Source organism: Streptomyces sp. NPDC033177, from assembly GCF_055577715.1.
The window spans coordinates 1,194,415-1,249,761 of sequence record NZ_JBVIPS010000001.1; the positions used below are offsets into that span (position 1 = coordinate 1,194,415).

General features: G+C 72.2%; 49 protein-coding genes and 1 pseudogene (1 of these 50 only partly in view). 24 read left to right on the top strand and 26 right to left on the bottom strand.

Features of this window, described 5'->3' with window-relative positions; all coding sequences use genetic code 11:
* Window positions 1-119 precede the first annotated feature (119 nt).
* Window positions 120-728: a hypothetical protein gene (locus tag ACZ5U5_RS05400; protein ID WP_469016527.1), complete on the bottom strand. Its 609-nt coding sequence runs from the start codon at window positions 726-728 to the stop codon at window positions 120-122.
* A gap of 100 nt (window positions 729-828) precedes the next feature.
* Window positions 829-1,020: a hypothetical protein gene (locus ACZ5U5_RS05405; protein ID WP_469016982.1), complete on the bottom strand. Its 192-nt coding sequence runs from the start codon at window positions 1,018-1,020 to the stop codon at window positions 829-831.
* Between the two features lie 54 nt (window positions 1,021-1,074).
* Between ACZ5U5_RS05405 and ACZ5U5_RS05410 the strand changes: the two genes are divergently transcribed.
* Window positions 1,075-1,545: a DNA-binding protein gene (locus ACZ5U5_RS05410; protein ID WP_469016529.1), complete on the top strand. Its 471-nt coding sequence runs from the start codon at window positions 1,075-1,077 to the stop codon at window positions 1,543-1,545.
* On the opposite strand, the gene ACZ5U5_RS05415 is transcribed toward ACZ5U5_RS05410, so the two are convergent.
* Complete coding sequence (locus ACZ5U5_RS05415) at window positions 1,542-2,045, bottom strand: GNAT family N-acetyltransferase (protein ID WP_469016532.1); 504 nt, start codon at window positions 2,043-2,045, stop codon at window positions 1,542-1,544. The two genes, ACZ5U5_RS05410 and ACZ5U5_RS05415, sit on opposite strands and share 4 nt — an antisense overlap.
* Window positions 2,046-2,062: 17 nt before the next feature.
* On the opposite strand from ACZ5U5_RS05415, the gene ACZ5U5_RS05420 reads away from it, so the two are divergent.
* Window positions 2,063-2,842, top strand: a complete 780-nt coding sequence (locus ACZ5U5_RS05420) for an SGNH/GDSL hydrolase family protein (protein WP_469016535.1) — start codon at window positions 2,063-2,065, stop codon at window positions 2,840-2,842.
* A 146-nt stretch (window positions 2,843-2,988) separates the two neighbouring features.
* Here ACZ5U5_RS05420 and ACZ5U5_RS05425 read toward each other — a convergent pair whose 3' ends face one another.
* The gene (locus ACZ5U5_RS05425) at window positions 2,989-3,339 is read right to left on the bottom strand and encodes a hypothetical protein (RefSeq protein ID WP_363206557.1); all 351 of its coding nucleotides are present in this window, start codon (window positions 3,337-3,339) and stop codon (window positions 2,989-2,991) included.
* 490 nt (window positions 3,340-3,829) lie between these two features.
* On the opposite strand from ACZ5U5_RS05425, the gene purB reads away from it, so the two are divergent.
* Window positions 3,830-5,272, top strand: coding sequence for an adenylosuccinate lyase (gene purB, locus ACZ5U5_RS05430; protein WP_469016538.1), 1,443 nt, complete (start codon window positions 3,830-3,832; stop codon window positions 5,270-5,272).
* Window positions 5,273-5,291: 19 nt separating this feature from the next.
* Here purB and ACZ5U5_RS05435 read toward each other — a convergent pair whose 3' ends face one another.
* Window positions 5,292-5,885, bottom strand: a complete 594-nt coding sequence (locus ACZ5U5_RS05435; RefSeq protein WP_469016985.1) for a DedA family protein — start codon at window positions 5,883-5,885, stop codon at window positions 5,292-5,294.
* A 219-nt stretch (window positions 5,886-6,104) separates the two neighbouring features.
* Here ACZ5U5_RS05435 and ACZ5U5_RS05440 point away from each other — a divergent pair, with 219 nt between their 5' ends.
* On the top strand, window positions 6,105-7,241 hold the full coding sequence (locus ACZ5U5_RS05440; RefSeq protein WP_469016541.1) for a sensor histidine kinase: 1,137 nt from the start codon (window positions 6,105-6,107) through the stop codon (window positions 7,239-7,241).
* The gene (locus ACZ5U5_RS05445) at window positions 7,241-7,876 is read left to right on the top strand and encodes a response regulator transcription factor (RefSeq protein ID WP_363206708.1); all 636 of its coding nucleotides are present in this window, start codon (window positions 7,241-7,243) and stop codon (window positions 7,874-7,876) included. The genes ACZ5U5_RS05440 and ACZ5U5_RS05445 overlap by 1 nt, the downstream gene beginning before the upstream one ends.
* 21 nt (window positions 7,877-7,897) lie before the next feature.
* On the opposite strand, the gene lysA is transcribed toward ACZ5U5_RS05445, so the two are convergent.
* The gene (lysA, locus tag ACZ5U5_RS05450) at window positions 7,898-9,217 is read right to left on the bottom strand and encodes a diaminopimelate decarboxylase (protein WP_469016988.1); all 1,320 of its coding nucleotides are present in this window, start codon (window positions 9,215-9,217) and stop codon (window positions 7,898-7,900) included.
* Between the two features lie 74 nt (window positions 9,218-9,291).
* On the bottom strand, window positions 9,292-9,651 hold the full coding sequence (locus ACZ5U5_RS05455) for an SAV_915 family protein (RefSeq protein ID WP_469016543.1): 360 nt from the start codon (window positions 9,649-9,651) through the stop codon (window positions 9,292-9,294).
* 345 nt (window positions 9,652-9,996) lie between these two features.
* On the opposite strand from ACZ5U5_RS05455, the gene mutA reads away from it, so the two are divergent.
* The 5 genes from mutA to ACZ5U5_RS05480 all read left to right on the top strand — a co-directional run bounded on the left by mutA (window position 9,997) and on the right by ACZ5U5_RS05480 (window position 17,620).
* Entirely contained in the window at window positions 9,997-11,847 is a 1,851-nt protein-coding gene (gene mutA / locus ACZ5U5_RS05460; protein WP_469016546.1) for a methylmalonyl-CoA mutase small subunit, read from the top strand.
* Window positions 11,847-14,057 (top strand): methylmalonyl-CoA mutase, encoded by a 2,211-nt coding sequence (gene scpA, locus ACZ5U5_RS05465; RefSeq protein WP_469016549.1) that lies wholly within the window; start codon window positions 11,847-11,849, stop codon window positions 14,055-14,057. Before mutA ends, scpA begins: the two co-directional genes overlap by 1 nt.
* A gap of 2 nt (window positions 14,058-14,059) precedes the next feature.
* On the top strand, window positions 14,060-15,064 hold the full coding sequence (gene meaB, locus ACZ5U5_RS05470; RefSeq protein ID WP_469016551.1) for a methylmalonyl Co-A mutase-associated GTPase MeaB: 1,005 nt from the start codon (window positions 14,060-14,062) through the stop codon (window positions 15,062-15,064).
* 85 nt (window positions 15,065-15,149) lie between these two features.
* Window positions 15,150-16,391 carry an alpha/beta hydrolase family protein gene (locus ACZ5U5_RS05475; RefSeq protein ID WP_469016553.1) on the top strand — a complete coding sequence of 414 codons (1,242 nt, stop codon included), beginning with the start codon at window positions 15,150-15,152 and terminating at the stop codon, window positions 16,389-16,391.
* Window positions 16,392-16,543: 152 nt separating this feature from the next.
* Entirely contained in the window at window positions 16,544-17,620 is a 1,077-nt protein-coding gene (locus ACZ5U5_RS05480; protein WP_469016556.1) for an enoyl-CoA hydratase/isomerase family protein, read from the top strand.
* A gap of 101 nt (window positions 17,621-17,721) precedes the next feature.
* On the opposite strand, the gene ACZ5U5_RS05485 is transcribed toward ACZ5U5_RS05480, so the two are convergent.
* From ACZ5U5_RS05485 to ACZ5U5_RS05495, 3 genes are all read right to left on the bottom strand, one after another.
* Window positions 17,722-18,237 (bottom strand): hypothetical protein, encoded by a 516-nt coding sequence (locus ACZ5U5_RS05485; RefSeq protein ID WP_469016559.1) that lies wholly within the window; start codon window positions 18,235-18,237, stop codon window positions 17,722-17,724.
* Between the two features lie 75 nt (window positions 18,238-18,312).
* Window positions 18,313-19,050 carry an ABC transporter permease gene (locus tag ACZ5U5_RS05490; protein WP_469016562.1) on the bottom strand — a complete coding sequence of 246 codons (738 nt, stop codon included), beginning with the start codon at window positions 19,048-19,050 and terminating at the stop codon, window positions 18,313-18,315.
* Between the two features lie 2 nt (window positions 19,051-19,052).
* Window positions 19,053-19,985 (bottom strand): ABC transporter ATP-binding protein, encoded by a 933-nt coding sequence (locus tag ACZ5U5_RS05495; protein ID WP_469016565.1) that lies wholly within the window; start codon window positions 19,983-19,985, stop codon window positions 19,053-19,055.
* 108 nt (window positions 19,986-20,093) lie between these two features.
* Between ACZ5U5_RS05495 and ACZ5U5_RS05500 the strand changes: the two genes are divergently transcribed.
* The 3 genes from ACZ5U5_RS05500 to ACZ5U5_RS05510 all read left to right on the top strand — a co-directional run bounded on the left by ACZ5U5_RS05500 (window position 20,094) and on the right by ACZ5U5_RS05510 (window position 23,252).
* Window positions 20,094-21,308 (top strand): sensor histidine kinase, encoded by a 1,215-nt coding sequence (locus tag ACZ5U5_RS05500; RefSeq protein WP_469016567.1) that lies wholly within the window; start codon window positions 20,094-20,096, stop codon window positions 21,306-21,308.
* Window positions 21,309-21,322: 14 nt separating this feature from the next.
* On the top strand, window positions 21,323-21,985 hold the full coding sequence (locus ACZ5U5_RS05505; protein WP_469016570.1) for a response regulator transcription factor: 663 nt from the start codon (window positions 21,323-21,325) through the stop codon (window positions 21,983-21,985).
* Between the two features lie 109 nt (window positions 21,986-22,094).
* Window positions 22,095-23,252: an ROK family transcriptional regulator gene (locus ACZ5U5_RS05510; RefSeq protein ID WP_469016572.1), complete on the top strand. Its 1,158-nt coding sequence runs from the start codon at window positions 22,095-22,097 to the stop codon at window positions 23,250-23,252.
* A 352-nt stretch (window positions 23,253-23,604) separates the two neighbouring features.
* Here ACZ5U5_RS05510 and ACZ5U5_RS05515 read toward each other — a convergent pair whose 3' ends face one another.
* Complete coding sequence (locus ACZ5U5_RS05515) at window positions 23,605-24,366, bottom strand: GntR family transcriptional regulator (RefSeq protein ID WP_453451134.1); 762 nt, start codon at window positions 24,364-24,366, stop codon at window positions 23,605-23,607.
* A gap of 256 nt (window positions 24,367-24,622) precedes the next feature.
* Window positions 24,623-25,513 (bottom strand): RNA polymerase sigma factor SigJ, encoded by an 891-nt coding sequence (sigJ, locus tag ACZ5U5_RS05520; RefSeq protein ID WP_469016991.1) that lies wholly within the window; start codon window positions 25,511-25,513, stop codon window positions 24,623-24,625.
* 182 nt (window positions 25,514-25,695) lie between these two features.
* Here sigJ and ACZ5U5_RS05525 point away from each other — a divergent pair, with 182 nt between their 5' ends.
* The gene (locus ACZ5U5_RS05525) at window positions 25,696-26,541 is read left to right on the top strand and encodes an alpha/beta fold hydrolase (RefSeq protein WP_469016576.1); all 846 of its coding nucleotides are present in this window, start codon (window positions 25,696-25,698) and stop codon (window positions 26,539-26,541) included.
* Window positions 26,542-26,565: 24 nt separating this feature from the next.
* Here the strand turns inward: ACZ5U5_RS05525 and ACZ5U5_RS05530 are convergent.
* A pseudogene (locus ACZ5U5_RS05530) lies at window positions 26,566-27,402 on the bottom strand (DMT family transporter); the annotation flags it as partial.
* Window positions 27,403-27,505: 103 nt separating this feature from the next.
* Here ACZ5U5_RS05530 and pdxR point away from each other — a divergent pair.
* Entirely contained in the window at window positions 27,506-28,948 is a 1,443-nt protein-coding gene (pdxR, locus tag ACZ5U5_RS05535; protein ID WP_469016579.1) for a MocR-like pyridoxine biosynthesis transcription factor PdxR, read from the top strand.
* 19 nt (window positions 28,949-28,967) lie between these two features.
* Here the strand turns inward: pdxR and ACZ5U5_RS05540 are convergent, their stop codons facing one another.
* Window positions 28,968-29,378 carry a VOC family protein gene (locus tag ACZ5U5_RS05540; RefSeq protein ID WP_469016582.1) on the bottom strand — a complete coding sequence of 137 codons (411 nt, stop codon included), beginning with the start codon at window positions 29,376-29,378 and terminating at the stop codon, window positions 28,968-28,970.
* A 202-nt stretch (window positions 29,379-29,580) separates the two neighbouring features.
* Between ACZ5U5_RS05540 and ACZ5U5_RS05545 the strand changes: the two genes are divergently transcribed.
* Together ACZ5U5_RS05545 and ACZ5U5_RS05550 are read left to right on the top strand one after the other, a co-directional pair.
* Complete coding sequence (locus tag ACZ5U5_RS05545) at window positions 29,581-31,164, top strand: alkaline phosphatase D family protein (RefSeq protein WP_469016584.1); 1,584 nt, start codon at window positions 29,581-29,583, stop codon at window positions 31,162-31,164.
* 141 nt (window positions 31,165-31,305) lie between these two features.
* Entirely contained in the window at window positions 31,306-32,721 is a 1,416-nt protein-coding gene (locus ACZ5U5_RS05550; RefSeq protein ID WP_469016587.1) for a GNAT family N-acetyltransferase, read from the top strand.
* Here ACZ5U5_RS05550 and ACZ5U5_RS05555 read toward each other — a convergent pair.
* Window positions 32,660-33,901, bottom strand: coding sequence for a trans-sulfuration enzyme family protein (locus ACZ5U5_RS05555; RefSeq protein ID WP_469016590.1), 1,242 nt, complete (start codon window positions 33,899-33,901; stop codon window positions 32,660-32,662). The two genes, ACZ5U5_RS05550 and ACZ5U5_RS05555, sit on opposite strands and share 62 nt — an antisense overlap.
* A gap of 60 nt (window positions 33,902-33,961) precedes the next feature.
* Between ACZ5U5_RS05555 and ACZ5U5_RS05560 the strand changes: the two genes are divergently transcribed.
* Both ACZ5U5_RS05560 and ACZ5U5_RS05565 read left to right on the top strand, forming a co-directional pair.
* Complete coding sequence (locus tag ACZ5U5_RS05560) at window positions 33,962-34,474, top strand: Lrp/AsnC family transcriptional regulator (RefSeq protein WP_469016593.1); 513 nt, start codon at window positions 33,962-33,964, stop codon at window positions 34,472-34,474.
* 35 nt (window positions 34,475-34,509) lie between these two features.
* Complete coding sequence (locus ACZ5U5_RS05565) at window positions 34,510-36,228, top strand: DUF885 domain-containing protein (protein ID WP_469016595.1); 1,719 nt, start codon at window positions 34,510-34,512, stop codon at window positions 36,226-36,228.
* Between the two features lie 11 nt (window positions 36,229-36,239).
* On the opposite strand, the gene ACZ5U5_RS05570 is transcribed toward ACZ5U5_RS05565, so the two are convergent.
* A complete protein-coding gene (locus ACZ5U5_RS05570) occupies window positions 36,240-36,767 on the bottom strand; it encodes a rhodanese-like domain-containing protein (protein ID WP_469016597.1) in 528 nt (175 codons plus the stop codon).
* Between the two features lie 94 nt (window positions 36,768-36,861).
* On the opposite strand from ACZ5U5_RS05570, the gene ACZ5U5_RS05575 reads away from it, so the two are divergent.
* A complete protein-coding gene (locus ACZ5U5_RS05575; RefSeq protein WP_365822191.1) occupies window positions 36,862-37,308 on the top strand; it encodes an Lrp/AsnC family transcriptional regulator in 447 nt (148 codons plus the stop codon).
* Between the two features lie 18 nt (window positions 37,309-37,326).
* On the opposite strand, the gene ACZ5U5_RS05580 is transcribed toward ACZ5U5_RS05575, so the two are convergent.
* From ACZ5U5_RS05580 to ACZ5U5_RS05590, 3 genes are all read right to left on the bottom strand, one after another.
* Window positions 37,327-40,401, bottom strand: a complete 3,075-nt coding sequence (locus ACZ5U5_RS05580; RefSeq protein WP_469016600.1) for an AAA family ATPase — start codon at window positions 40,399-40,401, stop codon at window positions 37,327-37,329.
* Window positions 40,398-41,561 (bottom strand): exonuclease SbcCD subunit D, encoded by a 1,164-nt coding sequence (locus tag ACZ5U5_RS05585; protein WP_469016602.1) that lies wholly within the window; start codon window positions 41,559-41,561, stop codon window positions 40,398-40,400. Before ACZ5U5_RS05585 ends, ACZ5U5_RS05580 begins: the two co-directional genes overlap by 4 nt.
* Before the next feature lie 134 nt (window positions 41,562-41,695).
* The gene (locus ACZ5U5_RS05590; protein WP_469016604.1) at window positions 41,696-42,859 is read right to left on the bottom strand and encodes a DUF6777 domain-containing protein; all 1,164 of its coding nucleotides are present in this window, start codon (window positions 42,857-42,859) and stop codon (window positions 41,696-41,698) included.
* 183 nt (window positions 42,860-43,042) lie between these two features.
* Here ACZ5U5_RS05590 and ACZ5U5_RS05595 point away from each other — a divergent pair, with 183 nt between their 5' ends.
* Window positions 43,043-44,332, top strand: a complete 1,290-nt coding sequence (locus ACZ5U5_RS05595; protein ID WP_469016607.1) for a streptophobe family protein — start codon at window positions 43,043-43,045, stop codon at window positions 44,330-44,332.
* A gap of 7 nt (window positions 44,333-44,339) precedes the next feature.
* On the opposite strand, the gene ACZ5U5_RS05600 is transcribed toward ACZ5U5_RS05595, so the two are convergent.
* The 4 genes from ACZ5U5_RS05600 to ACZ5U5_RS05615 are packed head-to-tail and all read right to left on the bottom strand — an operon-like array spanning window position 44,340 to window position 49,608.
* A complete protein-coding gene (locus ACZ5U5_RS05600; protein WP_469016609.1) occupies window positions 44,340-45,362 on the bottom strand; it encodes a serine/threonine-protein kinase in 1,023 nt (340 codons plus the stop codon).
* The gene (locus ACZ5U5_RS05605) at window positions 45,362-46,513 is read right to left on the bottom strand and encodes a hypothetical protein (RefSeq protein ID WP_469016611.1); all 1,152 of its coding nucleotides are present in this window, start codon (window positions 46,511-46,513) and stop codon (window positions 45,362-45,364) included. The genes ACZ5U5_RS05600 and ACZ5U5_RS05605 overlap by 1 nt, the downstream gene beginning before the upstream one ends.
* 50 nt (window positions 46,514-46,563) lie before the next feature.
* Complete coding sequence (locus tag ACZ5U5_RS05610) at window positions 46,564-48,924, bottom strand: FHA domain-containing protein (protein ID WP_469016613.1); 2,361 nt, start codon at window positions 48,922-48,924, stop codon at window positions 46,564-46,566.
* Between the two features lie 57 nt (window positions 48,925-48,981).
* Complete coding sequence (locus ACZ5U5_RS05615; RefSeq protein WP_469016615.1) at window positions 48,982-49,608, bottom strand: YigZ family protein; 627 nt, start codon at window positions 49,606-49,608, stop codon at window positions 48,982-48,984.
* A 64-nt stretch (window positions 49,609-49,672) separates the two neighbouring features.
* Between ACZ5U5_RS05615 and ACZ5U5_RS05620 the strand changes: the two genes are divergently transcribed.
* The gene (locus ACZ5U5_RS05620) at window positions 49,673-50,389 is read left to right on the top strand and encodes a 4'-phosphopantetheinyl transferase family protein (RefSeq protein WP_469016617.1); all 717 of its coding nucleotides are present in this window, start codon (window positions 49,673-49,675) and stop codon (window positions 50,387-50,389) included.
* Here the strand turns inward: ACZ5U5_RS05620 and ACZ5U5_RS05625 are convergent.
* From ACZ5U5_RS05625 to ACZ5U5_RS05635, 3 genes are read right to left on the bottom strand one after another with little or no spacing between them, the layout of a single operon-like run.
* Complete coding sequence (locus ACZ5U5_RS05625; protein ID WP_469016619.1) at window positions 50,364-51,992, bottom strand: amidohydrolase; 1,629 nt, start codon at window positions 51,990-51,992, stop codon at window positions 50,364-50,366. The genes ACZ5U5_RS05620 and ACZ5U5_RS05625 overlap by 26 nt on opposite strands.
* A gap of 17 nt (window positions 51,993-52,009) precedes the next feature.
* Window positions 52,010-53,458, bottom strand: coding sequence for an APC family permease (locus ACZ5U5_RS05630; RefSeq protein WP_469016620.1), 1,449 nt, complete (start codon window positions 53,456-53,458; stop codon window positions 52,010-52,012).
* A 24-nt stretch (window positions 53,459-53,482) separates the two neighbouring features.
* Window positions 53,483-54,160, bottom strand: coding sequence for a thiaminase II/PqqC family protein (locus ACZ5U5_RS05635; RefSeq protein WP_469016623.1), 678 nt, complete (start codon window positions 54,158-54,160; stop codon window positions 53,483-53,485).
* A 185-nt stretch (window positions 54,161-54,345) separates the two neighbouring features.
* Between ACZ5U5_RS05635 and ACZ5U5_RS05640 the strand changes: the two genes are divergently transcribed.
* Window positions 54,346-54,921, top strand: coding sequence for a TerD family protein (locus ACZ5U5_RS05640; protein WP_363206712.1), 576 nt, complete (start codon window positions 54,346-54,348; stop codon window positions 54,919-54,921).
* A gap of 38 nt (window positions 54,922-54,959) precedes the next feature.
* On the top strand, window positions 54,960-55,347 hold the 5' portion of the coding sequence (locus ACZ5U5_RS05645; RefSeq protein ID WP_469016626.1) for a CoA-binding protein. 17 nt of this gene lie beyond the right edge of the window; 388 of the gene's 405 nt are visible here — the first part of the coding sequence; the start codon lies at window positions 54,960-54,962; the stop codon falls past the right edge of the window.

Consider the following 55,347-nt stretch of genomic DNA (forward strand, 5'->3'; position numbering starts at 1 on the left):
CGGACCCGGTCAGGCCCGGGGTCGGGCCCGGTCAGGCCCGGGGTCGGGCCCGGTCAGGCCCGGGGTCGGGCCCGGTCAGGCCCGGGGTCGGGCCCGGTCAGGCCCGGGGTCGGGCCCGGTCAGTACATGATCCCCACTAGGCCGTCCCCCTGCTCGGCGCAAACGAGGCCGCCCGTGCAGCAGGCACCCCAACTGCCGGACCCGGGGCCGAAGAGGGTCACCCGTTCCCAGTGCTCCGCCGCCGGCCTGGCCCGTGAGAGGCGCAGGCCGAGCTCGCCCACGGCCACATCGGCGGGCGGCGGCCCGCCGGGCGATGCGGTGGTCCCGGGCAGTACGGCCACGACCTCCGCGGCGGGATAGCCGAAGAGGTCGATGTCGTCCCAGGCCACCGGGGTCGACTCCGCGCGGTCGGGCCGGGCCCGCGCCTGGACCTCCACGCGGGCGAGCCGGTCGGTGACGCCGGGCCCGCCGCCGCCGAAGCCCAGGACGACGCCGTCGAGCTCGGCGTCGAAGTTCCACTCGGGCTCGAAGAGCAGGCCGCCGAGCCAGGCGTCGTGCGCGTGCCGGAGCTCCGCGTACTGGTCCAGGGTCAGCCCGATGCACTGCCGGTGCCGCGTGACCTTGTCGGGCGGCAGCAGTTTGAGCACCTCGCCGGGTGTCATCCCGAACTTCAACAGCCCGGCGCCGCCCGGCAGTTCTACGCCGACTTCTCGCAACAACTCCAACATTGCACCATTGTTCACCCGTTGACCCAGGTGGCAAGGCTGTTGACGAGATCACACAGAAACCGTTTGCACGGGCGCTGGTCAGCGGCGGCCGGGGCTACGGTCAGGACTGGGGACGGCTGCCGTGGTTGGCCGCGTGCTTACGGCGTGCCTTCTTCTTGCGACGACGCTTCGATGACATGCGCTTCCCCTCTCGCCAGGGATGCCAGGAGTGGCATTTCAGGTGTTTTCCACCGTTCCATACGCCGGCTTGCCCAGCGACTGGGAGGCCTCGCAGCCGGGGTGATGCAAACATCTCGTTCACAACACTCCATTGACAGCATCGTGTGTGCCGCCCATGCTGGACGGCATGACCTCGACTCCCGAGCCGCAGCCCGCCGAGACCGACCCCTTCAGCCCCACGCACCCGGATCAGGTGCGTGCGGGCCGCGCCCCCGCCGCTCTGTTCCGCATCGCCGAGCGGCACGCGGCCACCGACGAGCAGCGGCGCCGACAGGTCCACGCCACGATCGTCGGTCCGTACGAGGCGGCACGGCTCGTGACGTTTCTGTTGACCGGAGTCGCGGATCGCGAGGAGGGGGAGCCGGAGGTGGACCACGCGGACATCACCGCGGCGCTGACGCTCATGCCCATGGCGCGCGGCGAGATGGACCAGGTGGAGGCCGGTCTCCTGCAGATGGCGCGCGGTCGCGGCATGACCTGGCCTGAGATCGCCTTCGGCCTCGGCCTCGGCACCCCGCAGGCGGCGAGGCAGCGCTACGAACGGCTGGTCGGCCGTACGTCGGTCGCCGACGCGGACACCACGCCCCCAACCCCCTAGCCGCGACCGCTACCCGCCCACTCCCCCTCACCCGCGTGCCGGAGCCACACGTAGCTGACGGGTTGCGGGGCGTTCCACTCCGCGGCCAGAGCGGGGGCGACCGGCAGGAATCCGGCCCCGCGATAGCAGCGCAGGGCGGCGGTGTTCGTGGGGTGGACGCGCATGAAGATCTCCGTGTATCCGGCCCTCAGCGCCTGCTCGGCCAGGCCCCGCACCAACCTCCGCCCGACTCCCCGTCCCCGGGCGCCCGGGGCCACGATGACTCGGGCGAGTTCCGCCTCGCCCTCCCCCTCGTCGCACCACACCTCCCCGTAGCCGAGGAGCGTCCCGCTTGCGGCCAGCACATGACCGCGCACATCAGGGTCCTGCTGCCATCCGGCCACCACCTGCGCCGTCACGGGGAAGACAGGCGACCCGCACCACAGGGCGGCCTCGGCGGCGGAGGCGGGCCAGCGCGCCACCGTGACCGCGTCCGCCACGGCAAAGGGTCGTAGCTCCATGTACGATCGCTCCCGCCATGCAGATGAATGCCAACTACACCAGTCTCGTCGCGGTCGGCGACTCCTTCACCGAGGGCATGTCGGACCTTCAGCCCGACGGCAGCTACCGCGGCTGGGCAGATCTGCTCGCCGCCCGGATGGCTGCCGCCTCCCCCGGATTCCGGTACGCCAACCTCGCCGTACGCGGGAAGCTCATCGCGCAGATCGTGGCCGAGCAGGTGGACCTCGCGGCCGCCATGCAGCCCGACGTGATCACCCTGGTGGGCGGCCTCAACGACACGCTGCGCCCCAAGTGCGACATGGTCCGCGTCCGCGACCTCCTGGAGGAGGCGGTCGAACGCCTCGCCCCCGCCTGCAAGCAGCTGGTCCTGATGCGCAGCCCGGGCAGGAACGGCCCCGTGTTCCAGCGTTTCCGCCCACGCATGGAGGAACTCTTCGTCCACATCGACGACTTGGCGGCCCGGCACGGCGCCACGGTCGTGGACCTCTACGGGTCGGTCGCGCTCGGCGACCAGCGCATGTGGGACGTGGACCGGCTGCACCTGACGGCCGAGGGCCACCGCAGGGTCGCCGAAGCGGTGTGGCAGTCCCTCGGCTACGCCCCCGAGGACGACTGGCAGACCCTCCTCCCGGCCACGGCCCCGCCGACCTGGGCCGCGCGCCGCGTGGCGGACATCCGCTTCGCCAGACAACACCTGGCCCCGTGGATAGCCCGCCGCCTCACAGGCCGCTCCTCAGGCGACGGCCTCCCGGCCAAACGCCCGGACCTACAGCCTTGGGAGGACCCGCGGGAGTAGGCCGCAGGCGCGCTCGCTCAGGGACAACGATCAGCGACTCCGGGAGCACCACCTGGTCACGTCCCCGCGCATCAGGCGTCGCAGCACAGAGCGGCGCGGGCGGGCCGTCTCAGGGGTGGCCCGCCCGCGCCTTCGGGTCGCGCGTCCTACTCCTCCACCTCGTCCTCGAAGTGCAGGGCGATGGACTGCAGTACGTCCGCCGACGTCACATCGGTGCGGCCTTCGTCGTGCGCCTCCGCCAACTGCGCGAAGGAGAAAGCGAAGGCCGACGTGATCTGCTCGATGACCGGGCTCAGTTCCCGGCCCACCACCTCGGCGACCTCTATGGCGGTGGCGTCGGCGGGGATCTCGATGCGCGGCAGCATCTCCTCCAGCATCGCGCCCACCGCGCCGCTGGGTTCGACCTCGCCGTCCGGGTTCTCCCGTACCTGTCGGCGCATCTCGATCGCCTCGGTCAGGATGCCGACGACTCTTTGGATGATCTCGCGCTGCTCCATGTGGTGAAGCCTAGACGTAGGCGGATCAACGGGAGTTGCGGCACAGCCGGGCACCGGCCGTTGTCAGTGCTCGATGGCACGATGCCGGGAGCTGGACAGGACCATGCCCGGCACCGGACAAAAGCGGGAGTGACCATGGGCACTTGGGATGCCGGGCCGTTCCACACCGCCTCGACCCCCTTGCGCCACGGCTCCTCGTCGGACTCCTCCCACGGGTCGAGCAGCTCCGAGCCCTCGGCCCTCACACGGTCCAGGGCCTGGTGTGCGGGGCCGCGCAGCGACGGCGGCGTCGGCGTCCAGCTCCACCTCGTAGCCGATGCTCAGCGCGGCCCGGACAAGACCGAGCCGATCCTCGCTGAGCAGGCCCCGTGGCGGCAGCGGGCTCACTGGCACCCCACGCCACGCCTGGACGATGCTCCAATGACCCCGCGCTCCGCGGACTGTACGGACGGTCAAAGAGCAGGTCGGACGGCAGGTAAACTCCGTACACGTGACTGTCGCGCCTGCAAAGCCCCGTATCCCGAACGTCCTCGCCGGGCGTTATGCCTCCGCCGAGCTCGCCACCCTCTGGTCGCCCGAGCAGAAGGTCAGGCTGGAGCGTCAGCTCTGGCTCGCCGTCCTGCGGGCGCAGAAGGACCTGGGGATCGAGGTGCCGGACGCCGCCCTCGCCGACTACGAGCGGGTTCTCGACGACGTCGACCTCGCCTCGATCGCCGAGCGCGAGAAGGTCACCCGCCACGACGTGAAGGCCCGCATCGAGGAGTTCAACGCGCTCGCCGGGCACGAGCAGGTCCACAAGGGCATGACCTCCCGCGACCTGACCGAGAACGTGGAGCAGCTGCAGGTCCGCCTCTCCCTGGAGCTGGTGCGCGACCGCACCGTCGCGGTGCTCGCGCGCCTGGGCAAGCTGTCGGGCGAGTACGCGGAACTGGTCATGGCCGGCCGCTCCCACAACGTCGCCGCTCAGGCGACGACGTTGGGCAAGCGCTTCGCGACGACCGCCGACGAGCTGCTCGTCGCGTTCCGCCGCGTCGACGACCTGCTGCGCCGCTACCCCCTGCGCGGCATCAAGGGCCCGGTCGGCACGGCCCAGGACATGCTCGACCTGCTCGGCGGCGACGCCGACAAGCTCACCGAGCTCGAGCAGCGCATCGCCGGGCACCTCGGCTTCGACCGCGCCTTCACCTCGGTCGGCCAGGTCTACCCCCGCTCCCTCGACTACGAGGTCGTCACCGCCCTGGTGCAGCTCGCCTCCGGCCCCTCGTCGCTGGCCAAGACCATCCGTCTGATGGCCGGGCACGAGCTCGTCACCGAGGGCTTCAAGCCGGGTCAGGTCGGCTCGTCCGCGATGCCGCACAAGATGAACACCCGCTCCTGCGAGCGCGTCAACGGCCTCACGGTCATCCTCCGCGGCTACGCGTCGATGACCGGCGAGCTGGCGGGCGACCAGTGGAACGAGGGCGACGTCTCCTGCTCGGTCGTACGCCGTGTCGCCCTGCCGGACGCCTTCTTCGCGCTGGACGGGCTGCTCGAGACGTTCCTGACCGTGCTCGACGAGTTCGGCGCCTTCCCGGCCGTCGTCGCGCGTGAGCTGGACCGCTACCTCCCCTTCCTCGCCACGACCAAGGTCCTCATGGCCTCGGTGCGGGCGGGCGTCGGCCGCGAGGAGGCCCACGAGGCCATCAAGGAGAACGCCGTCGCCTCCGCGCTCGCCATGCGCGAACAGGGCGCCGAGCGCAACGAACTCCTCGACAAGCTCGCCGCGGACTCCCGCATTCCGCTGGACCGTGCGGAGCTGGACGCTCTGATGGCGGACAAGCTGTCGTTCACCGGCGCGGCGAGCGACCAGGTCGCCGTCGTCGTGGCGCAGATCGAGGCCCTGCTCAAGGAGCACCCCGAGGCGGCTGCCTACGCCCCGGGTGCCATTCTCTGATCGCCCGGCCGGACTCCGCCTAACGTGACGCGCGGTGTTCGCCCTTGCGCGCCTTGCGCACCCGCAGCGCGACAAAGGTGAGCACCGCCAGCGCGACCACGGCGAGTACGCCCTTGGAGTACAGGCCCACCAGGTCGCTGACCTGGTGCCAGCGTGCTCCGAGGGCGTGGCCGATCAGGATGAACACCGCGTTCCAGATCAAGCTGCCCGCGGTCGTCAGGGCGAGGAAGACGGGCAGGCGCATCCGCTCCACGCCCGCGGGGACCGAGATCATGCTGCGGAAGATCGGGATCATCCGGCCGAAGAAGACGGCCTTGGTGCCGTGCCGGGCGAACCACTTCTCCGTGCGCTCGATGTCGGACGCCTTCACGAGCGGGAGGCGGGCCGCGATGGCCACGGTGCGGTCGCGGCCGAGCAGTGCGCCGATCGCGTAGAGCGCGAGCGCGCCGATCACGGAACCAGCCGTGGTCCAGAGCAGGACCGTGAGCAGGCCGAACTTGCCCTGGCTCGCGGCGAATCCGGCGAGCGGCAGGATCACCTCGCTGGGCAGGGGCGGGAACAGGTTCTCCAAGGCGATGGCTGCTCCGGCACCGACGGCGCCGAACGAGTCCATGAGATCGGCGGCCCAGCCCGCGACACCGCCGACAGGGGCTTCGTTCGCGGTGGCCGAGGCTTCGTGCGCGGCAGTGAGGAACATGCACTCGACGCTACGGGCACCGTGGGGCGCGACGGTATGAGGGCGACCACACAGGTCAGGTGTGGTGCACCGCAGGGCAGCACTGTGGTTTTCCGCAGTCCCCGCGCCCCGGCCGTTGGACTAGCGTGACCGATCATGCGTACGCATCTCAAGCGCTGGCTCAGGGTGACCGTCGGCGTCCTCTTCGGCGCCCTCACCGGCCTCGTCGAGCTGGCCTTCGCCCTGGTGGCCGGATTGTGGCTGCTCGCCACCCTCGGGCGCCGCACGGGGCGTGGCGCCGAGGCCCGGATCGTGGACGGCGCCCGGCGGCTGGCCGGTATCGAGCAGCGGCGCATGACCGCTTTCTTCGGCACCGAGCTCGTCACACCGCCGACCGGCCTGCCCGCCGTGAACTACATCGCGTCGCGCTGGGCGGTCGGCCTGCTCGGCGGTGTCGTCCTCGGCTGCGCCCTGCTCGGGGCGGGTTACGCCTCGCTGGCGGTGTGGGGCTGGTTCGTCGCCGACATCGACTCCCCCACCACCTTGATCCTCTCCTCGGTCGGCGGCCTCTTCCTGTTCTACCTCTGTGTGCAGGGCACGTACGGCGTCGCGCTCGCGGACGAGCGGCACGCCCGGCGGTACCTCGGCCCGAACGACGGGCAGCTCATGGAGCGCAGGATCGGCGAGCTCGTCGCGAGCCGCGCCGGCGTGGTGGAGGCCGTGCACGACGAGCGGCGGCGCATCGAACGCGATCTGCACGACGGTGTCCAGCAGCGCATCGTCGCCCTCGGCATGCTGCTCGGCAGGGCCCGTCGCGCCGCCGATCCCGAGAAGTCCACGCGGCTCCTCGCCCAAGCGCACGAGGAGACCCAGCAGGCCCTGGTCGAACTGCGCGAGGTCGCCTGGCGCGTCTACCCCGCGACGCTCGACGAGGGCGGGCTCGCCGCAGCCCTGGAAACGGTCGCCGAGCGGGCCGCGATCCCCGTACGTCTGCACTGCGACCTGCACGAGACCCCGCCACCGACCGCCCAGGCCGTGGCGTACTTCGTCGCCGCCGAAGCCGTCACCAACGCCGTCAAGCACTCCGGCGCCACCCTCGTCACCGTCCACGGCGAGCGACGAGGTGCCGTGCTGCACCTGCGCGTCGAGGACAACGGGCGGGGCGGCGCCGACCCGTCCGGCAGCGGTCTGCTCGGGCTCGCCCGGCGCGTGGCCGCCCTGGACGGCACCCTCACCGTGCAGAGCCCCGCCGGTGGGCCCACCCTCATCACCGCGGAGCTCCCATGCGCGTAATGCTCGCCGACGACTCGACGCTGCTGCGGGAGGGCCTGGCCAGGCTCCTCGTGGACGAGGGGCACACCGTCACGGCCTCGGTCGGTGACGCGCGGGCGCTGCTCGCCGCCGTGGCCGAGGATCCACCGGACGCCGCCGTGATCGACGTACGGATGCCGCCCACGCACACCGACGAGGGGCTGCGGGCCGCGCTCGAGATCCGGGCGAAGTGGCCGGAGACGAGCGTGCTCGTGCTGTCGCAGTACGTCGAACGCCGTTATGCCACCGAGCTGTTGACCACCGCGACCGAAGGTGTCGGCTATCTGCTCAAGGACCGGGTCGTCCAGGTCGACGAGTTCCTGGACGCCTTGGAGCGGGTCGCGTCGGGCCAGACGGCCTTCGACCCCGAGGTCGTACGGCAGTTGCTGACCCTCAGCAGCCACACCGACCCGCTCCAGCGTCTGACGCCGCGCGAGCGCGAGGTGCTCGGCAAGATGGCGCAGGGGCACACGAACGCGGCGATCGCCGGCCAGTTGCACGTCTCGCAGAGCGCCGTCGAGAAGTACATCAACGCGATCTTCGACAAGCTGGAACTGACCGGGACCACCGGATACAGCCGCCGCGTGCTCGCCGTCCTGCGCTACCTGGGGTCCTGACGTGCCGTCAATCGACGGCGTTCACAGGCCGACGTCCCTGCTGCGGAAGTCCTCCAGGGACTCGCGCCGCACCAGAAGCCGCGCGTGCCCGCCGGCGACGGCCACCACGGGCGGGCGCCCGACGAGGTTGTAGCCCGACGCCATGGACAGGTGGTACGCCCCGGCCACCGGCACGCCCAGGATGTCTCCCGGCCTGATGTCGCCCGGCAGTTCGATGTCGGAGGCGAGCACGTCGCCCGCCTCGCAGTGCCGCCCGACGACGGTCACCGGCGCGGAGACGACCGTGGAGTGCCGGCCGATCAGGCGCGGCGCGTACCGCACGCCGTACAGCGCGGGCCGCGGGTTGTCGCTCATCCCGCCGTCCACGGCGACGAAGGTGCGCCCGCCGGTGCGCTTGACGGCGAGCACACGGTAGAGGGCGACTCCGGCGGGGCCCGCGATGGCGCGCCCCGGCTCGATGAGCAGCTTGGGCACGGTGAGTCCGGCCGCCGCACAGCTACCGGTCAGCTCCGCGCGCACCTTGCGGGCGAGAGTGGTGATGTCGAGCGCTTGCTCACCGGGGCGGTAGGCGATGCCGTGGCCGCCGCCTAGGTCCAGTTCGGGGAGGGTGACGCCGTGCTGCTCCTTGACGCGGGCCATCAGGCCGACCAAGCGGCGCACGGCGGACAGGAACGGCTTCTCGGAGGTGATCTGCGAGCCCAAGTGGCAGTGCAAGCCGGTCAGTTCGAGACCGGGCTGGCCGAGGATGCGGGCGATGGCGTGCTGCGCGGACCCGTCGGTGATCGACAGGCCGAACTTCTGGTCGTCGGTCCCGGTGCGGATCTTGGCGTGGCCGCCCGCCGCGATGCCCGGCACCACCCGCACCAGCACCTTCTGGCGGCTGCCCGGCGGTACGGCGGCGGCGAGGCGTGCGATCTCGGAGGCGCTGTCGATGACGATGCGTCCGACGCCGAGCCGCAGCGCGGCCTCCAGGTCGTGCGGGCTCTTGGCGTTGCCGTGCAGCACGATGCGCTCGGCGGGGAAGCCCGTGGTGACGGCGAGTTCCAGTTCCCCGGCGGAACAGACGTCGAGCCCGAGCCCTTCCTCCGCCACCCAGTGGGCCATGGCGCGGCACAGGAACGCCTTGGCCGCGTAGTGCACTTCGGCATCGGGGAAGGCGTGCAGGTACGTGCGGCAGCGCGTGCGTACGTCGTCTTCGTCGAGGAGATACGCCGGGGTGCCGAAACGCCCGGCGATCTCGGTGAGCGGTACGCCGCCGACGGCGAGGTCGCCGTGGGGCAGCCGTGTGGTGGACGCGGGCCAGACGGACAGGTCGTCGTCGGCGGTGGCGTCGGGGGTCATGGGGTCGTACAGGGTGGTCACGGGCAGTCTCTCTTTCGCCTCGTCCTCGTTCCGCATGCCGCAGGTCAGCCGATTCAGGCGGTCAGGGCGCCGACCGCCCGCGGGTCCCACTCGCGCCAGGCGGGTGTGGGCCGCGGGGGCGCGCCGACGGGGTGCGCGGCGAGCCTCGGGTCGACGGTGACCTCGTGGACGCCGAGCGGCTCGGCAAGGGTGCGCAGCGCGGGTTCCGAAAGCCTGATCCACGCCTGGCGGTCGCCGAGGGCGGCGCTCAGCCGCTGGGGCGTGGTGAAGGCGACGACGGTGCGGCCGCCCACGGGTGTGCGGAACAGGCGGGCGACGCAGCCCGCGGGTCCCGGCCGGACGGGGACGAAGAGCGGTCCGGCCGGGCCGGGTTCGGAGGGCTCGGGGTCCTCACCGCACTGAGTCTCTGCCATGGCGTTCCTCCTTGAGGATCCTGCTGCTCGGTGATCCACCTGCTCGGTGATCCTGCTGCTGTGAGCTGTCGCCTGTCCCGGGGCCGGACGAGGTCCCGGGGGCTTGTGGTGACGCTATGCCCGGCACCAGGTGCCGACCGAGCCCTCATGACGGGACGTTGACGGTGGGGTGACCCGTGTTGACGAGGGCTTGACGCCCCGCACAGCTGTCGCAGTCGGTTCGCGGCGTGAACCGTGCCCCTCCGTAGCCGTCCGCTCGTTTGAGATCAAGAGAGTGCGGAAGAGGCCAAGGTCACAGCCCTGGACGGCACCGAGTGCCAGGGGTTCCGCCCTAGCATCATGCCCATGACGGTCCTGCCTGACGACGGGCTTCCCCTGGCCGCCGAGTTCCCTGATGCGACCCATGAGCAGTGGCAGCGCCTGGTGGAAGGCGTGCTGCGCAAATCGGGTAAGGACGTATCAGGGTCGGCCGCGGAGGAAGCGCTGTCCACCGCACTCGACGACGGGCTCAGCACCCGCCCCCTGTACACCGCCCGAGAAGCCGCGCCTGACGCCGGTTACCCGGGTTTCGCCCCCTTTGTCAGGGGTGGCACCGCCGCGGGCAGTGCCGCGGCCGGCTGGGACGTACGGCAGCGGCATGCGGCCACGGACCCCGCGGCCTCGAACGAGACCGTGCTCGCGGACCTGGAGAACGGCGTCACCTCGCTGTGGCTCGGCGTCGGCCCCGGCGCTCTCCCGGTCTCCGGCATCGAGCGCGCCCTGGAGGGCGTCTTCCTCGACCTGGCGCCGGTGGCCATGGACGCGGGCGCCGAATTCGAGCCCGCGGCACGCGAGTTGTTCCGCCTCTACGAGGAGCGGGGCATCCCGAAGGACTCCGTGCGCGGCACCCTCGGCGCGGACCCCCTCGGCCATGAGGCCCGCACCGGCGAGCGGCTCGACCCGGCCGCCGCGATCGAACTGGCCCGGCTGTGCGGCCAGGAGTACCCGAACCTCCGCGCGCTGACCGTCGACGCCCTGCCGTACCACGAGGCGGGCGGCTCGGCCGGGCAGGAGCTCGGCGCATCGCTCGCCACGGCGGTCGCCTACCTGCGCGAGCTGACCGAAGCGGGGCTCACGGTCGAGGCGGCCTGCGCCCAGCTGGAGTTCCGGTACGCGGCCACCGCCGATCAGTTCCTGACCATCGCGAAGCTGCGGGCGGCCCGGCGGCTCTGGGCGCGCGTGGCCGAGGTCTGCGGCGCACCGGACGCGGGGGCGCAGCGCCAGCACGCCGTGACCTCGCCCGTGATGATGACGCGCCGCGACCCGTGGGTGAACATGCTGCGGACGACCGTGGCCTGCCTCGGCGCAGGGGTCGGCGGCGCCGACTCCGTCACCGTGCTGCCCTTCGACCACTCGCTCGGCCTGCCGGACGCGTTCGCGCGCCGCATCGCCCGCAACACCTCGACGATCCTCCTGGAGGAGTCGCACCTCGCCAAGGTGATCGACCCGGCGGGCGGCTCCTGGTACGTCGAGCGGCTCACCGATGAACTGGCGCACGCGGGCTGGGAGTTCTTCCAGGAGATCGAGCGCGCGGGCGGCCAGGCCGCGGCCCTGCGCTCCGGCCTGATCGGCGACCGCCTCGCCGCAACCTGGGCCAAGCGCAGCGAGAAGCTGGCCAAGCGGCGTGAACCGATCACCGGCGTCAGCGAGTTCCCGAACCTGACGGAGCGTCCGGTCGAGCGCGAGGCCCCGCCCGCCGAGGCGTCCGGCGGCCTGCCTCGCGTCCGCCGCGACGAGGCGTACGAGGTTCTGCGCTCCCGCTCGGACGCGCACCTCGCCTCGACGGGGGCCCGCCCCCGGGTGTTCATCGCCGCGCTCGGCCCCGCCGCAGCGCACACCGCGCGGGCCTCCTTCGCGTCGAACCTCTTCCAGGCGGGCGGCATCGAAGCCGTGCACGAACCGGCGGCGGTGGACGCGACGACGGCCGCCGATGCCTTCAAGGCCAGCGGCGCCACGGTGGCGTGCCTCTGCTCCAGCGACGCGCTGTACGAGGAGCAGGCCGACGAGGTCGCCGCCGCCCTCACGTCGGCAGGCGCGGGGCGGGTGTTCCTCGCGGGACGGCCCGCCGAGCGCCCCGGCGTCAACGCGTACGTCTTCGCGGGCTGCGACGCCGTGTCCGTGCTCTCCTCCACCCTCGACCACATGGGAGTGGCGTAATGGCGATCCCCGACTTCTCCGGCGTCGGCCTGACGTCCGAAGCCGCCTCTGAGACCTCCGCCGTCTCCAAGGACCAGTGGCGCAGCGCCGTCAAGGAGTCCACCGGCAAGGCCGACGACGACCTCCTGTGGGAGACCCCCGAGGGCATCGCGGTCAAGCCGCTCTACACGGGCGCCGACCTCGAAGGCCTCGACTTCCTGGAGACGTACCCGGGTGTCGCGCCCTACCTGCGTGGCCCTTACCCGACGATGTACGTCAACCAGCCCTGGACGATCCGGCAGTACGCCGGATTCTCCACCGCCGAGGAGTCCAACGCCTTCTACCGCCGCAACCTCGCGGCCGGGCAGAAGGGCCTTTCGGTCGCCTTCGACCTGCCCACGCACCGCGGTTACGACAGTGACCATCCGCGGGTGACGGGCGACGTCGGCATGGCGGGCGTGGCGATCGACTCGATCTACGACATGCGTCAGCTCTTCGACGGCATCCCGCTGGACAAGATGACGGTGTCGATGACGATGAACGGCGCGGTTCTCCCCGTACTCGCGCTCTACATCGTGGCCGCCGAGGAGCAGGGCGTACCGCCCGAGAAGCTGGCCGGGACCATCCAGAACGACATCCTCAAAGAGTTCATGGTCCGCAACACCTACATCTATCCGCCCAAGCCCTCGATGCGGATCATCTCCGACATCTTCGCGTACACCTCGCAGAAGATGCCGCGCTACAACTCCATCTCGATCTCCGGCTATCACATCCAGGAGGCGGGTGCGACAGCCGACTTGGAGCTGGCGTACACCCTCGCGGACGGCGTGGAGTATCTGCGGGCGGGTCAGGAAGCGGGTCTGGACGTCGACGCGTTCGCGCCGCGGCTCTCCTTCTTCTGGGCGATCGGCATGAACTTCTTCATGGAGGTCGCCAAGCTCCGCGCGGCGCGCCTCCTGTGGGCGAAGCTGGTCAAGCAGTTCGACCCGAAGAACGCCAAGTCGCTCTCGCTGCGCACCCATTCGCAGACCTCGGGCTGGTCGCTCACCGCACAGGACGTGTTCAACAACGTCACGCGTACGTGTGTCGAGGCGATGGCGGCGACACAGGGCCACACCCAGTCCCTGCACACGAACGCCCTCGACGAGGCGCTCGCCCTGCCCACCGACTTCTCCGCGCGCATCGCCCGCAACACCCAGCTGCTCATCCAGCAGGAGTCGGGCACGACGCGGACGATCGACCCGTGGGGCGGCAGCGCGTACGTCGAGAAGCTGACGCACGACCTGGCGCGCCGCGCCTGGCAGCACATCGAGGAGGTCGAGGCGGCGGGCGGCATGGCGCAGGCCATCGACGCGGGCATCCCGAAGCTGCGCGTCGAGGAGGCGGCGGCGCGCACGCAGGCCCGTATCGACTCGGGGCGCCAGCCGGTCATCGGCGTCAACAAGTACCGCGTGGAGACCGACGAGCAGATCGACGTCCGAGCGGTCGACAACTCCTCCGTACGCAGCCAGCAGATCGCCAAGCTGAAGCGGCTGCGCGAGGAACGCGACGAGGCGGCCTGCCAGGACGCGCTGCGGGCCCTGACGGCGGCGGCCGAGCGCCAGCCGGGTCCGGGACTCGAGGGCAACCTCCTCGCCCTGGCGGTCGACGCGGCCCGCGCGAAGGCAACGGTCGGCGAGATCTCCGACGCCCTGGAGGCCTCGTACGGGCGGCACGCGGGGCAGATCCGTACGATCTCCGGTGTGTACCGCACCGAAGCAGGCTCGTCCCCGTCCGTGGAGCGCACCCGCACGCTCGTGTCCTCCTTCGAGGAGGCCGAGGGGCGCCGGCCGCGCATCCTGGTCGCCAAGATGGGCCAGGACGGCCACGACCGCGGCCAGAAGGTCATCGCCACCGCCTTCGCCGACCTCGGCTTCGACGTGGACGTCGGCCCGCTCTTCCAGACCCCGGCGGAGGTCGCGCGCCAGGCGGTCGAGGCGGACGTGCACATCGTCGGCGTCTCGTCGCTCGCCGCCGGGCACCTCACGCTCGTACCGGCGCTGCGTGCGGAGCTGGCCGCCGAGGGCCGTGAGGACATCATGATCGTCGTGGGTGGTGTGATCCCGCCGCAGGACGTGCCGACGCTCCTGGAGATGGGCGCCGCGGCGGTCTTCCCGCCCGGCACGGTGATCCCGGACGCCGCGTACGACCTGGTGAAGCGGCTGGCGGCCGACCTCGGCCACGAGCTGTGAGCATGGCGGCGCCGCGGATCGACATCGACGCGTACGTCAAGGGCGTGCTCGACGGGAAACGCGCGCAGATCGCGCGCGCCATCACGCTCGTCGAGTCGACAAGGCCTCAACACCGGTCCCTGGCCCAGGAGTTGCTGACCCAACTGCTTCCGCACAGCGGGCGGGCGCGGCGGATCGGCATCAGCGGGGTGCCCGGCGTGGGCAAGTCGACGTTCATCGACGCGCTCGGCACGATGCTGACGGGGCTCGGGCACCGGGTCGCGGTGCTCGCCGTCGACCCGTCGTCGACCCGGACGGGGGGCTCGATCCTCGGCGACAAGACGCGGATGGAACGCCTCGCGGTGGACCCGGCGGCATTCGTGCGCCCCTCGCCCACCGCGGGGACGCTCGGCGGGGTCGCGAAGGCGACGCGCGAGTCGATCGTGGTGATGGAGGCTGCGGGCTACGACGTGGTGCTCGTGGAGACGGTGGGCGTGGGCCAGTCGGAGACGGCGGTCGCGAACATGGTCGACTCGTTCCTGCTGCTGAGTCTGGCCCGTACGGGCGACCAGCTCCAGGGCATCAAGAAGGGCGTCCTCGAACTGGCGGACGTGCTCGCCATCAACAAGGCGGACGGCCCGCACGAGCGGGACGCGCGCTCGGCGGCGCGTGAACTGGCGGGCGCGCTGCGGCTGATGCACCCCGCGGACGCGGCCTGGACTCCCCCGGTGCTCAGTTGCAGCGCGCGCGAGTCCAGCGGCCTGGACGAGGTCTGGGACCGTCTGGAGCAGCACCGTACGCTTCTCGACTCGACGGGCCGCCTCGCCGCCAAACGACGCGACCAGCAGGTGGACTGGACGTGGACGATGGTGCGGGACGAACTCCTGGACCGGCTGCGGGGGCACGCCCAGGTCCGAGACCTCGCCCCTGAGCTCGAACAGCAAGTGCGCGAGGGGACATTGACGGCCACGCTGGCCGCCGAGCGGATCCTGGAGGCGTTCCAGCGGGGCGGGGGCCAGTCGGCCTGATGCTCGAAACCCCTTACGAAAGTAGGGGGTTGCTCCACACCTTCGTCACTGCCGGCGGCTCTCCGCGGTCCATAGTCTCCAACACATGATCAGAACCCGCGCACAGCGCAACGCCGTCACCGCTCTGCTGGCCCTCGCCCTCCTCACCCCTTCCGCGGTGGCCTGCGCCGAGGAAGGCGACTCGTCATCGGCAGGCCAGGCTTCCCCGCCTCCGACCGAGTCCGAGCTCGCTCTGCCGCGCCCCTCCGGGCCTCACGCGATCGGCCGGGACACCCTCCATCTCGTGGACGACGAGCGCCGCGACCCGTGGGTGCCCTCGGCGGGGGCCAGGGAGCTGATGGTGTCCGTCTTCTACCCGGCCCGGCAGGGCGCGGGCAACGGTGACCGTGCTCCGTACCTGACGACCGAAGAGGCCGAACTGCTCCTGAAGGGGCAGAAGCTGGACCAGGTCTACAAGGCCGAGCAGCTGACCTCCGTGCGCACGAACGCACGCGCCGCCGCCCGCCCCGCCGGAGGCAAGCACCCGCTGATCGTCCTCTCCCCGGGCTTCACGCTGCATCGCGCCACCCTCACCGCGCTCGCGGAGACACTGGCGTCCCACGGCTACGTCGTCGCTCTCGTCGACCACGCGTATGAGTCCTTCGGGACCGCGTTCCCGGGCCGGGACGGCTCGTCGCGCGTCCACGCCTGCGTCGCGTGCAAGAAGGTCGAGGAGGCACCGAACGGCGACTCCGGAGAGAAGAAGATGCTGGCCAAGGCGGCGCGGAACCGGGCGGCGGACATCTCCTACGTCATCGACGAGCTGACCGAACGCTCCCGCCCCGGTGACCGTCGGCACCCCGACTACGCTGCGCTCATCGACACCCGGCGGATCGGGGCGGCCGGTCACTCGCTGGGCGGCAACGCGGCGGCCGTGGCCGCCGGATCGGACCACCGCGTCCGCGCCGCCGCCAACCTGGACGGCACGTTCTTCGCCCCGGTTCCGTCCACCGGCACCGGCCGCCCCGTCCTCATGCTCGGCACCCTCAAGGGCCACAACCCCCGTGCCGAGGACGCCACTTGGCCGCGGCAGTGGCAGCGCCTGCACGGCTGGAAGCGCTGGCTGACGGTCGCTGACTCCGGGCACCTCACCTTCACCGACCTGCCGATTCTCGGCGGTCAGCTCAACAGGACCGACCCGTCGGCCCCCCTCTCCGGCAAGCGATCGGGAGAGATCACCACCGACTACGTGACGGCGTTCTTCGACAAGCACCTCACCAACAAACACCGCCCCCTGCTGAACGGCCCCTCAGCGGCCAACCCGGAGGTCACCTTCCACTCACCCTGAAGCCGGAGCCTGAAGCCCGGGGCCTGTTCCAGGCCCCGTCGCCCCGCGGCCCCCTCCGCTGCCCGGGGACGCCACACCGTAGATTCGAACCGTGCGCGCCGTGCGTCGCGTACCGACCGCCCGAGTCACCCGTCGAAGGAGCCACCTGCCCCATGTCCACCGCTGACTCCGACGAGGCACCCGTCCTCCTGCGCACCCACGGCCGCGCGGGGCACATCGTTCTCAACCGTCCCCGGGCCATCAACGCCCTCAACCACGCCATGGTCCGGCTGATGGACGACGCTCTCGCCGGATGGGAGCGGGATGACGGCGTGGACGTCGTCGTCCTGACCGGGGCCGGGGAGCGGGGGCTGTGTGCCGGGGGTGACATTCGGTCCATCCACGATGACGTCCGTGCGGGCGGTGGTGCCGCGTCTGTGGCCTTCTGGCGTGACGAGTACCGGCTCAACGCCCGTATCGCCCGCTTCCAGAAGCCATACGTGGCCGTCATGGACGGCATCGTGATGGGCGGCGGGGTCGGCGTATCGGCGCACGGCAGCGTGCGGATCGTCACCGAGCGCTCCCGGATCGCCATGCCGGAGACGGGGATCGGCTTCGTGCCGGACGTCGGCGGTACGTACCTGTTGTCGCGGGCGCCCGGCGAACTCGGCACCCATCTCGCGCTGACCGGCTCGGCGGTGGGCGCGGGCGACGCCATCCTGTGCGGTCTCGCCGACCACTACGTGCCGTCGGAGCTCCTGACAGAGTTCACGGCCGCGCTGGGCGGCGCCGATGTGAGCGAGGTGGTCGCGGAGTTCGCCGGCGCCGCGCCCGACGGTGAACTCGCGGCCCATCGTGAGTGGATCGACGCCTGCTACTCCGCGGACTCCGTGGAGGAGATCGTCGACCGGCTCCACACCTCCGGTGACCGCTCGGCCAAGGAGACGGCCGAGACCATCCTCTCCAAGTCGCCGACCTCCCTCAAGGTCACTCTCGCCGCCCTGCGCCGGGCCCGCACCCTCGCCTCCCTTGAGCAGGTGCTCGACCAGGAGTACCGCGTGTCGGCCACCGCGATCACCGCGCCGGACATGGTCGAGGGCATCCGCGCCCAGGTCGTCGACAAGGACCGTGACCCGCACTGGTCCCCCGCCGAGCTCACGCAGGTGAGCGACGCGGAGGTGGCCCGCCACTTCGCGCCGCGCGTCGGCGACGAGCTCGGTCTCGCCGCGGGGCCGGGTCCGCGCCCCTGATCCAGCCGCCCCGCCTCGTGCTGCGGCGCCGGCGCGAGGCGGACGTCGGCCCCATGGCCGCCATCGACTCTCACCCCATGCGGACGCACCGTCCGCGTCCGCTACGGCGGATCGATCTCCGTGATCACGGCGAGGAGCTGGAACGGCAGCTCCTTGTCCCATTGCGAGACACCGAGAGCTATCCACCGCCCGTCGGCCCGCCACAGGTGGAGGTCAGGCACCGAGGAGCTCAGCGAGCCCCACGGCTCCGGTATGCCCTCATTCTTGCCGGTTTCACCCTCAGCAGCCTCGCTCCCGCCGTCCTCATCCCATTCGTCCTCGCCCCCATATCCGTACGCACCGCCCTGCGCCCGCTCGAAGACGCTTGCCAGGCTGAATATCTGGGGTGCCCCCCAGCGCTCGGCGAGCAGGACCGTCAGGGCGTCGCGCTCGGCGTCGTACGCATCCGAGGTCGCCTCCCACTCCGTGCCGTCGTCATCCCAGAAGTCGCCGCTCGTCAGTAACTCGGCGATGTGATAGCCCGGACCGCCGACGCCGGACGGCGACCTGCCGTGCTCCGCGGGAAACTCCCGTGAGCGCAGCAGGTCGATCGCGGCGAGATGCTCTGCGGTACTCATGGCATCCAGTAAAGCGGCCGCCACTGACAACTGGCCCGCCGTCAGGCACCCGAGGTCACCATCCGGACACCTGCCTCACGCGTCGCGCCGCCGCAGCGCCCACCAGCCCGCGAGCAGCGCGGCGGCGGCCCACACCGCGGTGACGGCAAGTCCCGTCCAGGGGCCGAGAGTTCCGGTGGGGTTCTCGTGGAGCACCTGCTGCCCTGCCCGGTCGGGGAGGAACTCCGCGGCGCCGCTCGCGACGTCCCCGACCACGAAGGACACGATGAGCGTGAACGGGATGAGGATGCTCAGTACGGCGACTCCGCTGCGCAGCAGCACGGTCAGTCCTGCGGCGAACAGCGCCATGAGCGCCAGGTAGACGCCGCCGCCGAGGCACGCCCGGACGGCACCCTCGTGGCCGAGGCCGATGGCGTACTCACCCAGGAACGCCTGACCGGTCAGGAAGCCGACGAAGCTGGTGAGCACCCCCACGCCGAGGGCCAGGGCGCCCACCACCGCGACCTTGGCCCCGTAGAAGAGCCCCCGGCGCGGCACCGCGGAGAGCGAGATCCGCAGCGCGCCGTTCACGTACTCGGAGGACATCGCCGTCGTGCCGAAGCTGATGGCGGCGATCTGGCCGAAGTTGAGTGCGTAGAAGGCGCCGAAGAGCGGTTCGTAGTCGGCGTTGTCCGCCTCGGCCGTGCCGACCGCGGCGAACGCGAGCACGGTGATGGCGACGGTGGCCACGAAGACGGCGACGAGCGAACCGAGGCTGGCCCGCACCGACTTGATCTTGATCCACTCCGAGTGGAGCACGGCGGTCGTCTGCATGGTCAGGCCTCCTGGCGGGGCGTCGAAGGGGCGGCGGCGAACTCGGTGTCGTCGGCCGTGAGGGCAAGGTAAGCCTGCTCCAGGGAGGCCTGCTGGTCGGAGAGTTCGAGGAGAGGGATGCCGTGTCCGGCCGCGATGGAACCGATCTCCTCTGCCTTCGCACCGTCCACGGTCCAGCGGCCGTCCTCGCCCGGCGTCATCGCGTACCCCTTGTCACGCAGCAGGCCCCGCAGCCGGTCACTCTCCGGGGTACACAGCCGCACGCGGGGGCTGCTGTGGGCCGCGATGAAGTCCTCCATCGAGGTGTCCGCGAGCAGCTTTCCGCGGCCGAGGACCACCAGGTGGTCGGCGAACGTGGCGGTCTCGTTCATGAGGTGGCTCGACACGAGGACCGTGCGGCCCTCCCGGGCGAGGCGGCGCAGGAGTTCGCGGATCCAGATGATGCCTTCGGGGTCGAGGCCGTTGGACGGCTCGTCCAGCATGATGACGCGCGGGTCGCCGAGCAGTGCTGCCGCAATTCCCAGGCGCTGGCGCATGCCGAGGGAGAACGTCTTGATCCGGCGCCCCGCGACAGTGGCGAGCCCGGCCTCTTCGAGGACCTCGTCCACGCGCCGCGCGGGGATGCGGTTGGCGGTGGCGAGGGCGACGAGGTGGTTGCGTGCGGTACGCGATCCGTGCGCGGCCTGGGCGTCGAGCAGGGCCCCCACGTGGCGCAGCGGTTCGTCGATGGCCGCATAGGAGCGGCCGCCCACCGTCGCCGTGCCCGAAGTGGGCCGGTCCAGGCCGAGGACGAGCCGCATGGTGGTGGACTTGCCCGCGCCGTTGGGGCCGAGGAACCCGGTGACCTTCCCCGGCCGGACGGTGAAGGTCAGTCCGTCCACCGCGCGGGTGGTGCCGTACTCCTTGCTGAGGTCTTGGACGTCGATGCTGGTCATGGGCCCAGACTGGCGGCAGGGGCTGCGGTGGGGCTTCCCCCGCCCAGGGGTCGCGTCTCCCCCTCATGGGGGAGCCGGGCGACGGCAGGTGGCTGGCACGATGGCGCGATGTCCCGCTTCCTGTGGCCGCTCACCCGTGCGGTGACCTACACGCGCTGGCTGCACCTGCTCATCGGCGCGGCCATCCCCTTGATGATCTCCTTCATCTATCCCGGGCTCAGCGATCCCGCGTTCGCTGACTGGATATTGATCGCCCTCCAGCCGATCCCCCTGGTGGCGGCCACCGCCGTCCTGCCGTCCATACGCCGGGCGGAGGGACTGCAGGCCCGCCTGATGCTGTTCCCGGGGCAGCACGCGCGCGTGCCGGGTGCCGACGAGGACCCCGGCGTCTCCGTCGCTCCCTCCGCGTCCTGGCGGGACCGCGGCAGGACGGCGGTGTGGCTCGTGCTGCGCCTTGAGGCCGGGGCCGTGGCGGCGTTCTGCACGGTGCAGTTGCTCGGCACCATGCTGGCCCTGCTCGGGTCGGTGACGGAGCCCGGCGAGGACCCTGATGTGCTCCTCCCCGTGCCCGGCCCGAGTTGGACGAACGCGTTGCTCGCCCCGCTGCCCCTGCTGCTCCTCCTCGCGCTCGCCGTGGTGGCGGGCCGGCTGATGGCAACGGCCGCGCGACGGCTGCTCGGCCCCTCCCCCAAGGAGCGTCTGGCCGCTCTGGAGGAGCGCACCGAGCAGCTCCTCGAACGCAACCGCATCGCCCGCGAGCTGCACGATTCCATCGGGCACGCGCTGACCGTCGCGGTCGTCCAGGCGGGCGCCGCGCGGGCCGCGGCGGACCCGGAGTTCACCGACCGCGCGCTGGGCGCGATCGAGGAGACGGGCCGTGCCGCCCTGGAGGACCTGGAGCGTGTCCTGCGTGTGCTGCGGGAGGACGGGCAGCCCGCGAGCCGCCGCCCCACACTCGCCGACGCCGGCCAACTCCTGGACTCCGCACGCGCTTCGGGGGCGAAGGTCGACACCGAGGTGGCGGGCCCCTTGGAACAAGTGCCCGGTCCGGTGTCCCGCGAGGCCTACCGCATGCTCCAGGAGGCCCTCACGAACGTGCTGCGCCACTGCGGTCCTGTTCCGGTACGGGTGCGGCTCGCGGTCGACGCCGCGGCAATGGAGATCGACGTACGCAACCCTCTGCCCACGGGAGGTGAGGTCACCGGGCGTGGCGGCAGCGGGCTGCGCGGCATCCGGGAGCGGGCCACGCTGCTCGGCGGCCGGGCCACGACGGGCCCCCGTGAGGGCGAGTGGCAGGTGCACGTCGAGTTGCCGCTGGGGTGATCTACGCTGACCGGATGCCGGTCACAGTCCTCCTTGTCGACGACGAACCTCTCGTACGCGCCGGACTGCGCGCCGTCCTCGAGGCGCAGCCCGACATCGAGGTGGTCGGCGAGGCGGCCGACGGCGCCGCGGTGATCCCGCTCGTGCGCCAACTGCGGCCGGACGTGGTCGCCATGGACGTCCGTATGCCGCTCCTCGACGGCATCGAGGCCACGCGCGCGGTCCTGCGCACCGTGCAGGACCCCCCGAAAATCCTCGTCGTGACGACCTTCGAGAACGACGAGTACGTGTACGAGGCGCTGCGCGCGGGCGCCGACGGCTTCCTGCTGAAGCGCGCCCGCCCCGCGGAGATCGTGAACGCCGTCCGCCTTGTCGCGGAGGGAGAGTCGCTGCTGTTCCCCGCGGCGGTTCGGCAGTTGGCCGGCGAGTACGGGCGACGGCCCGGCAACGCCGCCGCCAGGGACGCCTTGGACCGGGCCGCGCTCACCGACCGTGAAGCGGCGGTGCTGCGCCTCATGGCACGCGGCCTGTCGAACGCGGAGATCGCCACGGAGCTGATCGTCGGCACCGAGACGGTCAAGTCACATGTGAGCTCCGTGCTGGCGAAGCTGGGCGCCCGGGACCGGACACAGGCGGTCATCGCCGCGTACGAATCCGGTTTTGTGGCGCCGGGATGAGGGCCACGGCTGACCGGCACTCTGTGTCACAGGTGGGCCCGGCGCTCGCCGCGGCCGGTGGTGGCGAGTACGATCCGCCCATCATGCGCACGAGCTGGGAGGACGGACGTTGGGGCGGCTGACCGGCGGGGATCCCTCTCTGCTGCGGCGGATCAACTCCGCGGTGGTGCTGCACGCGCTGCGTGCGGCGGACTTCGCGACACTGACCGAGATCACCCGGGTGACGGGGCTTTCCAGGCCGACCGTCGAGGGCGTGGTCGAGGGGCTGATCGAGGCCGGGCTCGTGGTGGAGACCGCCGCCGAGGAAGGCGCGGCCAGACGTCAGGGAAGGCCCGCGCGGAGGTTCCGCTTCCGGGCCGAGGCGGGGCATCTGCTCGGCCTGGAGATCGGCCCGCACCGGGTCGCCGCGGTCCTCTCGGATCTGGACGGCCGCGTCCTTGGCTCGGCCGCCAAGGCCGTGGACGAGACGGCCCCGGCCGACGAGCGCCTGGAGCGGCTGCGCATGGCGGTCGCCGATCTGCTGCGCCGCGGCGGGATCGCCCGCAGCTCCTTGCGCGCGGTGGGCGTCGGCAGCCCCGGCATCGTGGAGGCGGACGGCACGGTCCGGCTGGGCACCGCGCTGCCCGAGTGGACGGGGCTGCAGCTGGGCGAGCGCCTTCGCCGGTCCTTCAAGTGCCCGGTCCTGGTGGAGAACGACGCGAACACGGCGGCCGTGGCCGAGCACTGGAAGGGTGCGGCGACCGAGTCCGACGACGTGGTGTTCGTCCTCGCGGGGCTCAGTCCCGGGGCCGGTGCGCTGATCGGCGGGCGGCTGCACCGCGGCTACGGCGGCGCCGCCGGGGAGATCGGCGCGCTGCATCTCCTTGGCCGTGACGTGACCCCGGAGACGCTCCTCTCGACTACGGACGAGCCCCTGCACCCCCTTGACGAGCAGGCGGTGGCGGAGGTCTTCGCCCACGCGCGCGAGGGCGACGAGCGGGCGCAGCAGGCCGTCGAGCGGTTCATCCAGCGCCTGGTGCACGATGTGGCGGCGCTGGTGCTCGCCCTGGACCCCGAGCTGGTCGTCGTGGGCGGCTGGGCCGCAGGTCTGGACGGTGTACTGGAGCCGCTGCGCCGCGAGTTGGCGCGCTACTGCCTGCGGCCGCCCCGGGTCGCCCTGTCGATGCTCGGCGAAGCGGCCGTCGCGACGGGTGCGCTGCGGCTCGCCCTCGACCACGTCGAAGAGCAACTGTTCGCGGTCGAGGGAACGGTCACGGCGCGGCGCTGAGCCCGCTGGGCCGGACCGGGGTAACGCCGCCGACGGGCGGCCCGGCGCTCCTGGCCGCGGTCGACCTCGACGCCGCCCGCGTCGCACGGCGAAAAGGGCGTCGCGACGGGGGCGTTGCACGCTGAGCCGCGGACTCGGATGGGGGGCAGAAAGCCCGGCGTCCGGGCCGCCTTGAATCTCGGCGTGCCCCGTCGCACGGCCAAGCGGCCGTGCGATGGACGCGTTGCGCCTGAGACGCCGCGCCGAATCCGGCGACCGGACCAAACCGAGGCTCAGGAAGCCGCACGCTCCGGGCCACGGTGAAACCCGACGCCGGGACGTCGAAACAGGCGAGACCGGCTCGGATCGGGGCCTAGGAAGCCCGGCGTTCCGGGCCGTGGTGGATTTCGACGCCGCCCGCGTCGCCGAACGTGAGGCGGCAGGTGTCCGCGCGGTACGTCGCCACGGATACCGCGGCGGTGCGTCCCTCGGCGAAGAAGCGGGTCGTCACGACGAGGACCGGCGCTCCGGGCAGCCGGTCGAGCGCCTTGGCGTCGTCCGCGCGGGCCGAGCCGAGCTCGACGGCGCGGTCCTGCCCTTCGAGGCCGAGCCGGTGCAGCTCACGCAGGACGCCACGCGCGCGTGCCGGTCCCGACGGCGCGTCGATGGCGGAGAGCTCCGCGACGGACGACATCGGCACGTACAACAGCTCGGCGGCCACGGGCTGGCCGTGCGAGACGCGCGTACGACGCACCACGTGCACCTGCTCGTCGGGGTCGGCCGCCAGCATGCGGGCCACCTCCGCGGGCGGGACCGCCGGTGCGCAGTCGGCGGGCTGCCAGGCGTCGCCGACCTCGCCCGGCCATGTGCCCTGTGCGGATCCGACGGCCACACCCATCCGCGGCGGAGCGACGGTCGTGCCGACCCCGCGACGGCGCTGCAGCCTGCCTTCGAGCTCCAGCTGTTCGAGTGCCTGGCGGAGCGTGGCGCGGGCGACACCGAACCGGGCGGCGAGATCACGTTCGTTGGGCAGGATCTCGCCGACGGCGAACTCGGAGTCGAGTGCCTCGCTGAGCACGGTCTTGAGGTGCCAGTACTTCGGCTCCGGTGCCGTTTCCAGCTGCGTGGTCCCCACCCTGTCCTCCGCAATCGCCGTGTGCCGGCGGCTTTTTAGCGCCCTTGTTTATTAAAGGTTCCTGCACTATCTCTGCGACGATAGAGCGGCACCCACCCTTGGTCAAGACCAATCCTCGATCCGTTACAGCGCGCACAGGGACGATGCCACAGAGCATTCATGTGTTGTTGGCGTGGGGTCACGCAAGCATGGCGAACAAGACAAAAACCCCCGTCCTGTACAGGCGGGGGTCCGTCACATGGACAGCTGGAGTCCCCTAGGGGGCGAGTCCGACCAGCTTGTCCGGGTTGCGGATGATGTAGACGTACGCGATCAGCCCGTCGACGACGTCCAGTTGGAAGAGGGAGTCCGGTTTGCCGTCGGCCAGGAGGAGGACGGAGCTCGCGCCGTTGACCTCCAGGAAGCGGGCCTCCAGCTCCGCGTCCGCCGACACGCCCCTGCGGGCCGCGCCGTCGAGGAAGCGGCCCACCTTGTCGGCCGTCTCGATGACGCGCAGCGGCGCCTTGGCCTTGCCGCCGCTGTCGCCGACGAGACGCACGCCCGGCGCGAGCAGGGACATCAGACCGTCAAGGTCGCCGCTGCTCGCCGCGGCGAGGAACCGCTCGGTCAGATCTCTGCGCTCGTCCGGATCCACGTCGTAGCGCGGCCTGCCCTCGTCGACGTGCTTGCGGGCCCGCGCCGCGAGCTGCCGCACGGCAGCCTCGCCGCGGTCCAGCGTGAGGGCGATCTCCGAGAAGGGGAACCCGAAGGCCTCCCGCAGCACGAACACCGCGCGCTCCAGGGGCGAGAGCGACTCCAGGACGACCAGCACGGCGATGGAAACCGAGTCGGCGAGCACGGCATGCTCAGCGGTGTCGGGGACGGTCGGCCCGAAGTCCGTGACGAGGGGTTCGGGCAGCCATTGCCCCACGTAGGACTCGCGTCGTGACTGGACGTGGCGCAGGCGGTCGATGGCGAGCCGGGTGGTGACCCGCACCAAGTAGCCACGGGGTTCGCGCACTTGTGAGCGGTCGGCCGCAGCCCAGCGCAGCCAGGACTCCTGCACGACGTCCTCGGCGTCGGCCACCCGGCCGAGCATGCGGTAGGCCACGCCCATCAGAACGGGCCGGTGCTCTTCGAAGACGTCGGTCACGGTGTCGGTCGCCACCTCTCCATCCCAGCCGACGGACCACCCGGTGTCCAGGCGAATTCGATGCGTCACGCCCCACACCGGCTTCACGGCCGTTGTCCCCACCCTCTTGAACTGGAGGCTACTGAGCGGTAATTGTTGCTGACAAGGTGTCTAAGGTGTCTGAGGACCGTCGCCGGGCGACGGGGACTGGAGCAGCAATGGCCGCAGAGGTGTCCTTCGGCGTCGAAACCCCGGGCGGCCCACGGACGATGTCCGTGGCCTACGAACGCACGGGCCGGGGCGAGCCACTGCTCCTGCTGCACGGCATCGGGCACCACCGCCAGGCGTGGGACCCGGTGCTCGGCATTCTGGCCGCGGAGTACGACGTGATAGCCGTGGACCTGCCGGGCTTCGGGGAGTCCCCCGCCCTGCCCGACGGGCTGCCCTACGACATCACCACGGTGGTTTCCGTGCTCGGGGCGCTGTGCGAGGCCCTGGAGATCGAGCGTCCGCACGTGGCCGGCAACTCGCTGGGCGGCCTGCTCGCCCTGGAACTCGGCCGGGAAAAGCTCGTGCGCTCGGTGACCGCGCTGTCCCCCGCGGGCTTCTGGACGCCCGGTGAACGGCGGTACGCGTTCAACACCCTGCTCGCCATGCGGCACGGCGCGCGACTCCTTCCGTTGCCGCTGATCGAACGGCTCTCCCGGAGCGTGGCCGGACGTACGGCGCTGACCAGCACCATCTACGCCCACCCCGGGCGCCGCTCACCCGAGGCGGTCGTCGCCGAGACGCTCGCGCTGCGCGACGCCAAGGGGTTCGAGCAGACCCTGGCCGCCGGGCGTGAGGTGCTCTTCGGCGACGACGTGCCCGGCATCGCGGTCACCGTCGCGTGGGGCTCGCGCGACCGGATCCTGCTGCGCCGCCAGGGCGTCCGTGCCAAGCACGTCGTCCCCGCGGCGCGTCTGGTGCGGCTTCCGGGCTGCGGTCACGTCCCGATGCACGACGACCCGGCTCTCGTCTCGCGCGTCGTCCTGGACACCTGCCGCCGTACGCCGGCCGCGTAGCACGCCGGAGCCCACGGCCACCCCGGCGCCCACGAGCGCGCTGCCCACGGCCTGCGGGACTCCGTAGGTGCCGGTGCCGACCAAGGGGGCGGTGAAGGCCGCCGCCACGGGAATGAGGCCGGAGAAGAGGGTGGCCCGCTCGGCGCCGATGCGCTGGATGCCCGAGTACCAGCAGACGAAGCCGATGACGGTGACGATCGCCGCCTGCCACAGCAGGGCCGCCGCCTCGGTGGAGCCGGGCATCCGCAGGAAGTTCCCGCCGTCCGTCACGACACCGATGACGGCGGACTCGGCGGCGGCGATCCCGCAGACCGTCGCGGAGAGCAGCTTCGGGCCGAGCGGGCGCAGCACGGGGACGGCGAGGACCGCGAAGCCGACCTCGCCCGCCAGCGCGCATACGGAGAAGAGGATGCCGAGCCCGTCCGTACGGCCCCACCCCTGCACGGTGAAGGCTCCGACGGCCACGATCAACGCCCCGTACATGACCAGGCGTTGGGGCTGACGGCCCTCCAGGAGCGGCACGATGACCGCCACGACGACCGGGGCGCATCCTACGAAGACACCCGGTACGGCAGGTTCCGCCGTGCGTTCGGCGGCGAGGATCGCCAGGTTGAAGCCGACCATGCCGACGGCGGCGAGCACGGCGAGCCGCCCCCACTGGCGGCGTGTGAGGCGGCGGAGCGGCGCCGTGCCGCCCCGCCCGAGCAGCGGCAGGAGCAGCAGGCAGGCCAGGCCGTAGCGCAGGAACTGGCCGCCCGCGTACGGGTAGTCGCCGAGGAGGCTGTTGGCGGTGAAGGAGCCGCCGACGAGGAGGCAGGCGAGGGCCGCCAGGAGTGACCCGCGTGTCAGGTTCGCGTTCATGTCCCCGACGTTAGGAACGGACGCGGACCGGTTTAAGGTCCACTTCCGGGACCGTTTCGGGGACCACTTCGGAACCCTTGATGAACCAAGGAGGCGTATCCCGGTGCCATCGAGTTCGGACCGAGCGCCCGGGAGCGCCGCCTGGGAGCTGCTGCTCCCCGCCGCGGCCGCCCCCGCCCGCAGCCGTGGCCGCAGCCTCCAGTCGGCGCTGCGCGAGGCGGTGCGCTCCGGTCGTCTCGCGTCGGGGACGCGGCTGCCCTCCAGCCGTGAGCTCGCCGCCGACCTGGGCGTCTCACGGGGGCTCGTCACGGAGGCGTACGAGCAGTTGACGGCCGAGGGCTATCTGCGCAGCGACCGCGGCGCGGGCACCTGGGTGGGCGGCGCGGCGCGGAAGGCCGCACCGGGCGCACGCGATCTGGCGCCACGTGAGGTCCACGCGCGCGTGGACTTCATCGCGGGCACCCCCGATCTGTCCCTGTTCCCGCGCGCCGCGTGGGCGGCCGCACACCGCGGCGTCCTGGCCGAACTCCCCCACCACGCCCTCGGGTATCCGGATCCGCGGGGCCTGCCCCGGCTGCGTACGGCCCTCGCCGAACTGCTCGTACGCCGCCGGGGCGTGGTCGCGGACCCCGAGGCGATCGTCGTCTGTTCCGGCGTGGCGCAGGCCATGGCCCTGGTGGCTTTCGTGCTGCACGCGCGCGGGGTGCGCGCCGTCGGCGTCGAGGACCCGGGGAGCCCGCAGCACGGCGAGCTCTTCGCCTCGGCGGACGTCGCCACGGTGCCGGTGCCCCTCGACGATGAGGGTGTCGACACCGGCGTGCTGAGGGAGCGGGGGCTGCGGGCGGTCGTCACCACGCCCGCGCATCAGTTCCCGCTGGGCATCGGCTATTCGGCCGGCCGGCGCACCGAACTTCTGGACTGGGCACGGGCGGTGGACGGTCTGGTCATCGAGGACGACTACGACGGGGACTTCCGCTACGACCGCGCCCCGGTGGGCGCGCTGCAAGGACTCGACCCCGGACACGTCGCCTACACGGGCTCGGTCAGCAAGTCGCTCGCCCCGGGTCTTCGCCTCGGCTGGCTGCTCGTACCGGAGTCGATGACCGATGAGGTCGTCGCCCGCAAACGCATGATGGACCTGGGCAACCCGGCCCTTGACCAGGCGCTCCTCGCGCGCTTCGTCGAACGCGGCGACTACGACCGGCAGTTGCGCCGCTGTCAGCGCGCCTACCGGGAACGCAGGGACGCGCTCGTCGCCGCCCTCGACGCGCACTTTCCCGGTACGGAGGTGTCCGGCATCGCCGCCGGACTGCACGTCATCGCCCGGCTGCCCCCGCAACGGGGCTCGCAGGCCGACTTCCTGCGGCGGGCAGCCGCGGCGGGGGTCGCGGTCCGCCCGTTGAGCGACTACGGCACGGCCGACGGCCCCGGGGTGCGCCTCGTGCTCGGCTACGCCCACCTCACTCCCGCCCGGATCGCCGAGGGGGTGCGGCTGCTCGCCGAGGCGGACCACCGGCACGGTGACGCCGACGGGACGGCCCGGTGACGGCGTAGGAGCGGCCGTATCAGGAGTTGGCCCACGCGCGCGTGCAGAGCACCAGGCGGTAGCCGTCGGGGTCCTCGACGGTGACGCCCCACTCGTTCCAGTACGGGTTGGGTGACTGTACGCGCGTGCCGCCGTGCGCCTCCAGGCGGGCCACGAGGCTGTCGGGGACCTGCTCGTCGAGGTAGATGACGAGCAGGTCCTCCTCCGTGGGGCGGGGCAGGACCGGCTTGTCGGTGTCATGGACGAGTTCGAGATGCCAGGAGGCGTCCGGCCAGCCCACCATGAGCAGGTCATGCTCGCCTGGAGCGCCGCCGCCCTGCGACCGCCACAGGACGTCGAGGCCGAGGCCCGCCACCCAGAAGCGGTCCGCCGCCGCGAGGTCGCGGGAGGGGCGGGCGATACGTATGTGGCTCTGACCGTTGACGGGCATGGGTCCTCCTTCGGTGGGGCGCGCTCGGCCGCGCGCCGCTGCCGCCGAGCCTAACCAGCCCAAGATCCGGGCGACGCGGCCTTCGCACACCGGTTCCCTTGTGCCCATGGGCAGTTGTTCACTTGTGGTTTGTGTGTGCGCCGCCGCGCACCACTAGTTGTTGCCCTGCACACTGGCCGGACCTGTCACTGGAGGCGCATCCATGTCACACCCTCAACCGAGCCCGTCCCCTCGCCGCCGCAGTGTGCTGCGCGGCTCGCTCGCCGTGCCGACGGCGTTGGCCGTGCCGTCCCTCGCCGGGGCGGCCCCGGCGTTCGCCCGGTCGGGGCGCCCGCGGGCCGAGTGGGGTGTGCAGGCCGGTGACGTGACGGCGCACGCGGGTCTGGTGTGGGTACGTTCCGACCGGCCGGCCCGCATGATCGTGGAGACCTCGGCCACCGAGTCGTTCCGCAACCCCACCCGCTGGAAGGGCCCGCTGCTGGGCCCCGGCACCGACTTCACCGGGACGACGCGGCTACGCGGGCTGCCCGCGGGCGAGCAGATCCACTACCGCGTGGTTTTGGCCGACCCCGACGACCCCAGACGCACGGGAGAGCCGGTCACCGGCACGTTCCGTACGACACCGAAGGGGCGCAAGGAAGGGGTGCGCTTCCTGTGGTCGGGGGACATCGCGGGCCAGGGGTGGGGCATCAACCCGGACCGGGGCGGCTGGCGCGTCTTCGACGAGATGCGCCGCAGGGACCCTGACTTCTTCCTGTGCAGCGGCGACAACATCTACGCCGACGGGCCCATCCTGCCGAGCGTCACGCTGCCCGACGGCACGGTGTGGCGGAACGTGACCACGGAGGAGAAGTCGAAGGTCGCCGAGTCGCTCGCGGAGTTCCGTGGCGCCTTCCGCTACAACCTCCTCGACGAGAACCTGCGGCGCTTCAACGCCCAGGTGCCCTCCATCGTCCAGTGGGACGACCACGAGGTGCGCAACAACTGGTACCCCGGGCAGATCCTGACCGACGCCCGCTACACGGAGAAGAACGTGGACGTCCTCGCCGGACGCTCCCTGCGGGCCTTCAGCGAGTACTACCCCATCTCGACGCTGCCGCCGGGTGACGAGGACGGGCGGGTGTACCGCGTGCTGCGGCACGGACCGCTCCTCGATGTCTTCGTCCTGGACATGCGCTCGTACCGCAACGCCAACTCGCCCGGCCGGCAGCCCGACGACGCCACCGGCATTCTGGGCGCCCGCCAACTGCGGTGGCTGAAGCGTGAGCTGTCGCGTTCGCGCGCCACCTGGAAGGTCATCGCGTCCGACATGCCACTGGGCCTCGTCGTGCCCGACGGCTCGGCGAACTTCGAGGCCGTCGCGCAGGGCGACCCCGGCGCGCCGCTCGGCCGTGAGCTGCAGATCGCCGAACTGCTGCGGCACATCAAGCACCGCAAGGTCACCGGAACGGTGTGGCTGACGGCGGACGTGCACTACACGTCGGCGCAGCACTACGACCCCTCGCGCGCCGCGTTCAAGGACTTCGCGCCGTTCTGGGAGTTCGTGTCGGGGCCGCTGGCGGCGGGCGGCTTCCAGGCCCTCAAGCTCGACCAGACCTTCGGCGCCGAGCAGCGCTTCATCAAGGCGTCGAACCGCTCCAACACCTCGCCGGCCGAGACCCCGCAGTACTTCGGCGAGATCGACATCGATGGCCACAGCGGGGACCTGACCGTGCGGCTGCGCCAGGAGGGCGGCGGCGTGTTGTTCACGAAAGTGCTGCGGCCGGGACGGGTGGGGCAGCAGTGATTTCGCCCCCGAATGCGCAACGAAAGGTCGCGTCCGCACTTCGGTAAAGGCCAAAATTGAACTAAAGGGACAGAAGGCGTCTTAACCCATCAGTCACAAAACGTTCGTGATCACGCAACACCCTTCCTCCACAGTGACTGCATGAGTGCTGACATGTCTGATGTGACGCGAACCAAACACGGCCGCCCGGTGCACCACTGGCGGCGCGATCTGGTGGAACTGGCCGCCCTCTTCACGGCCGTGGCCGTGGCGGACGCGGTGGCGAACATGATCGGGCACGGCCCCGACGGCCCCGCCCTGCTCGTGATCTCGGCCGTGGCGCTGCTTGCCACGGTCGGGTTCCACACATGGTGGGCACGCCGCCACAACCACGCACCCCCGACGGCGGACGATACCGGCGCCCGGCCGCACGCCGCCGGGCAGGAGGCCACAGGGGAGACGACCCTGTGGCGGATGCGCACCACCGTGCGGGACGAGCCGGGCGCGCTCGCCGCCCTGTGCACGGCCCTGGCCCACGCCAGGGTCGACATCCTGAGCCTCCAGGCGCACCCGCTGGCCGAAGGCACCGTCGACGAGTTCCTGCTGCGCTCCCCCGCCGGCCTGCCCGCGGCGGAGATCACCCGGGGCGTCGCGCACGCGGGCGGCTCGGGAACCTGGATCGAGCGGGCGGACGCCCACGACCTGGTGGACGCCCCCACCCGCATCCTCGGTCTGGCCACCCGTACCGCCCTGGACGCGGCCGAGCTCCCGCTCGCCCTGCGGCAGTTGCTCGGCCGGTGCACCATCCGGTCGCTGCCCGCGAAGACGCAGAACGCGGGCGGGCAGCGGGCGGACACGCCCACCGAAGGCACCCCCGTCGAGGGCACGCTCGAAGGGACGGTACTTCGGCTGCAGGCCCCCGAGGGTGAAGTGATCACCGTGGAGCGTCCCTATCTGCCGTTCACACCGACCGAGTTCGCCCGCGCACGTGCCCTGGTCGAGCTCGACACCCGGCTCGGACCGCGCATCCCGCACAGCCAGGACGTACTGACCCTCGCCGAGGGCAACTCCATCACCGTGCGCCGGGCCGACACCACTGACGTCGAAGCGGCCAAGGCCATGCACGACCGCTGCTCGCAGCGGACCCTCGGCATGCGGTACCACGGCCCCGTTCGGGACGCCGACCGCTATCTCACCCACCTGCTCAGCCCGCGGTTCGGCCGCACCCTGGCGGTGCAGACCGCGTCCGGGCGCATCGTCGGCATCGGCCATCTGCTCTGGGACGGGGACGAGACCGAGATCGCGCTGCTCGTCGAGGACGACTGGCAGCGCCGCGGCATCGGCAGCGAACTGCTCGGCCGCCTGGTGACGATGGCCGTCGAGGCGGGCTGCGAGAGCGTGTACGCGGTGACGCAGGCGTCCAACACCGGCATGGTCGCCGCCATGCGCGGCCTCGGGCTGCCCCTCGACTACCAGATCGAGGAGGGCACGCTGGTGATCACCGCGCGTCTCGAAGCTACGCCGGTGAGTTCGCGACTGCCGTACGACCAGCCGCAGGGGCGGGCGGAGCGGCACTGACCCGGTGCGTTCCGGTTGACGCGCCGGTGCCGGACGGCTGAGGGCCGAGGGCACGGTCGAGGTCCTGCCACAGGTCCTCGACGTCCTCGAGCCCGGCCGACAGCCGCAGCAGCTTGTCGCTGACGCCCGACGAGCGCCGGTCCGCCGCGTCCACGACGCGGTGGCTGATGGAGGCCGGGTGCTGGATGAGCGTGTCGACGCTGCCGAGACTGACCGCCGGGGTGATCAGCCGCACCCCGGCGGTCACCTCGTGCGGGTCGCCGATGACCTCGAAGGCGACCATGGCGCCGCCGAGCCGCGGATAGTGCACCCGGCTCACGCGCGGGTCGTCGGCCAGGCGCCGCGCGAGCTCCGCCGCGTTCGCGGAGGCGGCACGCACCCGCACCGGGAGCGTGGAGAGCCCGCGCAGCAGCAGGTATCCCGCGAGCGGATGCAGCACCCCGCCGGTGGCGAACCGCACCTGCCGCAGCTGCCGTGCGAACTCCTCGTCGCACGCGACCACTCCGCCCAGGACGTCACCGTGGCCGCCCAGGTACTTGGTGGCGCTGTGCAGCACGAGCCGCGCCCCGCTCTCGACGGGCCGTTGCAGGACGGGCGTCGCGAAGGTGTTGTCGGCGAGCAGCGGCACCGTCCCGCAGGCGTGCGCCACCGCACGCAGATCCAGTTCGGCCAGCGTCGGGTTGGCGGGAGACTCGACGAGAACCAGGCCCGTGTCGGGGCGGATGGCCTCGGCTATCCCCGCGGGGTCGACCCAGGTCACCTCGGAGCCGAGGAGCCCCGCGGTCAGGAGGTGGTCGCTGCAGCCGTACAGCGGGCGGACGGCGACGACATGGCGCAGGCCCGCCGCTCCTCGTACGAGAAGGACAGCGGTCAGCGCCGCCATGCCGCTGGCGAAGGCGACCGCGCTCTCGGTGCCTTCGAGCCTGGCCAGAGCGGTCTCGAAGCGGGCGACGGTGGGGTTCGCGAGGCGGGCGTAGACGGGCGGTCCTTCGTCCAGGGCACCGTCGGCTGCGAAGGCGTCGATGCGCGCGGCCTCGCCCCGGGTGTCGTACGAGGGATAGGTGGTGGACAGGTCGATCGGGGCGGCGTGCAGGCCGAGGCCGGCGAGGTCGTCGCGTCCGGCGTGCACCGCCTCGGTGGCCAGAGCCCGGGGTGCGGGAGATACCGTGTTCGTGTCCATGCCGGACAGCCTGAACAAAGACCGGTGCCCGGTGGTTGAACCCCGTGCTACGTTCGGCAAGTGGCTGATTCTGTCGTACTCGACCCGGTGGATCTCCGCATCCTGCGGCTGCTGCAGAACGATGCCCGGATCACCTACCGCGATCTCGCGGCGCAGGTCGGCGTCGCGCCGTCGACCTGCCTGGACCGTATCTCCCGATTGCGCCGCTCCGGGGTGATTCTCGGACATCAACTGCGGCTCGACCCGGCGAAACTCGGCCGCGGCCTCGAGGCACTGCTGTCCGTGCAGGTGCGTCCGCACCGGCGTGAGCTCGTCGGGCCGTTCGTCGATCGGATCAGGGCGCTGCCCGAGTCCCGGTCGGTGTTCCATCTCGCGGGCCCGGACGACTATCTGGTCCATGTGGCGGTGGCCGACACGGCGGACCTCCAGCGGCTCGTCCTCGACGAGTTCACCGCGCGTCGCGAAGTGGCGCGGGTGGAGACCCGGTTGATCTTCCAGCAGTGGGAGTGCGGCCCCCTCCTTCCGCCGGGCCCGGGGGCTGCTGACCAGGGGGAGACCTCCGGCCAAACGTGATGACGGGGGCGTGTCCCGCGTACGAGGATGACCGCATGTCAGACACGAAGATCCCGAACACGAACGAGAGCGGCGGACCGCTGCCCCGCCAGGTCGCCGACGCCTACGTCGACGAGCTCATCGTCCTCGACCCCGTCAACGGCACGTTCCTCGGCGTCAAGGCCAGCCACAGCAAGCTCCCCGACACCTCACCGGCGGGCCAGGAAGCCGTCGCCGAGCTTGCCCGCACGACGCTCGCCCGGCTCGACGACGCGGAGCGCAGGCCCGGCGCCGACAGTGCGGCCGAACGCCGGTGCGCGCGGCTGCTTCGGGAGCGGCTCACCGCCGAACTCGCCGTCCACGAAGCCGACGAGGGGCTGCGCGCGGTGGGCAATCTGCACACGATCCCGCACGCGGTGCGCGAGGTCTTCACCATGACGCCGATGGAGACGGACGAGGACTGGGCGGCGATCGCCGAGCGGCTGCGTGCCGTGCCCGCCGCCTACGAGGGGTATCGCGCGTCGCTCGAACTCGGCCTGGAGCGCAAGCTGTTCGCGGCTCCCCGGCCGACGGCCGTCTTCATCGGGCAGCTCGGCGAGTGGGCGGGCCCCGGCGGCGCCGAGGGCCGCGGCTGGTTCGAGGACTTCGCCGCGGACGGGCCCGACTCGCTCAGGGCCGAGCTGGACGCCGCGGCCCGCGCCGCCACCGCCTCGGTCGTGGCACTGCGCGACTGGATGCGTGACGTCTACGCGCCCGCGATCGAGGGCGCCCCCGAGACGGTGGGCCGCGAGCGCTACGCCCGCTGGTCGCGCTACTTCAACGGCACCGACCTGGACCTCGACGAGGCGTACGCGTACGGCTGGTCCGAGTTCCACCGGCTGCTCGGCGAGATGCGCGCCGAGGCCGAGAAGATCCTGCCCGGCGCCGGGACGCCGTGGGTGGCGCTCGCCCATCTCGACGAGCACGGCACGCACATCGAGGGCGTGGAGGAGGTGCGGGTCTGGCTCCAGGAGCTGATGGACGAGGCGATCGAGGCGCTGAACGGCACGCACTTCGAACTCGCCGAGCGGGTACGGAAGGTGGAGTCCCACATCGCCCCGCCGGGCGGCGCCGCGGCCCCGTACTACTCGGGGCCGTCGCAGGACTTCTCGCGCCCCGGCCGGACGTGGCTGCCGACGATGGGCGAGACCCGCTTCCCCGTCTACGACCTGGTCTCCACCTGGTACCACGAGGGCGTGCCCGGCCATCACCTCCAGATCGCCCAGTGGGCGCACGTCGCTGAGAACCTCTCCCGCTACCAGGCGACCATCGGCATCGTCAGCGCCAACGCGGAGGGCTGGGCGCTGTACGCGGAGCGGCTGATGGACGAGCTCGGCTTCCTCAAGGACGCCGAGCGCAGGCTCGGTTATCTGGACGCGCAGATGATGCGGGCGCTGCGCGTCATCGTCGACATCGGCATGCACCTGGAGCTGGAGATCCCGGCGGACTCGCCCTTCCGCCCGGGTGAACGCTGGACGCCCGACCTCGCGCAGGAGTTCTACGACGCGCACTGCAGCCGGCCCACGGATTACGTGGCGAGCGAGATGACCCGCTACCTCTCCATCCCCGGCCAGGCCATCGGCTACAAGCTGGGCGAGCGGGCCTGGCTCCTCGGCCGCGAGAACGCGCGGCGGCGGCACGGCGAGGCGTTCGACGCGAAGGCGTGGCACATGGCCGCGCTGTCGCAGGGGTCGCTGGGGCTCGACGACCTGGTGGACGAGTTGTCCGCGCTCTAGAGGCGCCGGCCTCAGCAGCCGCAGTCCTCGGCGTCCAGTGGGGCCGTGAGGGCGTCGGGCGCACGCCGCTCGTCGCCCTCCCAGGTCTCGAACCCGAAGCCCTCGCGGGCCCAGTACTCGAAGCCACCCAGCATCTCCTTGACCTGGAAGCCGAGTTGGGCGAGGGCGAGGGCGGCGCGGGTCGCGCCGTTGCAGCCGGGACCCCAGCAGTACGTGACGACCGGGACGGACTTGACGAGGAGTTGCTCCGCCTGCTCGGGGATGAGGGCGGTGGGGAGGTGGATCGCGCCGGGGATGTGGCCCTGGTCCCAGGACGCCGTCGAGCGGGAGTCGACCACGACGAAGCCGGGGTCGCCATCGGTGGCCAGCGCCGAGGCGACGTCGGACACGTCGGCGTGGAAGGCGAGGCTCGCGCCGAAGTAGGCGGCGGCCGCTGCCGGGGGCGCGGGAGGGACCCGCAGGACGGAGTTCGGGGCGGCGGCCGCCGCGGCCGGGGCGCTCGTGGAGGTCGTCGCTTCGCTGTTCGTCACTGTGCTCATGGCCGAAAAACTACGGGGAAAGCCACCGGCCCAGAAGGGATGATCACCGGCGTACCTCTTGATCGGCCGGGGATTCCCCTGTTACCTCTCAGACATGACCGGTTATTCCACGGACGCCACCGACTGGCGAATCCTCGATGTCCTCCAGCGCGAGGGCCGTGCCAGTTACGCCGAGCTGGCACGCGCCGTCGCCATGTCCCCGAGCGCCGTCACCGAACGGGTCCGCCGCCTGGAGGAAGCGGGCGTGATCCAGGGGTACGCGGCCGTGGTCGACCCGGAGCGCCTCGGCCTGCCCATCCTGGCGTTCGTGCGCCTGCGCTACCCCAACGGCCATTACAAGCCGTTCCACGACCTGGTCGAGGTGACCCCCGAGATCCTGGAGGCGCACCACGTCACCGGCGACGACTGCTTCGTGATCAAGGTCGCCGCGCGCTCCATGGGTCACCTGGAGGAAGTCGCGGGAAAGATCGGGGCGCTGGGTTCGGTGACCACCAGCATCGTCTACTCCTCTCCCCTGCCGAGGCGCCCACTGGGCCGCTGAGCCGCCCCCGGGCGTCCCTCACACCCCGCCCCGCTGCCGCACGACCGACCCCGCGCGCCCCTTCTCGACCTCCAGCTGCGCGTGGACCCGGCGCCGCAGGTCAGCGACGTGGCTCACGATGCCGACGCTGCGGTCCCGCTCGCGCAGTGAGTCCAATACGTCGAGAACCTCATCAAGCGTTTGGTCGTCGAGGCTGCCGAAGCCCTCGTCGATGAAGAGCGTGTCGAGCCGTACGCCACCCGCCTCGTCGGTGACGACGTCCGCGAGGCCGAGCGCCAGAGCGAGCGAGGCGAAGAAGGTCTCGCCGCCCGAGAGCGTGGACGTGTCGCGTTCGCGGCCCGTCCACGCGTCGACCACGTGCAGTCCGAGGCCCGAACGGCCGCGCCCCGTACGGTCGTCGGAGTGGACGAGGGTGTAGCGGCCCGACGACATGCGCCGCAGCCGCGCGGTCGCCGCTGCCGCGACCTGTTCGAGCCGCGCCGCGAGGACGTAGGACTCCAGGCGCATCTTGCGTTCGTTGTCCGCCGACGTGCCCGCGGCGAGGCCCGCGAGGCGCGCCACGCGGTCGTGGTCGGCGCGCAGCGGCGCGAGCCGCCGGGAACCGGCGGCCGACCGCTCGGAGAGCCGGTCGAGTTCGGCGCACCGCCGGGTGGCCGCGTCGAGGGCGGATGCCGCCACGCGGGCCCGCTGGTCGGCGTGCTCGGCGGCTTCCTGGGCGGCCCGGAGGTCGGCAGGCGGCTCCTCGGCGGCGGCGGCCGCGTCCGGCTCGGCGAGGAGGGAACGCACGGCCGCCTCCTCGTTCTGCCACGCGTCGATACGGTGCTGCAGCTCGCGGTGGCCCGCGTCGTCGAGCAGGGCTTCGGCCGCGTCCCCTGGTGTGTCGAACCCGGCACGGAAGGCGGCGTCGGCGAGTCGCGCGTCGGCGTCCTTGAGCCGCTGGGCGGTGTCGTCGGCGCTGCGCACGGCCTCCGAGGCCTCGGTCAGGAGGGCGGCCTGCCGCTCCAGCTGGGCGGCCCGCGCGGCGACGCTGCCGCTGGCTCCTCGCGCACGGGTCAACTCGGAGTCAAGATCGGCCTGTTCGCGCTCCTGAGCGTCCCGCAGAGTGGCGCGGGACGCGGCCCGCACGACGGCCTCCTGCCGTGCGGCGACCCTGCGGTCGTGCTCGCGCTCGGCCTGGGCGAGGGCTTCCCTCGCGGCGTGCAGCCCGGAGGCGCGGCTGCGCGCTTCGGCGTGCTCCCTCCGCAACTCCTCTACGAGTGCGGCGAGTTGACCGACGGACGGCCCCTGGAGTGCGGCCTCCGGCTCTTCGGTGCCGGTCTCCGTGCCGGACGACCCGAGGGCCGCGGCGGCGGCCGCCGCCAACGCCTCGCGCACCTCGCCGAGCTGCCGCTCCTCCTGCGTGCGCAGCTCCTCCGTCTGCCGGTAGGCGGCGAGCGCCGACTCCTCCGTGGCGCGGTCGACATGCCCTGCGCTCCGCGGCGCGGGCGCGGGGTGTTCGGTGGCGCCGCAGACCGCGCAGGGGGCGCCGTCGGCCAGACCGGCGGCCAGTTCCGCCGCGATGCCGGTGAGGCGCTGTTCCTTCAGGGCGAGCCAGTGTTCGTGGGCCGTGGTGGCACGCTCACGGGCCGCAAGGGCCCGTTCGTGCGCGGCGGTCGCTTCGCCGGTGAGCCGGTCGCGGCGGCGCGCCGCCTCCAACCTGCCCTGCGTGGGCTCCAGTTGACCCGCGAGATGCTCCGCGCGCGTCGCCGCCTCCTGGGCGGACTCGATGCGCTCCTGGAGCGCGGCCTTGGTCGCTTCCCAGCCGTCGAGCCAGCCCGCGGCCTCGCGCAGGAGCTCGTCGTCGGCACGCTCCTCACGCTCCAAGGAGGTGCGCTCCGTGCCGAGTTCGGTCAGGCGCCGCTCGGCGCGCCGGGCGGATTCGAGGCCGCCGAGTTCTTCGGCGGCCTTGCGCGCGACGGCGGCGAGTCCCGCCGCGCCGGAGTCGGCGAACGCGGCGGGCAGTTGCCCCCTCGCCCGTGTCTCGTCGGCGCTCGCGCGGCGGTGTTCCTCCTCGGTGGCCCGGCGCAGGCCGAGCGCGGGGGCGACCCGCTCGGCCTGCCGGGCGCGCTCCATCCGGTCCAGTCGCTCCCGGTGCTCCCCGGCCCTCTCCTGAAGCAGCTCGGACCGTTCCCGCGCCTGGGCGAACCGCGTCTGCAGCCGGTCGAGTTCTCGTACGTCATCGAGGCGGCGCCCTGCGGCCGCCTGCGCGGACTCGGCGGCCCCGAGCGCGCACTCAGCGACGGTGCGCCGCTCGCGGGCGCTGGTGCGGGCGACGGCGGCCCAGGTCAGCACGGACTCGGCGAGCCCCGGGTCGCCGGGCGAAAGCTCGGGCAGCGGCGACTCGGCGTCCTCAAGGCTGCCCCCGGCGGCCTGCTGCATCCGGTGCGCGTCGGCGAGGAGCTCCCTGTCGCCTTCCCGTACCGCGCCCTCGGCCTCGCGCCGCTGCTCGGCAAGACGCTGCTCGACCGCCGCGAACCTGCGCGTGTCGAAGAGGCGCCCGAGGAGTTTGCCGCGGGCCTCGGCGTCGGCCCGCAGGAAGCGCGCGAAGTCGCCCTGCGGCAGCAGCACCACCTGGCAGAACTGCTCCTTGCTCATACCGAGCAGCTGCGTGATCTCCTCGCCGATCTCCTGGTGGGAGCGGCTGAGGTCCTTCCACGCGCCGGTGCTTTCGGCTTCCCCGGCTGCGTACTCCCGGAGCCAGCTCTGGGCCTTCTCCATGGTCGTGCCGGTGCCGCGCTTCTTCGGGCGCTCCCACGGCGGCTGCCGGGTGACCTCCAATCGGCGTCCGGCGACGGTGAGTTCGAGGCACACCTCCGTCCGCACGCCGGGCTGAGCGTGGTCGCTGCGCAGCGTCACGCCCTGGCCGCTGCCCTGCCGGGGGCCGGGCACCGAGCCGTACAGGCCGTAGCAGACGGCGTCCAGGACGGACGTCTTGCCCGCGCCGGTCGGTCCGTGCAGCAGGAAGAGCCCGGCGGCGGAGAGGTCATCGAAGTCGATGTCCTGGGTGGTGCCGAAGGGCCCGAACGCGGTGATCCTCAGCCGGTGCAGCCTCATCGGGCCACCTCGCGCAGGGTGTCGTCGCCGCGGACGGTGTCGAACGCCTCCCGCAGCACCGCCTGTTCGGGTACGTCGGGTCCCGCGCCCCGCACATGGGCCACGAAGTCCTCCGCGATCTGCTGGTCACTGCGGCCCTTCAGCCGCTGGGCGTACGAGACGTCCGGGTCCTCGGGGGCGCGTTCGGGGTCGAAGACGAGGCTGAGGGTGTGCGGGAAACGCTCGCTGACGCGGGCCATGGGATCGTCGGGGCGCACCGGGTCGGTGAGCGTCGCCTCGACCCAGGCGTCCTCGTGGCGGGCGAGCTCCGGGTCGGCGAGCAGCGTCTCGATGCCGCCGCGGATGCGGGCCAGCGGGCGCGGCACCGGGCAGTCGATGCGCTCGGCCGCGATCTCCCCCGCGGGTCCGAGGTCCACGAACCACATGCTCTTGCGGTGCGTTGACTCGGAGAACGAGTACGGCAGCGGGGAGCCCGAGTAGCGCACGCGCTCACTGATGACCTGGCTGCCGTGCAGGTGGCCGAGCGCCACGTAGTCGACGCCGTCGAAGACCCCCGACGGCACGGCGGCGACCCCGCCGACGGTGATGTCCCGCTCGCTGTCGCTCGCCTCGCCGCCGGTGACGAAGGCGTGCGCGAGGACGACGGAACGGGTGCCCGGCGTCCGGGCGGCCAGGTCGGCGCGGACCCGGTCCATGGCGGCGCCGAGCACCGCCTCGTGCCCGGCCCTCGGTACCGCGAACTCGTCCTTGACCAGGGCAGGTTCGAGGTAGGGAAGGCCGTAGAACGCCACGTCCCCGTGCTCGTCGGCCAACACCACCGGGTCCGCGCAGGCGGCGGGCGCGGTGCGCAGGTGTATGCCCGCACGGCCGATGAGCCCGGCGCCGACGCCCAGGCGGCGCGCCGAGTCGTGGTTGCCGGAGATCATCACCGTCGGGACGCCGAGGTCCGCGAGCCGGTGCAGCGCATCGTCGAAGAGCTCGACGGCCGCGAGCGGCGGTACGGCCCTGTCGTACACGTCGCCGGACACGACGACGGCGTCCACCTCGCGCTCGCGCGCCGTGGTGATGAGGTGCCCGATGAACTCGGCTTGGGCGTCGAGCATGTTCACGCGGTGGAACGACCGGCCCAGATGCCAGTCGGACGTGTGCAGAATTCTCAAGACGCCGCTCCGGCCCGCATGCTCACTTTCCCCTCCTCCGCCCCGGATCAAGGACCGCCCCAGCACGGGCCTCGCCGACAGCACCCACCACGCTAGCGCCTGTCGGCACCTGCTAAATCACGAACGTCGATCTGTCACGGAGAGGACGGCGGCTGCGCGGGCTCCGACGCGGGCGGCTGCTCCTGTTCCGAGGGAGGCGTCACCGGGGCGGGCGGCGAGGAGGGTTCGCCGGAGGAAGGGGGAACGGAAGAGGGCGAAGAGGATGAAGGGGACGAAGAGGACGGGCTCGACGAGGGGGACGAGGGCTCGGACGGTGACGAGGACGGCTGGTTCACCGGCGGCTCGGTCTTCGTGTCACCGGCACCGGTGTCGCCCTTGTCACGCTCGAAGTAGTCGCCGCTCTCCGGGTCGTACATGACGAACTCGTTCACGACCTGGGTGGCCGGTGCCACGACCACGACGTTCGACGACCGATAGCCGGGCCACGCGTCACCCGTCGGCTTCGGGGTGCTCTTCTGCGCGACGGGGGGCAGCAGCGGGTTGCCGCAGGCGCAGCGCACGCGGGGCACCCCCCGGTCGTCGACGAGCACGGCGGTCCCGGCCTGGAGGACCGCCTGATAGGCGGTGGGGGCGCCGTCGCGGTAGCCGTGGTTGGTGACGCGGGTGTCCATGCGCAGCTGTACGGGGGTGAGGGCCCGCAGGTACGCGGGGACGCCGGACGCGTCGATGTCGAGGACCGAGGCGAACGCCTTGTTCTTCGCCGGGTCCTTCTTCAGGGCGCCGACCTGCTTCTCCACGTCGCAGCTGCCGACCTTCCGCGTCCCGCCGTAGAGGCCGGGAGCGGCGCCGTCGACGCCGCGCGTCACGTTGGCCGACGCCGAGGAGCTCGGCAGGGCGCTCGGGGACGGCGGCGTGGAGTCGTCCCGGGCCGTCGACTCGGTGAAGGGGTCAGGGCCTTGCTTCCCCGCGGGCTGGAGGGCGACCTCACCGCCGGATTCCGAGGTGCCGTCCGGCCGGGTGAGGACGACGGTCAGCACCACGGCGGCCACAAGGACCAGGGAGATCGCCGCCACGCGCGGCGCCGACTTCCACCAGGGGCGGTCCGGTGCCGGGCCTCCACCGGGCCCCGGTTCGGGGCTTGCGCCACCCGGCGGCGGCCCCGGAGGCTCCGGTGGGCCGCCCGAGGTACCACCAGGTTGCGGCGGGCCTGACTGCGGCGGGCCCGGCTGTGAAGGGCCCGAGAGCGGGCCGGACGGGGGTCCTGTGGGGCGTCCTGACGACGGCGGTTCGGCGCTCACGAGTACTTCTTCCCTGCGTAGGGGATGTACGGCGCTCAGACCCGGTGACGCATGCTTTCGTTCGATCCGTACGCCTAATTCCGTTACGCGCCTATTGTGTGTCCGGCTTCCCGGGGGCCCGCAAGCCGACGCGGTCGGCCCTCCCGAGGGGCGGACCTCGGCGGGGCTGCTTAGCGTGACAACGTGAGCGACCAGACACCGCCCGGGCAGGCAGGCGCGCAGCGCGCGTCCGCAAGCCGGCGGGCCCCCCACGGTTGGATCCACGCCCTCCTCGCGGTGCTCGCCGCGCTGGTGGCCATGGCCGTCGTCGCCGCGCTCGGCCTGTGGGCCGCCGGGGCCACGGATCTGCCCGGCGGCGCGTTCCCCCGGGTCGTCGCGGCCGTCGTCGTGATGGCGGTCGGCGGCTCCGTCGGGCTCTCCGGTGACGCAGGGGCGATCGCCGAGACGAACGCGGGGCTCTCCGTGCTGCCCCTCTCGGTCTCCCTCACCGGGGCTCTGGTGATCGCCGCCGGGTTCCTCAGGCCGCTGCGGCACCGGGCCGTCGCCCATACCGGGGAACTGGCCGGCTGGGCCGCGCGGTTCGCCGTGCTGTGGGTGCTGCTCCTCGTCGGACTTGGCCTCCTGGCGCGCCACCGGTTCACGATCACGCTGGGGGAGGGCCCCGCGGCCGACATCGGTGATCTGCTGGACGCCTCGCCCGAGGTCGGCTTCGAGACGGATGTGCCGCTGACCATCCTCTTCGGGCTGCTGTGGCTCGCGGGCGTCCTCCTGGTGGCGCTGCTGGTCTCGCGCGGGGCGCCGCTCCCGGCCCGCCTGGTGCGCTTCCAGGAGTCGGTGCGTCCCGCGGCGTACGCCATGGTCGTCCTGCTGCTCGCGTACGTCGCCCTGGGGCTCGTGGCCGGCGTGGTCGTGGCGGTGGCCAAGGGGCACACGGCCGAGACGTTCGCGGTGCTGTTGCTCGGCCTTCCCAACCTCGTCTGGCTCGCCTTCACCATCGGGCTCGGCGCGTCCTGGGAGGGGCGCGTGGACGGTCCTTTCGGGCTGCCCATGCCGAAGGTCCTGGACGACGTCCTGCGTACGCCGGCCGACTCCACGCTCAGTCTGCGGTCCCTCGCAGACCACGACGGGCGGGTGTGGTGGCTGCTCGTGGTCGCGGCGGTCCTGGTGCTCGGCGCCGCGTTCCTCATGGCGGCGCGCTCACCGGCCCGGATGCGGGCCTGGCAGCACGCCGTGCACATGGCGGTGGCGCTGACCCTGACAGTGCTCGCCGTCTGCCTGCTCGCCCGCGTCTCCGCCCACTACGGCCTGTCGCTCCTGGGCATCGGCGATCTGGGCGGCGGCCTGTCCGGCCTGGTGAAGCTGGACCCGAATCTGGGGACCGCGCTGATCCTTGCCGTGGCCTGGGGCCTGGTCACCGGTTTCATCGGCGGCCTGCTGGCGCGCGGGGTGCACCGGCGCGGTGAGGTGCAGTGAGTACGCGCTAGCCGGGCAGCCGCCGGAAGACCGGGCGCGCCCAGCTCGGCGGTTCCGGGGGCGCTCCCTGGTCCGCCGGGGCTCCGACGACCGGGAGGTCCACCTGTGTGGGGGCATGGCCCTGTGCGCTTCCCGTGGCCGCGGCGCGCAGTGCGGCCGCGAATTCCAGACAGGAGCCGTACCGGTCCTCCGGGCGCTTGGCCAGCGCTTTCGCGAGGACGCCGTCGAGGGCGGCGGGGACCTCGGGGCGCTTCTCCGTCAGGCGGGGCGGCTGGTCGTACTGGTGGGCCCAGAGCAGCGCCATGTCGTCGTCGCGCTGGAAGGGCGGCCCGCCGGCCATGGTCTCGTGGACGACGCAGGCGAGGCTGTAGACGTCGCACCGGCCGTCCACGGGGCGGCCGGAGATCTGCTCCGGCGCCACGTAGTCGAGGGTCCCCACGAACTGGCCGACGGTGGTGAAGCCGGTCAGCGACAGCGATTTCTTCGTCAGGCCGAAGTCCGTGAGGTAGACGTGCTCGGGGTGGTCGCTGTCCGTGCCCTTGGCCACGAGGATGTTGCCGGGTTTGACGTCGCGGTGGACCAGGCCGTGATCGTGGGCCGCGTCGAGCGCGGAGGCGACCTGCGCGGCGATGCGGAGGGCCGTTCCGACGGGGAGGGGGCCCGAGCCGTCGAGCAGATGCCGCAGGTCGAGCCCGGGAACGTACCGCATGGCGATGTAGAGCACGCCGTCCGTCTCACCCGCCTCGAAGACCGGCACGATGTGCGGATGCTCGATCGCGGCGGCCACGCGTGACTCGTGCGTGAAGCGCTGCCGGAAGGTGTCGTTGCGGGCGAGCTCGGGTGCGAGCAGCTTCAGGGCGACGGTCCGGTCCAGGCGCAGATCCTTGGCCCGGTAGACGACGGCCATCCCGCCGCGCCCGATCTCGCCCTCGACCCGATATCCGGCGATCTGCTGCCCGACCAGCTCGGAGGGGCGCCCGGAGTGGGCACTGGCGCCCGCCGACACGTCGTCGCGCGGCACGGCCTCCATCACGCGTCACCCGACCGGACCGCCGGGCCGGGGTCGGCCGGGACGGGAGGGATACGACGGGTGGGTTCATCGGCGGCCCCGGCGGCGGGGTCGGGGGCGGAGGCAGGGGCGTCGCGGTACGTCGCAGGGGCGGACACAGGGCCTTCGCCGTACGTCGCAGGCGCGGACGCAGGGCCTTCGCCGTACGTCGCAGGGGCGCGACGGGCATCTTCGCCGTACGAGGCAGGGCCGCCGCGGGCCGTCGCAGGCGTGGACGCAGGGCCTTCGCCGTACGTCGCAGGGGCGCGACGGGCATCTTCGCCGTACGAGGCAGGGCCGCCGCGGGCCGTCGCAGGCGCGGACACAGGGCCTTCGCCGTACGTCGCAGGGGCGCGACGGGCGCCTTCGCCGTACGAGGCAGGGGCGAGCTCTTCACTGCCCTCGCCACCCGGAGCGCGGACCGTCCCCGCGCCGGACACGGCCTCGACCACCTGCGTCGGCTCGGGAGAGCCTGCCTCACCCCCGCTGCGCTCACTCGCAGCCCCGCGGGCGTCACTGGTCGCGCCATACCCCCCAGAAACGCGGCCCGCATCACCAGCACCTTCGACGACCCGCGTCGGCTCCGGACCCGCCGCCCCACTCGCAGGCCCCCCGTCGCCACCGGCCTCCCTCTGCGCTCCGCCGACGCTCGGGGCCTCCCCCACCGCGTACGTGCTGAGCCGGGCCCCGTCGCAGTACACCCACCGCTCGTGCTCGGCGTCGTAGAGCCACATCGCGTCGCCGTCCACGACCACGCCCACCCGCAGTCCGCGGGTCCGTTGCCGGAAGGTGTCCGCGTCGGTCTCGCCGGACGCCAGTTCCCGGGTCGCGCTGCGGTAGTCGCCCAGTGCCGCCTCGGTGCGTGCGAGGAGCGGCCCCGGGTCCGCCGTACGGGTCAGGGGGTGGCCCGCGGCGGGCGGGTCCGCCGGTACGGCGATCAGGAGGCGGCCGTCGACCCAGGCCGACCAGTCGTTCGCGCAGACGATCCGGGCCCAGTCACCGAGCCGGTCGACCAGCTGGACGGGCAGGAGCGCGTCGAGCGGCGTCGTCGGGCGGTTCACGTCCGGCGCGTCCCAGGCGGAAAGACCGTCCTGGGGGACGACGTGCGTGGGGCGGAAGTCCGCTGTGGTCATGTCGTCCACTCCTGCTCCCTTGCCCAGATCCCGCTCCCGCTCTGTGCTCGCTACTTCCGCATCACCGCGGGTTCATGCCGTCTCAGCAGCCTCGCCACCAGGAAGCCGAACACGACGGAGAGGGCCACCAACATGCCCATGTTGAGCAGCCAGACGCCCGCCGAGTGCCGGAAGAGGGGATCGGCGGTCAGCTCCCCCGGCACGATCCTGCCGAGACCGATCGTCCCCGCCATCGCGCCCAGCGCCCACCGCGACGGCACGAGCCACGCCAGCTGCTCCACGCCGGGCACCCCGTTGAGTTTCAGGAGGGCGCCGCAGAACACCACCTGCACGATGGCGAGCAGCACGAGCAGCGGCATCGTCACTTCTTCCTTGCGCACGAGTGCCGAGACCAGGAGCCCCAGCATCATCGCCGTGAACGCCAGCATCGCCACGGCCACGGTGATCTCGACCAGGGGTGGCAGCAGGACGCCCTCGCCGCCGGGCGCGTTGAGGTCGACGCCGAACAGCGCCACCAGGGTCAGCACGACGGCCTGGAGGACGGTGATGGTGCCGAGCACGACGACCTTGGACATCAGGTACGCCGATCTGGAGAGCCCGACGGCCCGTTCGCGCCGGTAGATGACACGCTCCTTGACCAGTTCCCGCACGGCGTTGGCCGCGCCGGTCAGGACTCCGCCCACGCAGAGGATGAGCAGCGCGTTCATCGCCGTCTCCTGCGTCAGCTTGCTCCCGGACAGCGCGCGGGCCATGGCGCCCATCACGAACGGCAGCGCGATCATGATGGCGAGGAAGGTCCGGTCGGCGGCGAGCGCCGCCGCGTACCGCCGTACCAGTGTCCGGAGTTGCGACCCCCAGCTCTGCGCCTTGGGCGGCGGCGCGAAGGAGGCGACCGGGCTCGCGGCGCCCTGCGGCATCGGCGGCTGCGCCGAGGAGTTGACGATGTACCGCTGGTGGAACGGCGAGCGCCGGTACTCCCCCGCCCAGTCCCGGTCGCGGTCCCCCTCGAAGGCCTCGAACGCCTCGGGCCACTCCTCGAAACCGAAGAACGGGAGTGCGTCCTGCGGCGGCCCGTAGTAGGCGATCCTGCCGCCCGCGGCGAGCACGAGGAGCCGGTCGCAGCCGTCGAGGCTGAGCACGCTGTGCGTGACGACGATGACCGTACGGCCGTCGTCGGCGAGGCCGCGCAGCATGTGCATCACCGAGCGGTCCATGCCCGGGTCGAGCCCGGACGTCGGCTCGTCGAGGAAGAGCAGGGACGGTTTCGTCAGGAGTTCGAGGGCGACGCTCACGCGCTTGCGCTGGCCGCCGGAGAGGCTGTGGATGGGCTGGTCGACACGCTGTTCGAGGCCGAGCTCGCGGATGACCTCGTCGACCCTGGCCCGGCGTTCCGCCTTCTCGGTGTCCTGGGGGAAGCGCAGTTCGGCGGCGTATCCGAGGGCCCGGCGCACGGTGAGCTGCGCGTGCAGGATGTCGTCCTGCGGCACGAGACCGATGCGCTGACGGAGTTCGGCGTAGTCGCGGTAGAGGTCGCGGCCGTCGTAGAGGACCGTGCCGTCGTCGGCGGGGCGCAGGCCGGTGAGGGCGTTGAGGAGGGTGGACTTCCCGGCGCCGCTGGGTCCGACGACGGCGAGCAGGCATTTCTCGCCGACGGGGAAGGAGATCTTGTCGAGGAGCGTCTTGCGCCCCCGGTCGACGGTGACGGTCAGTTCCTGGACGTCGAGCGAGACCTCGCCGGTGTCGACGTACTCCTGTAGCTGGTCGCCGACGAGGCAGAACGCGCGGTGGCCGACGCCGACGATGTCCCCGGCCGCGACCGGGGCCCGGCCGACCGGCTGGCCGTTGAGGTAGGTGCCGTTGTGGCTGCCGAGGTCGACGATCTCGTAGCTGCCGTCCGCGAGGACCCGCAGCTCGGCGTGGCGGCGCGAGACGACCAGGTCGTCGATGACCAGGTCGTTGTCGGCGGCGCGGCCGATGCGGACAGTGCGGGCGGGCAGCGGGCGCACCGAAGTCGGCTGCCGGAAGGTGCCGGTGGCCGAGGGGGTACGGACGGCGGAGGGGCGCTCAGGGGCGGCGGCGGGCGGGGGCGGCGTACGGCCGACGAGCACAGCGCGCGGGCCGTCGGTGACGCTACCGAAGCGCAGGACGCTGCCGACGCCGACGTCCCATTCCTGGACGCGCTGCCCGTCGGCGTAGGTGCCGTTCGTGCTGTGCTCGTCCTCGATCGTCCAGTGGTCGCGCTCGGCGTGCAGGACGGCGTGGTGCCAGGAGACGCGGGCGTCGTCGATGACGACGTCGCTCAGCGGGTCGCGTCCCACGTGATAGTCCCGGCTCGGACTCATCACCGTGGAGCCGGTGTCGGTCTCCAGGACGAGTTCGGGCGCAGTGGGTGTTGCAGACCGCTCTCCCATGCCCGAATTCTACCCATTCGGACGCATCCACGCCTGGGCTCGGGCAGCCGTCGGTCGTCAGGCGTCCCCGTACGCCTCTCCGCCGGGCTCGAAGACCGCGGCGCCCGCGGTCGCGTCCGCCAGCCAGGCCTTGAACGCCTCGACGTCGGCGTCGGGCAGCCCGATCTCGATGGTCACCGCGTCGCCGTAGCGCACGTCACGCACCTCGCGCCCCGCCGACCGCAGATCGTTCTGGATCTTGCCCGCGCGCTGGTGGTCGACCGTGACGGTGGCGACCCTGAAGCGCCTGCGGGTCAGCGTGCCGACCGCGTCGAGCGCCTCGCCGACCGCGCCTCCGTAGGCCCTGATCAGACCGCCGGCGCCGAGCTTGACCCCGCCGTAGTAGCGGGTCACGACGGCGACGACGTACCGCATGTCGCGCCGCAGCAGCATCTGGAGCATCGGCACCCCCGCGGTGCCGCCGGGCTCCCCGTCGTCGCTCGCCTTCTGCACCCCGGCGTCGGCCCCGATGACGTACGCGAAGCAGTTGTGCGAGGCGGACGGGTGCTCCTTGCGGATGCGCGCGACGAACGCCTGGGCCTCCTCCTCGGTGGCCGCGGGCGCGAGGGCGCACAGGAAGCGCGAGCGGTTGATCTCGGTCTCGTGCACGGCCTCGCGGGCCACCGTGCGGTACTCGTCGTGCATCCCGCCAGAGTAGGCCCCCGCGCAGGCCACGACCCCGGTACGGTGATCCGTTGTGACGTCACCTATGAATCCCGTTCGCCAAGTCCCCGGCGCCACTGACGTGTTGGGGTCGCTGCTCGCCGCCTCGCCCGTCACCGTCGTGGAGACCCGCGAAGACCCGGCCGATCCCTTCCTGTTTCCCGAGGAGGCGGACGTCGTGGCGCGGGCCGTGGACAAGCGGCGCCGCGAGTTCGCCACGGTCCGGCAGTGCGCCCGCACCGCGCTGGCCGGGCTCGGCGTGCCGCCCGCGCCGATCCTGCCGGGGCCCAAGGGCGCGCCGCGCTGGCCCGACGGCATCGTCGGCAGCATGACGCACTGCGCGGGCTACCGCGCCGCAGCCGTGGCCCGCGCCTCCGAGGTCCTCTCCGTCGGCATCGACGCGGAACCGGCCGCTCCGCTCGCCGACGCCGACGTCCTGAAGCTGGTCTCGGACGCGTCGGAGCGCGCGGCCCTCGCCGAGCTGGGCGTGCGGCACCCCGACGTTCCCTGGGACCGGCTGCTCTTCAGCGCCAAGGAGTCCGTCTACAAGACGTGGTTCCCGCTCACCGGCCGCTGGCTCGGCTTCGAGGACGCACGCCTTGACCTGTCCCCGGACGGCACGTTCACCGCGGCGCTCCTCGTCCCCGGGCCGACCGTCGCGGGGCGTGAGCTGACGGGCTTCGCGGGCAACTGGCTGATACGTGACGGCGTCGCGGTCACCGCCATCGTCCTGCCCCTCACTCCGGCCCCGACCGGAAGGTAGGCACCCCGCCGAGCCAGGTGCCGAGCACCCGCACGTGCCGGATGGCCATCGGATCGACGGCACGCGGATCGGCGGAGAGCCTGACGAGGTCCGCGGGCGCGCCGGGCACCAGCGCGCCGCGGTCGTCCGCACCGGCCTGGTGGGCGACGCCACTGGTGGCCGCCGCGAGCGCCTGCTCCACGGTGAGCCGCTGGTGCGGGACCCAGCCGCCCTCGGGCACCCCGTCGAACGTGCGCCTGGTGACCGCGACTTGGATGCCCTCGAGCGGCTCGTACGAACTGACGGGCCAGTCGCTGCCGAACGAGAGCCGCACCCCGTCGCGCGCCAACTCCCCCATCGGGTACTGCCGGTCGGAGCGTTCGGCGCCGATCCGCGGCATGGAGAGATCGGTCTGGAGCGGGTCGGGCTGCGCCCACAGGGGCTCGAAGTTGGCGATGACGCCGAGTGCGGCGAAGCGCGGCAGGTCGGCCGGGTCGACGAGCTGCACGTGGGTGATCACGGGCCGCCGGTCCCAGGCCGGATTGGCGCGGGCCGCGGCCTCCACCGCGTCGAGCGCGGCCCGTACGCCCGCGTCGCCGATGGCGTGGATGTGCGTCTGGAAGCCGTCGGCGTCGAACGCGCACACCGCTTCGGTGAGCGCACTCGGCTCCCACACGGGCATGCCGCAGCTGTGCGGCGCGTCCACATAGGGGTCGAGCAGGGCGGCCGTGCCGCCCTCGATCACGCCGTCGCTGAAGTACTTCACCGTGCGCGCGGACAGCATCGGGCCGCCCTCGGCGTTCACGCGCGCACGTGCCGCGTCGAACTGCTTGCGCTGCGCGCGCCAGCGGTCGGGGTCGGCGCGCTGGGCCAGGTCCACACGCACGCTCAGCGCGTCGTGCCGGGCCGCCGCGAGATAGGCCTCCACCATCTCCGGCTCCACCCAGGCGTCCTGCACCCAGGTGATGCCCGCTCGCGCGTACGCCCGGCCCGCGCGGCGCACCGCTTCGACCAGTTCGGCCTCCTCGCGCGCGGGCACCTGGTCGAGCACCAGGTCGCAGGCGTGCCACTCGCGCAGGGTGCCCATCGGCGAGCCGTCGGAGCGCCGGACGATCCAGCCGAGCCGCGGGTCGGGCGTCGAGTCCCGCACCCCGGCCCTGCGCAGAGCCTCCGAGTTGCACCACACCGTGTGGTAGTCGTGGGCCCGCAGCACGACGGGCCGTTCGCTCACCGCCGCGTCGAGCCACCGGGCGTCGAACTCGCCGTCGGGCGCGAGGGCGGGGTCGTAGGACGCGCCGACGATCCACTCTGCGTCCGGGTGCGCGGCGGCCCACCGCCCGACCTCCGCGACGATCGCGGCGACCGAGGTGAGGTCCTTGATCTGCGGGCCGAAGCTCTCCAGGCCGCCGAAGAGAGGGTGGGCGTGACCGTCGCCGAAGGCGGGCATGAGCAGCCCGTCGCCCAACTCGACGACCTCGTCGGCCACTTCGGCCAGGTCGCGCGCCTCGTCCCCGAGCGCGACGACGCGTCCGTCGCGTACGGCGAGTGCCGTGGTGTCCGCGTGGACATCGCTTCCGGTGCGGACCGCCCCCAGGAAGACCCACGTCGCTGTCTCGTCCGCCATGCTGTTCCGCTCCTCCATCACACGCTCTCCGCGTCCACGGTCGTCAGTCGTTCGTACGCCCGCGGATCGCGCCGCCGGATCCACAGGGCCCGTGCCGCTCCCGCCACGAACAGCACGGGAAGCGGCGCGATCAGGGCCGCGTTGACGCCGCCCGAAGCGCCCGTCAGGAGATCGAGGTTGGCGCACACCAGGGCGATCAGGACGGCGAGGCCCGCACACGCGACCAGCGGGGCCACGAGAACCCGCCAGGCGGGCATGCCCCTGCGGTCGCGCCGGAAGAAGCCGTACACCGCGAGCGCGGCGAGCGCCTGCATCAGCATCACGCCGAGGATGCCGGAGCCGTTGCTCCACAGGAAGGTGACGGTGTACGGATCGGCGCCGCTGACGACGGTCACGGCGACGACGGCCAGCGCGAGCCCCGACTGCGCCACGACCGCCGTGACCGGTGCCCGTGTCTTCGGCGACACCGTGGCCAGGCGGCGCGGCAACAGCCCTTCGCGGCCCAGGGCGTAGAAGTAGCGGGCGGCGCCGTTGTGGAAGGCGAGGGTCGCGGCGAAGGCGCTGGTGATGATCAGTACGTGCATGGAGTCGGCGGCCCAGGCCCCCGCGAACCGTTCGGTGGCCGCAAAGACCATGTCGGCGCCGCCCTCGCCGTTGGCGACGGCCTGGGCGCGGTCGGAGCCGTACGCGTTGATGATCGTCCACACCGTGAAGGTGTAGAAGAGTGCGAGGAAGGCCACGGCGATGTAGGTCGCGCGCGGCACCGTGCGTCCGGGCTCCCGCGCCTCCTCCGCGTAGATGGCCGTCGCCTCGAACCCGACGAACGCGCCGACGGCGAGCACGAACATGCCGCCGACGCCCGGTCCGCCCAGGTGTTCGGGTGAGAGCGTGCCGAGGCCGAAGCCCTGCGGGCCACCGCCGTGCGCGAACAAGCCGACTTCGAGGACGAGCAGCACCAAGACTTCGAGGACCAGGGCGACACCGAGGACCTTGGCGCTGAAGGTGACCTTCAGATAGCCGAGTACACCGATCGCGACGAGCCCGGCCAGAGCCCAGACCCACCAGGCCACGCGCACCCCGGTCAGGTCCTCGAACCCGGACTCGGTGAACCACCCGAAGGCGACGAGCAGTCCGACCTCGATGGCGTTGTACGAGAACAGCGCGACGTACGCGGACCCGGTGCCGGCGGGGCGCCCGAGCCCGCGCCCGATGTAGGCGTAGAAGGCGCCCGCGTTGCGCACGAAGCGGCTCATCGCCGTGAATCCGGCCGCGAAGACGACGAGCAGCAGCCCCGACATCAGGTAGCCGAGGGGTGCCGCACGGCCTGCCATGCCGATCGCCAGCGGGGCCACTCCGGCCATCACGGTCAGCGGCGCCGCGGCGGCCACGACGAAGAAGACGAGGTCGCCGGTGCCGACGGCACCGCCGCTGAGGCCCTTGGTGGCGTGGGGGGAGGATGCGGTCACGCGGGTGCTCCCGGGCAGAGGCGGTCAGAGGCCGTGCGCCAGGTCGGCGAGCGTCTCCCAGAACATCGCCTCGTAGCGCTGGAGCAGCTTCCCGTGACGCAGGGCGGATCCGGTCGTGTCGAGGCCATGGTCCATGCCCGCACGCACCGCGGCGAGCGCCTGCCGCTCCAGGTCGGGCGCGGGCTCGGCGAAGAGGGCGAAGAACCCGCAGGCCTCCTCGCTGAAGCCGTAGTGCGCGGGCAGGGCATCGGCGAGCGTCGCGCAATAGGCGCCCCAGGAGGCGAAGTTGGCGGTCAGGGCGAGGACCACGTCGACGGGGCTGCCGTTCAGGGCGAGCCAGGCCACGTACGCCGGATAGGCCTGACAGCCCGCCCGGGGCTCGTACGCGTCGGCGTCGGATGCGTCCACGCCACACGCGGCGACCAGGGCACCGAGTCGGTCGAAGGCGAGCGTCTCGCCCTCGGCGAGGGTGCGGAAGAATGCCTCGCACTCGGTTTCGCCCGTGTCGGCCGAGCGTGCGGCCAGGTGCAGGAAGGAGCGGCGGTCGGCGGGGATCACGGAGCGCTGCTCCAGGGCGAGAGCGGTGATCGCGGAACGGTTCGCGGTGCCGTCCGCGAGGCGTGGGACGAGCGGGTTGGCCGCCGGATCGGGCGCGAGCCGCGCCGTCACGTCATCGAGGAGTTCCTGTGCGGTCCGTGTCATCGTCCGTCCTTCCCGCCTTCGGCAGACCCGGCTCTCTTGACGGCCCCTCAAGGAGCGCCACATCGTAACGGGACGCGGTACGAGGGGGCACGCCATCCCGCCTCTTTCTACAGTGTTGTAGTTTTTAGTTCCCGGCCCTGACCACGGCCGGTACGCACTTCACCTCAGGACTTCAGGAGGACATCGTGGGAGTTTCCCTGGCCAAGGGCGGCAATGTCTCGCTCAGCAAGGAGGCCCCCGGCCTCACCGCCGTCCTGGTCGGCCTGGGCTGGGACGTCCGTACGACCACCGGCACTGACTACGACCTGGACGCCAGCGCGCTGCTCTGCGACGACTCGGGGAAGGTCGTCTCCGACCAGCACTTCATCTTCTACAACCAGCTCAAGAGCCCCGACGGTTCGGTCGAGCACACCGGCGACAACCTCACGGGCGAGGGCGAGGGCGACGACGAGGCGGTGAAGGTGAACCTCGCGCAGGTGCCCGCCGAGATCACCAAAATCGTCTTCCCGGTGTCCATCCACGACGCCGAGAACCGCGGCCAGAGCTTCGGCCAGGTCCGGAACGCCTTCATCCGCGTCGTCAACCAGGCCGACAACGTGGAGATCGCCCGCTACGACCTCTCCGAGGACGCGTCGACGGAGACCGCCATGGTCTTCGGCGAGCTCTACCGCCATGGCGCGGAGTGGAAATTCCGCGCGGTCGGCCAGGGTTATGCCAGTGGGCTGCGCGGCATCGCGTCGGACTTCGGCGTGAATGTCTGACGTGCGCGTCTGACGAACGGCAACAGAAGGAGCGGGACGTGTACGGCGATCCGGCAACAGTGCGCAAGATCCTGACGGAACTCGGGGACACCTGGGCGGTCGTGGGCCTGTCCACGAACGAGGAGCGAGCGGCGTACGGGGTCGCCGGTGTCCTGCAGCGGTACGGGAAGCGGGTCGTCCCGATCCACCCCAAGGCCGAGACGGTGCACGGCGAGAAGGGCTATCCGTCCCTCTCCGCGGTGCCCTTCAAGGTCGACGTGGTCGACGTCTTCCTCAACAGCGCCCTCGCGGGCCAGGCCGCCGAGGAAGCCGTCGCGATCGGCGCGCAGGCGGTCTGGTTCCAACTGGGCGTGATCGACGAGGCGGCGTACGAGCGGACTCGGGCCGCGGGCCTCGAGATGGTGATGGACCGTTGCCCGGCGATCG

Excerpts from the sequence above, each read along its gene's own strand:
- ACZ5U5_RS05525 (WP_469016576.1), top strand. The coding sequence starts at position 25,696 with ATGGCCGCAGAGGTGTCCTTCGGCGTCGAAACCCCGGGCGGCCCACGG.
- ACZ5U5_RS05410 (WP_469016529.1), top strand. The coding sequence starts at position 1,075 with ATGACCTCGACTCCCGAGCCGCAGCCCGCCGAGACCGACCCCTTCAGC.
- ACZ5U5_RS05420 (WP_469016535.1), top strand. The coding sequence starts at position 2,063 with ATGCAGATGAATGCCAACTACACCAGTCTCGTCGCGGTCGGCGACTCC.
- ACZ5U5_RS05485 (WP_469016559.1), bottom strand. The coding sequence starts at position 18,237 with ATGAGTACCGCAGAGCATCTCGCCGCGATCGACCTGCTGCGCTCACGG.
- ACZ5U5_RS05495 (WP_469016565.1), bottom strand. The coding sequence starts at position 19,985 with ATGACCAGCATCGACGTCCAAGACCTCAGCAAGGAGTACGGCACCACC.
- ACZ5U5_RS05440 (WP_469016541.1), top strand. The coding sequence starts at position 6,105 with ATGCGTACGCATCTCAAGCGCTGGCTCAGGGTGACCGTCGGCGTCCTC.
- ACZ5U5_RS05555 (WP_469016590.1), bottom strand. The coding sequence starts at position 33,901 with ATGGACACGAACACGGTATCTCCCGCACCCCGGGCTCTGGCCACCGAG.
- ACZ5U5_RS05575 (WP_365822191.1), top strand. The coding sequence starts at position 36,862 with ATGACCGGTTATTCCACGGACGCCACCGACTGGCGAATCCTCGATGTC.
- lysA (WP_469016988.1), bottom strand. The coding sequence starts at position 9,217 with ATGACCCCCGACGCCACCGCCGACGACGACCTGTCCGTCTGGCCCGCG.
- ACZ5U5_RS05620 (WP_469016617.1), top strand. The coding sequence starts at position 49,673 with ATGAATCCCGTTCGCCAAGTCCCCGGCGCCACTGACGTGTTGGGGTCG.
- ACZ5U5_RS05545 (WP_469016584.1), top strand. The coding sequence starts at position 29,581 with ATGTCACACCCTCAACCGAGCCCGTCCCCTCGCCGCCGCAGTGTGCTG.
- ACZ5U5_RS05580 (WP_469016600.1), bottom strand. The coding sequence starts at position 40,401 with ATGAGGCTGCACCGGCTGAGGATCACCGCGTTCGGGCCCTTCGGCACC.
- ACZ5U5_RS05565 (WP_469016595.1), top strand. The coding sequence starts at position 34,510 with ATGTCAGACACGAAGATCCCGAACACGAACGAGAGCGGCGGACCGCTG.
- ACZ5U5_RS05540 (WP_469016582.1), bottom strand. The coding sequence starts at position 29,378 with ATGCCCGTCAACGGTCAGAGCCACATACGTATCGCCCGCCCCTCCCGC.
- ACZ5U5_RS05435 (WP_469016985.1), bottom strand. The coding sequence starts at position 5,885 with ATGGACTCGTTCGGCGCCGTCGGTGCCGGAGCAGCCATCGCCTTGGAG.
- ACZ5U5_RS05400 (WP_469016527.1), bottom strand. The coding sequence starts at position 728 with ATGTTGGAGTTGTTGCGAGAAGTCGGCGTAGAACTGCCGGGCGGCGCC.
- ACZ5U5_RS05500 (WP_469016567.1), top strand. The coding sequence starts at position 20,094 with ATGTCCCGCTTCCTGTGGCCGCTCACCCGTGCGGTGACCTACACGCGC.
- ACZ5U5_RS05475 (WP_469016553.1), top strand. The coding sequence starts at position 15,150 with ATGATCAGAACCCGCGCACAGCGCAACGCCGTCACCGCTCTGCTGGCC.
- ACZ5U5_RS05615 (WP_469016615.1), bottom strand. The coding sequence starts at position 49,608 with ATGCACGACGAGTACCGCACGGTGGCCCGCGAGGCCGTGCACGAGACC.
- ACZ5U5_RS05425 (WP_363206557.1), bottom strand. The coding sequence starts at position 3,339 with ATGGAGCAGCGCGAGATCATCCAAAGAGTCGTCGGCATCCTGACCGAG.
- ACZ5U5_RS05600 (WP_469016609.1), bottom strand. The coding sequence starts at position 45,362 with ATGGAGGCCGTGCCGCGCGACGACGTGTCGGCGGGCGCCAGTGCCCAC.
- ACZ5U5_RS05480 (WP_469016556.1), top strand. The coding sequence starts at position 16,544 with ATGTCCACCGCTGACTCCGACGAGGCACCCGTCCTCCTGCGCACCCAC.
- meaB (WP_469016551.1), top strand. The coding sequence starts at position 14,060 with ATGGCGGCGCCGCGGATCGACATCGACGCGTACGTCAAGGGCGTGCTC.
- scpA (WP_469016549.1), top strand. The coding sequence starts at position 11,847 with ATGGCGATCCCCGACTTCTCCGGCGTCGGCCTGACGTCCGAAGCCGCC.
- ACZ5U5_RS05625 (WP_469016619.1), bottom strand. The coding sequence starts at position 51,992 with ATGGCGGACGAGACAGCGACGTGGGTCTTCCTGGGGGCGGTCCGCACC.
- ACZ5U5_RS05570 (WP_469016597.1), bottom strand. The coding sequence starts at position 36,767 with ATGAGCACAGTGACGAACAGCGAAGCGACGACCTCCACGAGCGCCCCG.
- ACZ5U5_RS05445 (WP_363206708.1), top strand. The coding sequence starts at position 7,241 with ATGCTCGCCGACGACTCGACGCTGCTGCGGGAGGGCCTGGCCAGGCTC.
- ACZ5U5_RS05455 (WP_469016543.1), bottom strand. The coding sequence starts at position 9,651 with ATGGCAGAGACTCAGTGCGGTGAGGACCCCGAGCCCTCCGAACCCGGC.
- ACZ5U5_RS05415 (WP_469016532.1), bottom strand. The coding sequence starts at position 2,045 with ATGGAGCTACGACCCTTTGCCGTGGCGGACGCGGTCACGGTGGCGCGC.
- ACZ5U5_RS05550 (WP_469016587.1), top strand. The coding sequence starts at position 31,306 with ATGAGTGCTGACATGTCTGATGTGACGCGAACCAAACACGGCCGCCCG.
- ACZ5U5_RS05490 (WP_469016562.1), bottom strand. The coding sequence starts at position 19,050 with ATGCAGACGACCGCCGTGCTCCACTCGGAGTGGATCAAGATCAAGTCG.
- ACZ5U5_RS05605 (WP_469016611.1), bottom strand. The coding sequence starts at position 46,513 with ATGACCACAGCGGACTTCCGCCCCACGCACGTCGTCCCCCAGGACGGT.
- ACZ5U5_RS05405 (WP_469016982.1), bottom strand. The coding sequence starts at position 1,020 with ATGTTTGCATCACCCCGGCTGCGAGGCCTCCCAGTCGCTGGGCAAGCC.
- ACZ5U5_RS05610 (WP_469016613.1), bottom strand. The coding sequence starts at position 48,924 with ATGGGAGAGCGGTCTGCAACACCCACTGCGCCCGAACTCGTCCTGGAG.
- mutA (WP_469016546.1), top strand. The coding sequence starts at position 9,997 with ATGACGGTCCTGCCTGACGACGGGCTTCCCCTGGCCGCCGAGTTCCCT.
- ACZ5U5_RS05505 (WP_469016570.1), top strand. The coding sequence starts at position 21,323 with ATGCCGGTCACAGTCCTCCTTGTCGACGACGAACCTCTCGTACGCGCC.
- ACZ5U5_RS05635 (WP_469016623.1), bottom strand. The coding sequence starts at position 54,160 with ATGACACGGACCGCACAGGAACTCCTCGATGACGTGACGGCGCGGCTC.